The following is a 56,829-nucleotide window of genomic DNA, read 5'->3' on the forward strand; positions in this document are numbered from 1 at the left end:
AGCCCGTCATGGCCGGAGTCCTCCGACCATTTCAGCGGCAGCAGGTACTCGGCATCGAGTGGGAGGCGGTCATCCATGCCCCAGAAGATATCCACCGGGAGATTGGTAAGCAAGCTTAGTTAACTCCGCGTGGCGCATCGTCCGGGCAGGCACCGCGGCATAGGGTAGACGGATGTTCGTGCTCATTGGATTCAAGACCGTACTCCGCTCATTGTTTTCCCGCCCGGCCACCTGCCAGTACTGCGGCGCCTACGCAGAGCAGCATGTCGAAGAGCGAGCCAACCGCCTGACGCTCTTCTTCATCCCCGTACTCACCACCAGCCGCCGCTACGCCTTCACCTGCTCCAACTGCGGGCGCAGCACGGGGATCAGCCGCTCGCAGAAAAACGCCCTCCAGCGGGCCTGAACGGGCCCTCGGGACCAGCTCCGGACCAGCCCCGGACTCTCCGGGAAAAGCGGGTTGTCCCCGGCGCGCCGGAAAAGTCAATAGAATGAAAGAAGCACAACAGCCGCAGGCCCTGTTCTGGCCGCACCACAGACTTCCGGAATGCCGCCGTACGGCTGCCGTTCCACCCTGCAATCCCATCCCCGACGAAAGAACCATCATCCGTGAATAGAACACCTGCCGTCCTGAAAGCCCCCCGGGAACTCGCCAAGGGAACCATGCGCGTCATGAACCTCGGCGGCCTCGGCGAAATCGGCAGGAACATGACCGTTTTCGAATTCGACGGCAAGCTCCTGATTGTTGACTGCGGCGTGCTTTTCCCCGAGGAAGAACACCCGGGCGTCAACCTGATCCTGCCCGATTTCACCGCCATCCGTGACCGCCTGCAGGACGTGGTGGCCGTAGTCCTGACCCACGGCCACGAAGACCACATCGGCGGCGTGCCGTACCTGCTGCGCGAGCGTTCGGACATCCCCATCGTGGGCTCCAAGCTGACCCTCGCCTTCATCGAAGCCAAGCTCAAGGAGCACCGGATCAAGCCCAAGCTGATCCAGGTGAAGGAAGGCGACCGCCGCACCATCGGCGGGTTCGACCTGGAATTCCTGGCCGTGAACCACTCCATCCCCGACGGCCTGGCCATCGCCATCCGCACCGCGGCAGGCATGGCCCTGCACACGGGCGACTTCAAGATGGACCAGTTCCCGCTGGACCGCCGCATCACCGACCTCACCGGCTTCGCCCGTCTGGGCGTGGAAGGCGTGGACCTGTTCCTCACCGACTCCACCAACGCCGAAGTCCCCGGCTTCATGGCCTCGGAAAAGGAACTGGCCCCCGCGATCGACACCGTGTTCCGCACCGCGCCGCGCCGGATCATCGTCTCCAGCTTCGCCAGCCACATCCACCGCATCCAGCAGGTCATCGACGCGGCGTCCCGCTACAACCGCAAGGTCTCCTTCGTGGGCCGCTCGATGATCCGCAACATGACCATCGCCGAGGAACTGGGCTACCTGAACATCCCCAAGGGCATCCTGGTGGACTTCAAGGCGCTGCAGCGCACCGATGACCACAAGGTGGTGCTGATCTGCACCGGTTCGCAGGGCGAGCCCATGGCCGCTCTATCCCGCATGGCAAACAAGGACCACCAGATCCGCATCCACGAGGGTGACACTGTGCTGATGGCCAGCTCGCTGATCCCGGGTAACGAGAATGCCATTTACGGCATCATCAACAACCTGACCAAGATCGGCGCCAACGTGGTGCACAAGGGCAATGCCAAGGTGCACGTCTCCGGCCACGCCAGCGCCGGCGAACTCGCCTACTGCTACAACATCGTCAAGCCGCGCAACGTGATGCCGGTGCACGGCGAATGGCGCCACCTCAAGGCCAACGGAGCCATCGCAGAGGCGACCGGCATGGATCCCCGCGACGTTGTCATTGCCGAGAACGGCATGACCGTGGACCTGCGCCGCGGCCGGGCGACGATCTCCGGCAAGCACCAGGTGGACCTGGTCTTCGTGGACGGTGACAGCGTCGGCCACACCACCGAGGAAACCCTGAAGGAACGCATGCAGCTGGCCGAGGAAGGCGCCGTGACGGTGCTGGCCCTGGTCGATGCCGACACCGGCACCATTGCCGAGCCGGCCGAGTTCTTCACCAAGGGCTTCACCATCAAGTCCGAGGACCTGCGCAAGGCAGAAGAGGCTGTGGAAAAGGCCCTGGCCAACGCTGCCTCCGGCAGCCGCCGCGGCCCGAAGGGCGAGGACCTGGAAGACGTCATCGAGCGCGCCGTTGCCAACTGGATGCGCCGCTTCTACAACCGCACTCCGGCCATCACCTCCATCGTCGTAGACGCCTAGGAGGCGGCAATGTGAGGCTCCGGCCTCATGCCAGGGGAGGGGCCGCCGTCGGATTTACGACGGCGGCCCCTCCCTTTGGTTTACCGGTTTCGTGTGATTTTATTCTCCGCTTCACACGGGTCCCGCGCCCGATCGGTCCCCGTCGGCCCGCCGGAGGAATGCTCCTCTCCCCAGCAACGGCGCGGATTTCCCGGCCTCAATCGGCCATGCATACATTCCCGGCTTATACCTTTCGGTACCGGCACGGTCAAGAGGGTTCTCAGGCAGTGTCGCTAAATTAAGCGGATGCGTCCCCCCAAATCTCCATTCCTCGAGAGGCTATCCGTGCCCGCACGGATAGCCGCGTTCTTCCTCGTCAGCCTGCTGGCCGGTGTGCTGGCGGCCAGCACCCTGATTCCCGTAGCTGCAGTGGCGGCCACGGGGACGGATATGGCTGTTGGAGTGCTGGACCAGCTGCCCGATGAGCTGGAAACGGGTCCCCTTGACGAGGGGTCGAAGATCTACAGCGCCGACGGCGTCCTGCTGGCCACCTTCTACGCCCAGAACCGGGTTCCGGTGAAACTGGACGAGATGTCGCAGAGCATGCAGGACGCCATCGTCTCCATTGAGGATGCGCGCTTCTACGACCACAACGGGATCGACTTCAAGGGCATTGCCCGGGCCGTCGTCTCGAACGTGTCCGGTGCGGACACCCAGGGTGCCTCGACGCTGACCATGCAGTACGTCAACAACGTGCTCATCAGCCGGGACATCGCCTCCGGCAAGGGCGGCAGCGACCTCACGCTCAGCGGCACCAAGGACCTGGGGGACAAGCTTCGGGAAGCCAAGCTGGCCGTTGCCGTGGAGAAGGAATACTCCAAGGAGGAAATCCTCGAGGGGTACCTGAACATCGTGCTCTTCAGCGGACAGACGTACGGCGTGGAGGCTGCGGCCCGCAGCTTCTTCGGCATCTCCGCCGCAGAGCTGAATCCCGCGCAGTCGGCCATGCTGGCCGGCATGGTGCAGTCGCCCAGCCACTACAATCCGTTCATCAACCCTGAAGGAACGCAGGCACGCCGGGATACCGTGCTTGCCGCCATGCTGAAGAACGACAAGATCAGCCAGGCCGAATATGACGAAGCAGTGGCCAGCGGGCTGGACCTGAACCCGCAGACGGTGACCTCCGGCTGCACCGGTGCCGAGATGGCCCAGTACTTCTGCAGCTACGTGGAGCAGACGGTCCTGCAGTCCGAGGCCTTCGGCGCCGACGTCAAGGACCGTGCCAAGCTGCTGGCCCGGGGCGGCCTGACCATCAGGACCACGCTGGATTCCCGGCTGCAGTCCCAGGCGCAGAAGCAGATCGAGGCACAGGTGCCGGTGGGGGATCTGTCCGGGGCCGGCTCTGCGATCGTCTCCGTGGAACCGGGCACCGGCAAGATCCTGGCGATGGCGCAGAACACCGAATACACCCCTGAGCCGGGGGACGGAAAAACCCAGTTGAACTTCAACGTGGACGCGGATATGGGCGGAACCCCCTACGGCTTCCAGCCCGGGTCCACCATGAAGCCGTTCACCACCGCAGCCTGGCTGGCGGCCGGCCACGGACTGAACGACACCATCGACGCCACGCGCACGTCCTACCCGGCCGGCTTCAACTGGACGGCCAGCTGCCTCGGGGCCAACGCCGAATTCGACGCCTGGAAATTCAAGAACGCCTCCGAAGGCTACGAAAAGAAGATGACGGTGGCCGAAGGCCTGACACAGTCCGTCAACACCGCCACTGTGGCCCAGGCCGCCCAGCTCGACCTGTGCGATATCCGGGACACCGCCACCCGCATGGGCGTGCACCGGGCAGTCGACGGGGAGCCGCTGGAGGTCACCAGCCCGTCCTTCGTCCTGGGCGGCCAGGAAGTCTCGCCCCTGACCATGGCCTCGGCCTACGCCACGTTCGCCAGCGGCGGCGAGTACTGCACGCCCACCGCGATCACCGAGGTCACCGACGGCTCCGGCAATGATTACGAGGTCGCCGGCGGGGAATGCACCCAGGCCATCAGCGCGGATGTGGCTGCCGCCGTGACGAAGCCGCTGCAGAAGCTGGTCGACGGATCGCCGGGCAGTATCCGTCCGATCGGCGTTCCGGCTGCGGCCAAGACCGGAACCACGGACATGTCCGAGCAGACCTGGACCGTGGGCTACACCACCGGCATCGCCACGGCGTCCTGGGTGGGTAACTGGAACTCGTACTCTTCGCTGAACAACCAGTCCATCAACGGCGTCACCCGTTCCTATGTGGACGGTTCGGCCATTGCCGGTGCGCAGTGGACCGAGTACATGAGCGCGGCCGCCAAGCTCTACGAGGCGAACGAATTCCCCTCGGTTCCGGACAGCATGCTCTAGGGGCTAGATGCAGGCGCCGGTGTAGGGATCGCACAGGGACTGGCCGGTGGGGACGGCGAAGACACCGTCTCCGCCGGAGACCAGGCGCAGCGCGCCCATGGCTTCAAGGCCGGTCAGTACGTTGAGGGTCTGCACTCCGCCGAGGTCGAATTCCTCCGCCACGTCCTGGGGCTGGACCCGGCCGTACCGCCGCACGTAGTCGATCACCTTCTGCTGCACGGACTCTGTTCCGGCGTGTGGAGTGTCGATCTGTTTCAGTGCCATGGAGGTCCTCCGTTTTCGTTCTTGCCTGCACCTGCTTCAGCGCCTGCCGGGCTCCAGGAATTCCCGGTGATTACTGACGGGGTGCCGATGGTGGCAGACTGGTAGCCGGACCGAATGGCAACAGAGAGGGCACTATGACGACGCCGGACTGGGTACAGCACACCATCTGGTGGCAGGTTTATCCGCTGGGGTTTGCCGGAGCCGAAAAGGCCGCGCTCCCGGAGCCGGCCCCCGTGTCCCACCGGTTGACGAAGCTGGTGCCCTGGCTCGACTACCTCCTGGAGATGGGGGCATCCGGCCTCGCCCTGGGGCCGGTGTTTGCCTCGGAAACCCACGGATACGACACCACGGACTACTACCGGATCGATCCCCGGCTGGGGAACGAGGCCGACTTCGACGAGGTGGTGGCGCAGGCCCATGCGCGCGGCATACGCGTGCTCCTGGACGGCGTCTTCAACCACACGGGCCGTTCCTTTGCGCCCTTCCGGCAGGCGCTGGAACACGGTCCGGACGCGCCGACGGCGAACTGGTTCGATTTCAGCTGGCCGGAGGACTGGACACCCGGCACCGAGCCGGAGTACACGGATTTCGAGGGCCATCACCACCTGGTGTCCCTGAACCACGCCGAACCCGCTGTTGCGGACTACGTGGCCGACGTGATGAAGCACTGGCTGCGCCGCGGCGCCGACGGGTGGCGGCTCGACGCGGCCTACGCCGTGCCGTCGTCGTTCTGGGCGAAGGTCCTGGATGAGGTCCGCAGCGAGTTCCCCGACGCGTATTTCACCGGGGAGTACATCCACGGCGACTATCCGCGGGACGTGGTTGCCGGCCATCTGGATTCGGTGACCCAGTACGAACTCTGGAAGGGGATCTGGAGCTCGCTCGCTGATGCGAACTTCTACGAACTCTCCGCAGCACTCGAGCGGCACAACACGTTCCTGGACACCTTCGTGCCGTTGACGTTCATCGGCAACCATGACGTGACCCGCATCGCCAGCCGGCTGGACCCGCTGGGCAGGCTGGCGCACGCGCTCGTGCTGCTCTTCACGCTGCCGGGCACGCCGGTGGTCTACTACGGCGACGAGCAGGGTTACCGCGGTATCAAGGAAGACCGCGCGGGAGGGGATGACGACATCCGTCCGCTGTTCCCGGCGTCCCCGGAGGAGCTCTCGGCCGTGGGAGCACCGGTTTACCGGCTGCATCAGGAACTGATCGGCCTGCGGCGCCGGCACCACTGGGTCCACGCCGGGCGCACCCGGGTGCATTCGCTGGCCAACGAGCAGCTGGTCTATGAGGTGTACGACGCCGGCAGTTCACTCTTCGTGGCGCTGAATCTTGCGGACACGTCCGCCACGGTGCAGCTGCCCGCCGCGGCCCGGGACGTCCTGGCCGGCGAGGGCGGGCTGGACGTTCCGGGCGGGCGGCTGGCCTTGCCGGCCAAGGGCTGGGCCGTCCTGGGGACGGCTGCAGGCTAGTACAGCTTGATGGTGCCGCCGTCGGCCATCAGGGTCTGGCCGGTCAGGTACTGCGAATCCTCGCTGGCGAGGAACACCACGATGGGGGCAATGTCCGTTTCGGGGTCGCCCAGGCGGCCCAGCGGAACGCCGTCGACGACTTCCTGGTAGGCCTCCGGGAACGCCTTGCTCCACTGGACAATGCCCGGGGTAAGGGCAACGGGGGAGACGACGTTCACGCGGATGCCGTCCACGGCCCATTCATTGGCGGCGGTGCGGGAGATGGCGCGGATGGCCTCCTTCGCGGCCGCATAGGCCACCTGGTTCGGCAGGCCCTTGATGCCGGCGCCGGAGCCGAAGTTGACGATGCTTCCGCGGGTCTTCTTCAGCTCGGGGTAGGCGGCACGCATCAGGTGGAACGTGGCCATGGTGCCCGTGTTGAAGGACAGGTCCCAGATTTCCGGCGTGGTTTCCATGATGGGGGCCTGCTTGGAGGCATGCGCGTTGTTGACCAGGATGTCCAGGCCGCCGAAGCGCTCCACGGTTTCAGCGACAATCGCGGCGGCGTTTTCGGCCTTGGAGATGTCCTTGGCGATGAAGATGACCTCGCCCTTGCCCTCGAGGTCGGCCAGGAGCTTGTCGCCCTGGGCCTGGTCGATGTCCACCACCGCGACGTTGGCGCCCTCGGTGAGGAACCGGCGGACAATGCCCTGGCCGATGCCGCCGGCGCCGCCGGTGATAATCGCGGTCTTATTGCGCAGTTTCATTTTCTTCCTTCCGTAAAACCGGACCCTTTGCCAGTGTCCGGAGCTTCGTTGAGATTCTGTTCGACGCCGGCAATGAAGCTGGCGACGAAGAAGTCGAGTGAGCGGCGCGAGCCCCGGTGGCTGATGCCCTGGGCCTGGAAGCGGGCCGCCTGCGGGTGCCGTACCGCGTCTTCGGCGGTCCAGCGGCGGTGCCCTGCGGCAGGCCGGCCGGCGCCGCCCGGCGCGTCCGCGGTCGCTGCCGAGGTGATCGCAGCCGTGCCGATCACTGCTGCCGAGATACCCAGCAGGCAGTCAAAGCCTTCGTCTTCGCTCAGCCCTGCGGAGCGCAGGCGGGTAAGGATCAGCTCCACCTCGGCAGGCGTGGCCATGTTGACGAGCCGCCGGGGGGTGAGGATGATCCGCAGCAGCCAGGGGTGCGCCGAGAAGGCCCGCCACTGGGCGTCCGCCAGATGTTCGAGGGTTTCCTGCCAGGTGAGTTCGTGTTCGGGCAGGAGCGCGTAATCCTCGGTGGCGGCGTCGGCCATCAGCAGCAGCAGGGCCCGGCGGTCCGCCACATGGCGGTAGAGCGCCATGGCGGACACGCCGAATCCGGCTGCAACGCGGCGCATGGACACGGCGTCGAGCCCGTCGGCATCGGCGATTACGACGGCGGCGGCAGCAATAGCGGCGGGGGTGAGCGGGGCGCTCCTGGGCACGGGATTCCCTTCCGGTGGAGGCATTCGGTTTACAGTGTATACCTCGCGCGTTCCACCGAGACCGAAGCCAGGAATACGCCGTCACAAAGTGTGCCGTACATGCATTCCGTAAGTGTTTGGCGGCCCTGCGTGAGGAAAGCGTGAGGATGGCGGCGGGCACCCTGCCGAGGGGCATCTAATCAGAGGCGGCACAAGGTGTGCCCGTGCTGCCTTCGGGCAGCACGCTGACCGGCTGGGGGACATTCCCGTGCTTGATGTTCTATTTGTTGTGGGCTTCGTGGGGCTTTTCGCTGCGTTTGTCCTGATGGCCGGGGCGGTGGAAAAGCTGTGATCTTTTTCAACGTCCTGGCACTTTGCCTGGGGGTAGCCGCTGTCGGGTATCTCCTCGTGGCACTGGTCCGACCGGAGCGGTTCTGATGGGCGGGTGGGTGACGGCGGGGCAGATCCTGTCCCTGGTGGTCCTGCTGGTCCTGGTCCACCGGCCGCTCGGCGACTACATGGCCCGGCTCTACACTTCCGAAAAGCACCTTCGCGTGGAACGCGGCTTTTACCGCCTGGCCGGGGTGGACGGTTCCTCCGGCCAGGCCTGGCAGAGCTACCTGCGCGGGGTGCTCGTCTTCTCCGGAGCCAGCATGCTCCTGCTCTACCTGCTCCAGCGGCTCCAGCCGCTGCTGCCGGCTTCACTCGGGCTGCCGGCGGTACCCGAGGCCTTGTCCTTCAACACTGCGGCGTCCTTCGTAGCCAACACCAACTGGCAGTCCTACTCGCCGGAAACCACCATGGGCTACGCGGTGCAGATGACCGGCCTGGCCGTGCAGAACTTCCTCTCGGCAGCGGTGGGCCTGGCCGTGGCCGTGGCGCTGGTGCGCGGACTCGCCGGACGCAATTCGGCCACCATCGGCAACTTCTGGGTGGATCTGACCCGCGGCGTGCTGCGGCTGCTGCTGCCCGGGGCGCTGCTTGCCGCGGTTGTGCTGATGATCGGCGGCGTGATCCAGAACTTCAACGGCTTCACGTCGGTGACCACCCTGCTCGGCGGCACCTCCGCTGTCCCCGGCGGACCGGTGGCCTCACAGGAGGCGATCAAGCTGCTGGGCACCAACGGCGGCGGCTTCTTCAACGCCAACTCCGCCCACCCCTTCGAAAACCCCAGCGGGTGGACCAACCTGGTCGAAATCTTCCTGATGCTCGTGATCCCGTTCAGCCTGCCGCGCACCTTCGGCACCATGGTGGGGGACCGGCGGCAGGGCTACGCCATCCTGGCCGCCATGGCAGGCATCTTCACGGTGTCACTGGCCGCCATGACCGCGTTCGAATTCGCCGCCGCAGACGGCACAGCCGGTTCCATGGAGGGCAAGGAGCAGCGGTTCGGCATAGCCGCCTCCACGCTCTTCGGCTCCACCAGCACGCTGACGTCCACCGGTGCGGTGAACGCCATGCATGACAGCTTCAGCCCGCTGGGCGGGATGATGGCGATGCTGAACATGATGCTCGGCGAAGTGGCACCGGGCGGCGTGGGCTCCGGCCTGTACGGCATGCTGATCCTTGCGGTCATCACCGCATTCGTGGCCGGACTCCTGGTGGGACGCACGCCCGAGTACCTGGGCAAAAAGATCGGGCCGAAGGAAATCAAGCTCGCCAGCCTCTACATCCTCACCATGCCCACCCTGGTCCTGGCCGGAACCGCGCTGAGCTTCGCCGTTCCCGGGATCCGCGCCGACATCGAAGGGACCTCCATCCTGAATACCGGGCTCCACGGCTTCAGCGAGGTCCTGTACGCCTTCACCTCCGCGGCCAACAACAACGGCTCCGCATTTGCCGGCCTCACGGCCAACACCCCGTGGCTGAACACGGCGCTGGGTGTGGCCATGCTCGTGGGACGCTTCCTGCCGATGATCTTCGTGATCGCCCTGGCCGGCGCCTTCGCCGAACAGGGCAAGGTCCCCGCGTCCGCGGGCACCCTGCCCACCCACCGGCCGCAGTCCGTCACGCTGCTGTGCGGCGTCACCGTGATCGTGACCGCCCTGACCTTCTTTCCCGTACTCGCGCTGGGTCCCCTGGCGGAAGGACTGCACTAACCATGTCCACACTTACCAAACCCCTGGAGCCGGAAACATCCGAAACTCCGGCACCCGCCCGGCGCGGCATCACCGCCGGTTCACTTGCGGCCGCCCTGCCCGGAGCCTTCCGGAAACTGGACCCGCGGCTGATGGTCCGCACCCCGGTGATGTTCATTGTCGAAGTGGGCGCCGTCCTGATTACCGCGATCGCCGTTGCCGAACCCTTCCTCGGCGGTCCCGCCGATTCCGGCGGCACGGCAGTTCCGGGTGCCTTCTCCTGGCTGATTGCCGCCTGGCTCTGGGCCACCGTGATTTTCGCGAACCTGGCCGAATCGGTGGCCGAAGGCCGCGGTAAGGCCCAGGCAGCCAGCCTGCGGAACAGCCGGGCCACCACCACTGCCTATCGGGTGGACGGCTATGACGCAGGCCGGGATCCGGCTGCCCTCGGCGTTGCCCTCACGGAGGTTCCCTCGGCGGATCTGGCACTGGACGACGTCGTAGTGGTCGAAGCCGGTCAGGTCATCCCCGGGGACGGCGACATCATCGACGGCATTGCCTCCGTGGACGAATCCGCCATCACCGGCGAATCCGCTCCGGTGGTCCGCGAATCCGGCGGCGACCGCTCGGCGGTCACCGGCGGCACCCGGGTGCTGTCGGACCGGATCGTCGTCCGGATCACCAGCAAGCCCGGCGAGACCTTCGTGGACCGGATGATCCGGCTCGTGGAAGGTGCCGCCCGGCAGAAGACCCCGAACGAGATTGCCCTGGACATCCTGCTGGCCACGCTGTCCCTTGTCTTCATCGTGGTGGTGCTGACCCTCAACCCGCTGGCAAGCTACTCGTCAGCGACCGTGAGCATCCCCGTGCTGGTGGCGCTGCTGGTCTGCCTGATCCCCACCACCATCGGTGCGCTGCTGTCCGCCATCGGCATTGCCGGCATGGACCGGCTGGTCCAGCGCAACGTCCTGGCCATGTCCGGCCGTGCCGTGGAGGCAGCCGGCGACGTCACCACCCTGCTGCTCGATAAAACCGGAACCATCACCTACGGCAACCGGCAGGCCGCCGGGTTCATCCCCATCAACGGCACTGAAGCTACCGACCTGATTGACGCCGCAGTGCTGTCCTCCTTCGGTGACCCGACCCCGGAGGGCAAGTCCATCGTGGACCTGGCCGCCGCGAAGGGCTGCCGCCCCGAACCGCCGCCCGGATCCGTCAGTGTTCCCTTCACTGCCCAGACACGGATGAGCGGCATGGACTTTCCCGACGGAGCCAAGATTCGCAAGGGTGCCTCTTCCGCGATCCTGGACTGGACCGCCGAATCCGGCGGCATCGACGTCGACGTCCTGATCGCCGTTGAGGACCAGGTGAAGAAGATCTCCACCGGTGGCGGCACCCCGTTGCTGGTCGCTGTCCGGGACGCCGACGGCGGCACCCGGGTGCTCGGCGTCGTCCACCTGAAGGACGTGGTGAAGGAAGGCCTGAAGGAACGCTTCACCCAGCTGCGGGCCATGGGCATCCGCACCGTCATGATCACCGGTGACAACCCGTACACCGCCAAGGCCATTGCCGCCGAAGCAGGCGTGGACGACTTCCTCGCCGAAGCCACGCCCGAGGACAAGATGGCGCTGATCCGCCGGGAACAGGCGGGCGGGCATCTCGTGGCCATGACGGGTGACGGCACGAACGACGCGCCGGCGCTGGCCCAGGCCGACGTCGGCGTGGCCATGAACACCGGCACCTCCGCGGCCAAGGAGGCCGGCAACATGGTGGACCTGGATTCGGACCCCACCAAGCTGATCGACATTGTCGGCATCGGCAAGCAGCTGCTCATTACCCGCGGCGCACTGACCACCTTCTCCATCGCCAACGACATTGCCAAGTACTTCGCGATCATTCCGGCCATGTTTGTCGGGATCTTCCCGGGCCTGGCGGCGCTGAACCTGATGCAGCTGCATTCCCCGGCCTCGGCCATCCTTTCAGCGGTGATCTTCAACGCGCTGATCATCGTGGTGCTGATTCCCCTGGCGCTGCGCGGGGTCAAGTACCGGGCTGCCGGATCCTCATCGGTGCTCAGCCGCAACCTGCTGGTGTACGGAGTTGGCGGCGTCATTGCTCCGTTCATCGGCATCAAACTCATTGACCTGCTGATCAGCCTGGTTCCGGGGTTCTGACATGGCGACCCCTATCCGCACCGTACCCAGCACCACCCTTATAAGGAGCAGGAAATGAACCCCGTCCGCAGCAGCATGCGCCAGCTCGGCGTCTCCCTCCGCGCCCTGGCGGTGTTCACGCTCTTCCTCGGCATTGTCTATCCGCTGGCAGTGGCCGGGATCGGCCAGGCGGCCCTGCACGGCCGGGCCAACGGATCGATGGTCAGCAGCGGCGGCAGCGAGGTGGGCTCGAAGCTGATCGGCCAGTCCTTCACGGACGCCGACGGCGCGGCCCTGCCTCAGTGGTTCCAGTCCCGGCCGTCCGCGGCGGGGGACGGATACGACGGCGGCGCCTCCAGCGGGTCCAACCTCGGACCCCTGAATGAGGACCTGGCAGCGGCCGTGGAAGAACGGCGCTCTGCCGTCGCCGACCTGGAAGGCGTGGCTCCGGAGGATGTCCCGGCAGACGCCGTCACTGCCTCCGGCTCAGGGTTGGATCCGCACATCAGCCCCGAATATGCCCGGATGCAGGTGGAAAGGGTGGCCGCCGAACGGGGACTTGACCCCGCACAGGTGCAGGCCCTCGTGGAGGACGCCACGCAGGCTCCCTTCGCCGGAATCCTGGGCAGCAGTACCGTCAACGTGGTGGTTTTGAACATTTCGCTGGCGGAGCTGGACACTTAGTCCATGACGCGGGGACAACTGAGGGTATTTCTGGGGGCGGCACCCGGGGTGGGGAAGACCTACGCCATGCTCGAAGAAGGGCGCCGCCTCCGGGATGAGGGGGCCGACGTCGTCGTCGCGCTGGTGGAAACCCACGGGCGCGCCGGGACGGCGGCCGCGGCCGAAGGCCTGGAGACCCTCCCGCGGGCCGTCCTGCGCCACCGGGGGCTGGAACTGCAGGAGATGGACCTGTCCGCCGTCCTGGCGCGGGCCCCCGAATATGCCTTGGTGGACGAACTCGCCCATACCAATGTGCCCGGCCTAAAGAACGAGAAACGGTGGCAGGACGTTCAGGCCCTGCTGGACGCGGGAATCAACGTCCTGTCCACCGTGAACATCCAGCACATTGATTCTCTGAATGACGTGATCGAACAGATCACCGGTACGGTGCAGGCGGAAACCGTACCGGACGCCGTGCTGCGCGGAGCCGAACAGGTGGAGCTGGTGGACCTCGCCCCGCAGTCCCTGCGCGGGCGCCTCGCGGACGGGGTGATCTACCCGGCCGAGCGGGTGGACGCCGCCCTGTCCAACTATTTCCGCCTCGGAAACCTCACCGCCCTGAGGGAACTGGCCCTGCTGTGGCTGGCGGACGAGGTGGACTCGGCACTGAACCGCTACCGGGCCGAGCACGGCATCAACCGCAAATGGGAGGCACGGGAACGGGTGGTGGTCGCGCTCACCGGCGGCCCGGAGGGACGTACCCTGCTGCGCCGCGGTGCCCGCATTGCCGCCCGGTCCGCCGGCGGCAAACTGCTGGCCGTGCACGTCTCCGGCGCGGACGGCCTGCGGGGGCCGGAGCCCGGGGAACTTGCCGCACAGCGGATGCTGGTGGAGAAACTCGGCGGCACGTTCCACCAGGTGGTGGGCAACGACGTTCCGCGGGCCCTCGTCGACTTTGCCCGCAGCGTCAACGCCACCCAGCTGGTGGTGGGAGTCAGCCGGCGCCCGCGGATTGCCGCCCTCCTTTCCGGACCCGGCATCGGCGCTACGGTCATCCGCGAGTCCGGGGACATCGACGTCCACATGGTCTCCCACTCGGCGGCGGCCCGGTCTCTGGTGCTGCCCCGCTTCGGCGGGGCCCTTTCCAGGCGCCGGCGGCTGCTGGGCTTCGGCTTCGCCCTGCTGGGCGGGCCGCTGCTTACCGCAGGGCTGGTCTCCGCCAGGAGCGCCGAAACCATCACCGGAGACGTGCTCAGCTACCAGCTGCTGGTGATTCTGGTCGCGCTGGTCGGAGGCATCTGGCCGGCCCTGTTCGCCGCCCTGCTCTCCGGCCTGACCCTGGACTTCTTCTTCATTTCCCCGCTCTATACGGTCACCGTGGCCACTCCCTCGCACATGCTGGCGCTGGGACTGTACGTGGTCAACGCACTGCTGGTCAGCTACGTGGTGGACGCCGCGGCGCGGCGGGCCCGCACCGCCCGGCGCTCGGCGTCGGAATCCGAACTGCTCGCCTCGGTGGCCGGCAGCGTGCTGCGCGGCGAGGACGCACTCGGGGCGCTGGTGGGCCGGACCCGCGAGGCGTTCAGCGTGAGCGCCGCACGGCTGCGCTCGAACGGCGAGGACCTGTATGCGGACGGCGAGTGGCCCGCCTCCGTCCGCCCCGACGACCCGGCGTTTACCCGCCTGCAGGTGGGGGAGCAGTGCTCCCTGGATTTGTGGGGCCGGGAGCTGGCGGCCTCGGACCGGCGCCTGCTGGCGGTGATCGCCGCCCAGCTGGAGGCGGCACTGGAGCACCGCGAGCTGACCGAAACCGCCCGGGGACTCGGCTCGCTGGCCGAGGCGGACAAGGTCCGCACGGCGCTGCTGGCCGCCGTCGGGCATGACCTGCGCCGGCCGCTGACCGCTGCCACCGCCGCGGTGACCGGACTAAGGGCGACAGACGTCACCTGGTCCGAGCAGGACCGGAATGAACTGCTGGCCACCGCCGAGGAATCACTGGACTCCCTGTCCGGGCTCGTCACGAGCCTGCTGGACGTGAGCAGGCTGCAGGCCGGGGTCATCGGGGTGAGCCTGGAGCCGTTGGACGTCGCGGATGCGGTGCTGCCGGCACTTGAGGAGCTGGAACTGGGTCCGGCGGATGTGGAACTCGAAATCCCCGCCGCTCCGCGCGTGGTCCTGGCGGACATGGTGCTGCTGCAGCGGGTGCTGGTCAACCTGCTGGCCAACGCGGTGCGTTTCAGCCCGGCAGGCACCAAATGCGTGCTGTCCGTCAGCGAGTTTGCCGGCCGCGTGGAAATCCGCGTCATAGACTCAGGACCCGGCGTTCCGGAGCAGAGGAAAGGCGAGATCTTTGTGCCCTTCCAGCGGCTCGGGGACACTGACAACTCGACCGGCCTGGGCCTTGGCTTGGCGCTGGCCAAAGGATTTACGGAAGGTATGGGCGGAACACTGGAAACCGAAGACACCCCGGGCGGCGGGCTGACCATGGTCCTCTCGCTGCCGGCCGCTGCACGCCGCGTGCCCGCGGGCGGGCTGCAGTTCCCGGCGGTGGCCGGATGAAGATCCTGATCGCCGACGACGACGTGCAGATCCTCCGGGCGCTGCGGATTACCCTGAGCGCCTACGGCTATGAGGTGGTGACCGCGGAAAGCGGCAGCGCCGCCGTCCGCAAAGCAGTGGACACCCATCCGGACCTGCTGGTGCTGGACCTGGGCATGCCGGGGCTGAGCGGGATGGACGTCATTGAGGCCGTCCGCGGCTGGAGCGCGGTGCCGATCCTGGTGGTGTCCGGACGGATCGATCCGGCGGACAAGGTCCGGGCCCTGGACCTCGGGGCGGACGACTACGTCACCAAGCCCTTCTCCACCGAGGAACTGCTGGCCCGGATCCGCGCACTCTCCCGCCGGTCGCCCTCGGCGGCAGGGCCCAGCGAAATCACGTTCGGAGCGGTGCGGGTGGACCTTGCGGCCCGGCGCATAGCCCGGCTCGACGACGGCTCGGACATCCGTCTCACTCCCACCGAGTGGCGGTTCCTGGCGGAACTGCTGGCCCATCCGGGAATGCTGATCACCCAGCAGACGCTGCTGACCAATGTCTGGGGACCGGGCACCACCGACTCCGGCTACCTGCGCCTCTATATCGGCCAGCTGCGGCGGAAACTGGAGACCGACCCGGCTGCTCCGGTGCACCTGCTGACCGAGCACGGCATGGGGTACCGCTTTGTGCCCTAGCGCAGTCCCTTCCTGCGCCTGCCGGGCCAACGCACCGGGGGCTTAACGCAATGAGCGTCCGGCCCCTTGCGGGGTCGGACGCTCATCTTTGCGTATTGGGGCTAAGTAGCCTTATGCGCGGTAGAACACGGGGCCGGAGCCGACGTTGACGGACTGGACAACGGTCTGGTTGCCGTTCCAGCCGCTGTGGATGGCCTGGCCGTCGCCGATGTAGATGGCAATGTGGGCCAGGCCCATGCCGCCGTCGGCGTAGTAGACCATGTCACCGGGCTCCGGAGTGGAGACCTGGGTGCCGTAGGCTGCCAGCTGTGCGGGAGCAAGGTCTCCGACGCTGTGGCCTGCGGCGCGCAGGGCAACCTCAACCAGGACGGTGCAGTCCTGGGCTGCGCCCAGCTGCGACTGGGCCGAAGCCAGCATGATGGCGTTGGTGCCGCTGGCTGCAGGCGTTGCGGCAGCCGGCGTGATGTTGGTGGACTGGGTGGTGACGACGCCGGTGTTGGCGGCCTCGGCCGGTGCGGCTGCCGGTGCGGCAGCGGCCGGTGCGTAGGACGCAGCCGGTGCGGCGGCAACTGCCGGAGCGGCAGCCGGAGCAGCTTCGCCGGCAACGGTGATGACATCACCGGGGTAGATGATGGATTCCAGGGCCAGGCCGTTCAGCGCCAGGACGGTGTCCAGGCCAACGCCGTAAGCAGCGGAGATCTGGCCCAGGGTGTCACCGGAGGCGACGGTGTGGGTGGTGGCGGCTGCGGGAGCAGCTGCCGGTGCGGCTGCAACGGGGGCTGCTGCGACCGGAGCGGCCGGTGCAACTGCCGGCGACGGCGTGTAGTTGTCGTTGGCGACTACTCCGGCGGAGGCCGGTGCTGCCATGCTGAGCATGAGGCCGGAACCGGCGACGACTACGGCAGCGGCACTGCCGATGGTCCGTCCGCGGCCAGCGGCGGCGATGTTCTCGGCGCGGTGGCGTCCACGAGTCTTGTTGAAAGTCATGTAATAACCTCTCCCGATACCTGCGAGGTGAGCTGTCGGATGCGGATGGGAGACACCCGGCCGCCGGCGGTAACCGGTCGGCTTAACCCCAAGGATTCAAGGAACCCGTAAATGGTTCCCCCGCCTCTGCCGTGGTAGTGCGATCTGTGGACCCCGGAACCAGCGGCAGAGCTAGGTAACAAGCCCCGGGGGAGCCGCATCAGAAAGCGGCATGGGTATAACCGTACTGGATAGTTACGGTTGGATAACCATTATGTGATCTGCTTCTCGCGGGCGTGTGAGCGGGGCCGCGGTATGGTAGGGAATTTACCCCTCATGTGCCACTTCGGGTACCAGTAGCATCAATTTTAACAGGCCCGCTCCGGGCGTGTCGCCTTCAGGAAGCCGGCCGGGGGATTTCCCAGCCATCCCATGTGTAACAAGGGCATCAGCCGCCGGTTCTCCGGGGGCGGACGAGGCAGGTTTCAGCAGCGGAACACCTTCCCGTCGAAACGGGAGTGACGGGTGTGGTCCCATCCGTATCATCAGCATCACCACGGGCCCAAATGAGTGCGGGATCACGGAAATCGGCCAAGGTTGCCCGTCCCGGAGCGTTTCCGGCTCAGGGGAGGCAGCCGTCCCGTTGCCGTCCTGGGGGATTTTCGATCCGGTCCAGGCGGCGCGTAAGGTTGTTAGGCAGCCTTTCAATACGGCGGCAGTGTCAAGTAAACAGGAGTGGGCAGTGGCTGGCAGCGGTTCGAAATTATGGACTCGGGGATTCGTGCTGGCGATCGTCACCAATCTCTTTATTTCAATGGTGTTTTATCTGCTGATGACCAGCATGGCGTTGTACGCCGTGCAGGAGTTCTCCGCCTCCGACGGGGCCGCCGGATTCGCCTCCGGTTCCTTTGTCCTCGGTGCGCTGGCGGCGCGCGTGTTCGCCGGCAAGTTCCTGGACTTCGTGGGACGGCGCCGGCTGCTGGTGATTAGCCTGGCAGTGTTCGTAGCCGCGTCGCTGCTGTACATCCCGGCGTCGAACCTGGCGTTGCTGCTCACCGTGCGGATCCTGCACGGCATGGCATTCGGTGCGGCAAGCACGAGTATCTCCGCCTCCGTCATGGGGCTGATTCCCGTCCACCGGCGCGGTGAAGGCACCGGGTACTTCGGCATCTCCACGACCCTGGCCACCGCCGTCGGCCCGTTCCTGGCGGTGTTCCTGGTGGACTCCGTGAGCTACCGCGCCCTGTTCCTGTTCGCGGCCGCCTGCGCCGCCGTCGCACTGGTGCTGTCCCTGGTGCTCCGGCTGCCGGAACGCACACCCGGACCCGAGGAACAGCGGAACAAATGGCGGATGCACCTGACGGACGTCATTGACCCGTCCGCATTGGCCATCGCCTCGGTCATGTTCATTGCCGGAGCGGCGTACGCCGGAATCCTGTCCTTCCTGAACTCCTACGCACAGAGTGAAGGGCTGGTGCTCGGTGCCAGTCTCTTCTTCGTGGTCTACGCCGGCGTCGTGCTGGTTTCGCGGCTCTTTGTGGGGCGCATCCAGGACCGGCACGGCGACAACGCCGTGGTGTACCCGACCCTGGTCTCCTTTGCCGTGGGCCTCGCCTTGCTGGCCTACGCACCGAATGACGCGGTGATGGCCGTGGCCGGGGTCTTCGTAGGCTTCGGCTTCGGGGCCCTGATGCCGTGCGCCCAGGCCATCGCCGTCAGCATGGCTCCGCCGACCCGAATCGGCCTTGCCACCTCCACCTTCTTTATCCTCATGGATGCGGGCGTGGGGCTCGGGCCGTTGCTGCTGGGGGCGCTCCTGCCGCTTACGGGCTTCCACGGGATGTACTGGGTGCTCGCAGCGGTCCTGCTGGCGTCCACCGTGCTGTACCACTTCGTGCACGGCCGGAAGAACTACCGCCCCGGCGCACCGGTGGATCCGGCCCGGGGCGTTCCTGCCGCCTGACACGGTAGCCTCTTTCCCACACGGCTCCGTCAAGGGAAAGCAGGACCATGGCACGCGAGGAAACCACCCTGACCGTCCCCGGTCCGGAAGGTGAACGGCAGATCCGGATCTCCAGTCCAGGCCGGATCATCTGGCCCGATCCGGGGATAACCAAACTCGATCTGGCCCGGTACCTTGCCGACGTCGGCGACGCCTTCATCCGGGCCAACGGCAGCCGGCCGGTGTCCCTGGAACGCTTTCCGGAAGGAATCGGCTGCGAGGAGTTCTTCTCCAAGAACCCGCCCCGGGGAATGCCGGAGTGGATGCGCTCCGTCACCGTCACGTATCCCAGCGCCCGGTCGCATCCGCAGGTGGTGCTGGACGAGCCGGCCGCCGCTGTATGGGCCGCGCAGATGAACACCGTGGTGTTCCATCCGTGGCCGTCACGGGCGGAAAACACCGATAACCCGGACCAGCTGCGCATCGACCTGGATCCCCAGCCCGGCACGGACTTTGGCGACGCCGTCCGGCCGGCGCAGGAACTGCGGTCCATCCTTGCCGAGGCCGGACTGGACGCCTTCATCAAGACCTCCGGAAACCGGGGTATCCATCTTTTCGCGCCCATCCGTCCGGACCATGAGTTCCTGGACGTCCGGCACGCGGTCATCGCCGCGGCCCGGGAAGTGGAGCGCCGGATGCCGGAGAAGGTCACCACGGCGTGGTGGAAGGAAGAACGCGGCACACGCGTGTTCGTGGACTTCAACCAGGCCAACCGCGACCGGACCATGGCCGGCGCCTACAGCCCGCGGGCCCTGCCCGGCGCCCCCGTGTCCTGCCCGATCACCTGGGATGAGCTGGAGCGGGTGCGGCCGGCGGACTTCACCATGCAGACCGTTCCGGAGCGGCTGCGCACGGTCGGGGATCCCTGGGCAGACATGTCCGCCCGTCCGGGGTCCATCGACGTGCTGCTGGGCTGGTGGGAACGGGACCTGGCCAACGGACTCGGGGAGCTCCCCTTCCCGCCGGACTATCCGAAAATGCCGGGGGAGCCGCCGCGGGTCCAGCCCAGCCGGGCCCGCCGGAAGGACTAGGCCTTCTGCACCGTGATGGACCACTCCGCGGGACCCCGCTTGGAGAAATCCGTGACCGGGTAGCCGCTCTCGGCGGCCCAGCGGGGAATCGCGTCCGTGGCCTGGGTGCAGTCGAAGTGGATGACGAGCTCATCACCGGCGGTCAGCGTGGTCATGGCCTGCTTGGCCTCCACGAGGGGGAAGGGGCAGACGGATCCGTTGGTTTCCAGGGTGACCTGTGCCATGGTGTGTTTCCTTTTCTATCTTTGAAGGGGATTAGACGCCGGCCGGGACGCGCGCGGAGGCGGGCGCCGGGCGGTGGTTCATGATGGTGAGCTTCGCGGCGACGCCGGTGCCGAGGATCATGAAGATCAGTGCGGTCCAGCCCTGGAAGGTGAACTGTGCCGTCTGCACCATGGCGTTGCCGATGGTGCAGCCGCCGGCCAGCGCGGCGCCGATGCCCATCAGGGCGCCGCCGGCGAGGCTTTTCACGGCGGTGGCGGCATCGGGCACCCGGACCCGGAACTCGCCGCTGCCCTTGGCGGCGATGAATGAGCCCAGCAGGATGCCGATGACCAGGTACACGCCCCAGTCAACGAGCTCCGCATCACCGGTAACCAGGTAGCTGACCAGCTTGGAGGACGGTGTGGTGATGCCCAGTCCGTCTTCACGGCCCGTGGCCCAGCTCAGCGGCCACGCGGCGGTGGCGATAAGACCGATGACGACGGCGGTGGCGAAGGCGTTCCACGGCTTTTCGAACAGGAGATGTGCCAGTCCGGTTTTCGACGCCGGGAGCGCTGCCATGGCGAACTTCGGCTTGGCCAGGTGGTGCCGCACGGCCAGGGCCACTGCCGCTACGAGTACCGCCACCAGCAGCCAGGGCGAGACGCCCAGGACCGAGTAGATGGTGCTTTGCTCCACGGTGACCGACCGCATGGCGGTGTTGAACCCGGCCAGCGGGCCGGTCTTCATGATCGCTGCGAAGAGGGCGTAGGAGATCAGCGCAAGCCAGCTGCCGACCAGGCCTTCACCGGCACGGTAGTAGGTGCCCGTGGCGCAGCCGCCGGCCAGGATAATGGCAAAGCCGAAAATGAAGCCGCCGACAACGGTGGCCAGCCAGGGAAAGGAGTCGGCCTGCAGGGTGATGACGCCGGCGGCGTCCAGCGCGAAAACACCGACGCTCTGCACGGCCACCACTACCAGGAATGCGGTGAGCCACCGGGTGTTGCGGGTGACCCAGACGTCCCGGAAGGCACCGGTGACGCAAAAGCGTCCGCGCTGCATGACGAACCCGAGTGCCAGTCCGACCAGCAGGCCTGAAATAAGCATGGAACTGCTCCTAGAGATAAAGAGTGCCGCGGCAGGCTGCCGCAGTTGAGCAACGCTAGCGGGGACCGTTTCCGGCCGCCAAGGAATATGGCCGCGCATGTCCGCGGGTTAAGCCGCATGACGGGCGGCTGGACTCCAGGCCTGTCCGGGCGTCAAAGTTCTCGCTGCCCCTTTCGATGCAGGCCGTCCGTTCCGTGGCCCGGGAAGGGGGCGCGGTGGCAGAATCGGAGGGCACGCAGCAGACACGGGCAGCCAGGACGCAATGTCGACTATCTCAGTGGTCATCCCCGCGCATAACGACGCCGCGATGCTCGCTGCCTGCCTGCGGGCAGTGTCCCGGCAGACCCGGACACCGGACGAAGTGCTGGTCGTGGACAACGCCAGTACGGACACAACGGCAGAGGTCTGCCGTGCGGCGCACGTCCGCAGGATCTACGAACCTGACGTGGGGGTTGCCGCCGCGACCTTCCGGGGCTTTGACGAGGCACGCGGGGAATTGCTGGCCCGGCTGGACGCGGACTCGGTGCCGCCGCCGCACTGGCTGGCCCAGCTTGAAGCCGCGCTCCTCGCGGGGGGCGAGAACACCGCGGTAACCGGGCCGGGGGAGTTCTACGGCTCGGGCCCGGCGATCCGGTGGATAGCGGAAACCCTCTATATCGGCGGTTACCGGTGGTCCATGACCCTGCTGCTGGGGCATCCGCCGCTCTTTGGGTCCAATTTCGGCCTCCACGCCGGCATGTGGCTGCGCCTGAGGAACCGGGTGCACCGGGGCCCTCCCCGGGTCCATGACGATCTGGACCTCTGTTACCAGCTGCGTCCGGGAATGCAGATCCGCTGGGACCCGGAGCTGCGCGTGGGAGTGTCTGCGCGGCCCTTTGACAGCTTGCGGGGCCTGGGGCGCCGGGTGGCCATGGCCTATACGACATTCAAAGTCGACTTTGCGCAGGAGCCGCCGTGCCGGCGGCGGCGGGAGCGGAAACGCAGTGTCAGCCGGCGGAGTCGAACAGGTGCAGCAGGTCCCGCGTGAACTGGTGGGGCGATTCCTCGCTGGGACTGTGTCCGCTGCCGTAGGAGGCAAAGGAAGCGCCAATGCTGTCCGCAAATTCACGGTGCAGCCGGGTGGGCCAGACATCATGTTCGCCGACTGCCACGAATTTCGGCACGGGGGAGGCAGCCAGGGCCGCCCGCAGATCCGGGGCACGGCGCATCAGTTGCACTATGTCTGCGACGGACTCTTTCCGGGTAATCGTGAACCGATGGGCGACAAGCCGCATCCTTCCGGGGGAAGCACCGATGAAATTGCGCTGCACGCCCCAGATGATGAGGTTGGCGCTGATCCGGGCTCCGACCAGCGGGGCAGCCCAGCCGATGCGGCTCACGCTGCGGAAGGCCTGCCCGGACCGGGGCGGGCAGCCCAGCAGGGTGATGCTGCGGAACAGGTCGGGCCGCCGGAGCAGTGCCAGCTGCGCAACAACTCCCGCGAACGAATAGCCGACCACGTGGGCCGGGCCGCAGGCGGAGAGCACGGAGATGAGGTCCTCCGTGAACAGCTCGTAGTCATACCGGCGGCGCGGCGGCACCAGGTGTTCGGGGCCGGCGCCTGCGGACTCGTATTGGCCCGCAAGGTCGAAGCTGAAGGCCAGGTATCCCGCCGACGCCAGCTCCGGCAGCATGAGTGAGAAGTCCTCCTTCGATCCCATGACGCCGGGGACCAGGACCACTGCCGGCCCGCCGGGATTTCCCATGCTGACGGCCGCCAGGGGCCCGCTGGGAGCCGGAAACTGGGAACGGGTGCTCCCGGGCGGAAGGACTGACCAGTCGACGTCGCCGAGCAGCGCATCGCGGGCGGCAGCAGGATCAGCCGGCACAGCCGGTTCGGCGGGCAGCCTCCCCGCGGGGCCCCGGCCGGCAAACCTGCCGCGAATCACCATGGCTCACAAGATAGCCGTCCGAAAGGGTCCACGTCAGCCGAGCCCGGACCTGCGGCGCGCGGTGCCGGTCATTTCCTGCCGCGCGGGCAGGCAGGCCGGCCGCGACCGGCCAGCGCGGTAGAATTTGGTTGCCTGCCCCGAAATTCCCCCGACTCAGGAGCCGACGTTGCCCGCAAAGCGTAACCCCAACAAGTTTGTCTATCGAGGCATCGTTTTTACGGGCCTTGCCGCCCGAAGCCTTCTGCGGGTTCCCGTGCTTCCCTCCGGCCTGGAAAACCTTCCGGCTGACGAGGTAATCCGCGGCCTGAACCGCACCGTGGTGCCGGGGAAGGGAGCGGTGGTGGCCATCACGCATTTCGGCTACCTCGACTTTGCGTTTGCGGAGCTTTTGATGTGGCGGCAGCTGAAGGTCCACATGCGGTTCCTCGTCACGAAGAAGGCCACCAAGAAGAAGTTCGTCCAGGCCGTCTGCGACTGGTGTGAGCATGTGGTGGTGGACCGTGCCGACGGCGCGGCCGCCTACAAGGAGTCCGTCGCGAAACTGCGCAGGGGGGACTACCTTGCCGTCCTGCCGGAGGCCGGGGTCAGCCGCAGTTTCACTGTGCGGCAGCTCAAGACCGGTGCCGTGCGCATGGCCGCCGAGGCCGGTGTGCCGATTATTCCGGTGTCCGTCTGGGGCGGCCACCGCATGCTGACCCGCGGGCACGGCCTGAGCTTCAAGGCGGCATGGAGGAACCCGGTGCGGGTGCACGTGGGCGAAATGATCCGGGTCGGCGCGGATGCCGACGTGGCGAAGGAGACCGCCCGCCTGCAGGAGGAACTGCAGGCGGGTATCGACCACTGCATCGATACCTATCCCGTAACTCCCGAGCCGGGCGCGTGGTGGATGCCGCGGAGCCGGGGAGGCAGTGCGATGGCCGTGGAGGAGCAGCAGGTCCTCGACGCAGCAGACCGCGAAAAGTACAAAATCACCGGCTGACGCATCGGAAACGCCGCCGGCGGATGCAGCTGCCGGCGGCGTTTTGCACTGACGGGGGTGCTAGAGGATCGGATTACCGCCGGTCACGGCAATCCGGGCACCGGAGATGTAGCTGCCGTCATCCGAGGCGAGCAGGACGTAGGTCGGCGCCAGTTCGGCGGGCTGCCCCGCCCGCCCCAGCGGAGTGTCCTCCCCGAACGCGGCCACCTTGTCCTCGGGCATGGTGGCCGGGATCAACGGAGTCCAGATCGGCCCGGGAGCCACGCTGTTGACCCGGATGCCGCGCTCGCCCAGCAGCTGGGAGAGGCTGGCGGAGAAGTTCGCAATGGCGGACTTCGTGGCCGAGTACGGTGCCAGCGTGGGCACCGGCATGTCCGAGTTCACCGACGAGGTGCCGATAATCGACGAGCCGGGAGCCATGTGCGGCAGCGCCGCCTTCACCAGGTAGAACATCGCGTTGATGTTGACCTTGAAGGTGTACTCCCATTCCTCATCCGGAATCTCTTCGATCGTCTCGTGGTCCATCTGGAACGCGGCATTGTGGATGAGGATGTCCACCTTCCCGAATTCCTCGACGGCCGTGCCGATGACCTTCCGGCACTGCTCGGCAGTGTCCAGGTCCCCGCGGACCAGGACGGCTTTGCGGCCGGCTTCCTCGACCAGCCGCGCGGTGTCCCGGGCGTCCTCGTCTTCGCTCAAGTAGGAGATCAGCACGTCCGCACCCTCGCGTGCATACGCAATGGCCACGGCCCGGCCGATGCCGCTGTCGGCGCCGGTAATGACTGCGGCTTTCCCTTCGAGCTTGCCGCTTCCGCGGTAGGTGTCTTCACCGCAGTCGGGAACCGGCGTCATGGCTGCCTGGGTTCCGGGTACTTCCTGCTGCTGTTCCGGCTGGTTCATCAATGTCCCTTCGTTGATGCAGTAACGCAGTGCCTGTGCGGTAACTATAAGTAGGCTTGCTTTCGCGGCGCCAGTGAGGCCGCAGGCTTAGGCGAGGGAATCCAGGGCCTCTGCCACCGGCGTCGGGCCGTTGTTGAACTCGATGGTCTTGCCGGCCGTTTCGGGGCGGTCGAGGACCTCGGCCGCTACATGGGCAACGTCCTCGCGGGAGACCGATCCACCCTCAATGCCGGGGCCGGTTTCGATCTTGCCCGTGCCGGGATCCATGGTCAGCCCGCTCGGGCCGAGGATGGTCCAGTTCAGGCGGCTGGCCTTCAGGTGCTCATCGGCATCGGCCTTGGCCTGGGCGTACGCAAAGAATGAATTGTCTTCGGGGACTCCGTGATCCTGGCCGGCGCCGAAGTAGGAAACCATGACATAGCGGTCCGCGCCGGCCGCCTCGGCGGCATCCATGGAACGGATGGCAGCGTCACGGTCCACGGCAAAGGTGCGTTCGGGGCTGCCGCCTCCGGCACCGGCACTCCAGACGACGGCGTCCTGGCCGCGAAGCAGCTCGCTGATCTGTTCCGTGGACAGGTTTTCCACGTCCGCGACGACGGCCTCCGCGCCGGTCTGTTCCACCTCGGCTGCGTGGTCCGGGTTGCGGAAGATCGAGGTGACGGTGTGACCCGTCCCGTTCAAGCGGCGGGCCAGGTGCAGGGCGACTTTTCCGTGACCTCCGATAATGGCGATGCGGGACATGTACGACTCCTTCTGTTGATGGCTGTCCCTCCACCATAAGCATGCTGTCGAATTTTTGCCCGTTTGAGGACGCTCCCTTCCGCCAAGGGCTTAGCGGCTGGCGCCAATAGCGTTGACGGGGATAGCGGGGGCCTTCGGGGCGTGGTTATGATCGCGCTGGGCTCGAAAACCTCGGAAGGAACGCTGTGGCAACAACTACGGCTCAGCCGGACCTCACGGTTTCAACCGCTGACGGAACAGTGCGGGGAACCGAAATAAACGGCGTGCGGGTATGGCGGGGGATTCCCTACGCCGCCCCTCCGATCGGGGAGCTGCGGCTGCGCCGGCCGCAGGCTGTCCGGCCCTGGGCGGGAGAGCTGGATGCCACCCGGTACGGCGCGGCACCGCCCCAGGACCGGGGACTGCTCTCCATGGGTGCAGGCCGGAAGTCATCCATGGACGAGGACTGCCTCACTATCAATGTCACGGCACCGCTCACGAAGGCACCGCCGCGGCCGGTCCTGGTGTACCTCTACGGAGGCGGCTTCACCGGGGGCGCAGCCTCGGCTGCAGCCTACGACGGGCGGACTCTCGTCAGGGGCGCGGACGTGGTCTACGTCTGCATGAACTACCGGCTGGGGGCACTGGGGTTCATGGATTTCCGCAGGTATTCCACCCCCGAACGTCCCTTCGACACGAACGTCGGGCTGGCCGACCAGGTGGCGGCACTGCAATGGGTGCAGCGCAACATTGCCCGGTTCGGCGGGGACCCGGAGAACGTCACGGTCTTCGGCGAGTCGGCCGGGGCCACGTCCGTCACCACACTGATGTGCGTTCCCTCGGCCGCGGGCCTGTTCCACAAGGCGTTTGCGCAGAGCCCGGCAGCGGCCAGTGCGTACGGCCCGCAGCTGCCGCAAAAATGGGCCGGAGAGCTGATGGAACTGCTCGAGGTGCCGGAGGCGGAGGCCGGGAACGCCCTGGCGACTCTGCCGCCGGAGCGCCTGGTGGACGCCGTCGTCCGGCTGACGCGGAAAGTGGCGCCCGACGCCGAGCCCGGGGCCCGGCCCGTAGCCCCGGTGGTGGACGGCGATTTCCTGCCGCTGCATCCGCTCGATGCCTTCCGGGCCGGCAAGGCCCATCGGATTCCGCTCGTCATCGGCACCATGTTCCGGGAGGGCGCACTGTTCGACCGGATGCTGGACATCCTCCCCACCACGGAGGCACGCATCGATACGATGTTTGACCGCACGGAACCGGAGCTGAAGGAGCAGGTCCTGGCCGCCTACCCCGGCTACCCGTCAAAGCGCGCCGCGGTGGATGTCGGCGGCGACGCCGTCTTCTGGCTTCCCAGTGTCCAGGTGGCGGATGCACATTCCGCCCACGCACCGACTTGGTCCTACCGGTTCGATTACGCGCCGCGCGCCGCCCATCTGCTGGGGATCGGCGCCACCCACGGCCTGGATATACCGGCAGTCTTCGGGAACTACGACAGCGGTCTGGGCCGGCTCCTGACCCGGCTTGGCGGCAAGCGCACCGCAGTGTCCGTCAGCAACAGGTTCCGCGGCGCGTTGCTCCGTTTTGCCCGCACCGGAAACCCGGGACTATGGCCTGCCTATGACGCCGGTTCCCGTGCCACCAAGGTCTTCGACAGTGCCGACCATGTGGTCCGGGACCCGTGGAAGGCCCGCCGTGAGGCCTGGAACGGGTACCGCGGCTACCGCTGAGGCCTAGACCGGCAGGTCCCGCAGCAGTCCGCCCAGGCGGATCAGTTCCAGCGGCGCGTGCTGGGCAAGCGATAGCCCGACTATCCCGCCGGCGTCACCGAGGGCATCGATGATCCGCAGCAGGTCCGGCACACGCATGCCCCGGGTGCCGTTGCCCGTTGTTCCGGTGAAGTCCCGCCGGTCCAGCACATCCAGGTCCACGTGGACAGCCACCTTGGTGGCCCCCGTGAGCGCCAGCCACTCCAGGATCCGGCGGGTGTCCTCCGGGGTGTCCGTGATGCCCACGCTCGAAATGCCCATCCGCTGCTTGTTCGCAATGCCCGGATCCTGCCAGTCCTGCAGGCCCACCTGGAGGATGTTCGACGGCGGCACCACTGCCGGCAGCGCGGCCAGGAATTCGGCGTCGCCCTCTCCGGCCAGCGTGGCCAGGGACATGGAACGGAACCCGGTGTAACTGTCACCCGGCGTGCCCGTGTCCGGGTGCGCGTCAATCCACAGCACCGCGAGATCCGGCCCGTACCTGGCCGCAAGGTAACTGAAGGGCGCCACGCTGACCGAACATTCCCCGCCGAAGGTGACCACCGACTCGGGATCGGCGTCGGACACCACCCGGACCGCGTCCCGGAGCTGCCGCAGGACCGCGTCCCGCGCGTAAATCCCGTCCACCGTCTGCACCGCCTCTGTGTCGGTACTGACCGGAACGACGGCGGTGGGACCGTCGTGGGCGGGGGAGAGGAGTTCGAGCAGGGCCGGGCCGAGATGATAGGAAAGCTGCGTCTGATGCGGCGGTCCCGCAGGCAGGGACCCGACGGCACCTGCTCCGGCGGCGCCCTGCCACTGCGGAAAGATCAACCGAAGGGCCCCGGGACCGGCTGGATGCATGGATGTCATGATCGTCCTTTGCTGCGGCGGAGACTGCCACCTTACCGCCGCCCCACCGGGCCGAAACAGGTGCGCGCGGAAAATAGAATGGGGTCATGACTGCAACCCTCGTCGCCCGGGACCTTTCCGGCGGCCATGCCCACCGCACCCTTTTCGAGCATCTTTCCCTTACTGTCGCACCGGGGGACGTCGTGGGCGTGGTGGGTGCAAACGGGGCCGGGAAGTCCACCCTGCTGAGGTTACTCGCAGGGGAAGCGGAACCGCAGGCCGGCACGGTCAGCACCGCACCGTCCGACGCCTTCGTCGGATGGCTGCCGCAGGAGCACGAACGAATTCCCGGCGAGACCGTGGGCGCCTACCTTGCCCGGCGCACCGGGGCCGCAGCCGCGACGGAAGCGATGGAGGCTGCCGCGGAAGCGCTGGGGTCGGAGCTCCCCGGCGCCGATGACACCTATGCGGCCGCACTGGACCGGTGGCTGGTCTCCGGTGCCGCCGACCTGGAGGACCGGGCCCCCGCGGTGCTGGCGGATCTTGGCCTGCAGCTCGACCTGGACACCGCGATGGCCGGACTCTCGGGCGGGCAGGCGGCACGCGTGGCGCTTGCCGCCCTGCTGCTGAGCCGCTTCGACATTGTCCTGCTCGACGAACCCACCAACGACCTTGACCTGGACGGCCTGGCGCGGCTGGAACAGTTTGTGCGCGGACTGCGCGGCGGCGTCGTCCTGGTATCCCATGACCGGGAATTCCTCGCCCGGTGCGTGACCACCGTGGTGGAGCTGGACCTGGCGCAGAACAGCGTGGCGGTCTATGAGGGCGGCTACGAGGCGTACTTGGAGGAACGTGCCGTCGCCCGCCGGCACGCCCGCGAAGCCTACGACGAATTCGCGGACAAGAAGGCGGACCTGGTGTCCCGTGCCCGGACCACCCGGGAATGGAGTTCGCAGGGGTTGCGCAACGCCATGAAGAAGAACCCGGACAATGACAAGATCCGGCGCAAGGCCAGCACCGAGTCCTCGGAAAAGCAGGCGCGGAAAGTCCGCCAGATGGAATCGCGCATCGCCCGGCTGGACGAGGTGGAGGAACCCCGCAAGGAATGGCAGCTGCAGCTGCGCATCAGATCCGCACCCCGCTCCAGCTCGGTGGTGTCCACCCTGAACGGCGCGGTGCTCCGCCGCGGCGGCTTCACCCTGGGACCGGTGTCCGTCCAGGTGAATGCGGGGGAGCGGATCGGCATCACCGGTCCCAATGGCGCGGGCAAGTCCACGCTGCTGCGGCTGCTGCTGGGCCGGGAGGTGCCCGACGCCGGCACGGCGTCCCTGGGTGCCTCCGTTGCCGTCGGGGAAATCGACCAAGGGCGCGGACAGCTTTCCGCCGACAAGCCGCTGGGGGATGCCTTCGAGGCCGCCGTACCGGAATTTTCCTCCGCAGAAGTCCGGACCCTGCTGGCCAAGTTCGGCCTCAAGGCGGACCAGGTGGCCAGCCGGGTCGACGCCCTGTCCCCGGGCGAACGTACCCGCGCTTCCCTGGCCCTGCTGCAGGCCCGCGCCGTGAACCTGCTGGTCCTGGACGAGCCCACCAACCATCTGGACCTGCCGGCCATTGAGCAGCTCGAAGAGGCACTCGAAAGCTACGACGGGGCGCTGCTGCTGGTCTCGCACGACCGACGGCTGCTGGAGAACGTCCGCCTCGACACCCGCTGGGAGGTCGTGAACGGGCAGCTCAGCGAGGGCTAGCCCAGGGATGCCGCACCCCTCGTAGGACGGCGGATGTGATACAAAGTATGCTGTGGGGCACCCTTGGGAGGTGCCGCACGCAGGTCTCGGGCGATTTCACGGAAGAAGTGTCCTCATGGCTTCATGGATGAATAAGAGCAGTACACCTGCGCGGTACGGCCGTAGGGGCGGCCCCGGCGCACTATTTGCCCGTAACGGGCTCACGGCAGCCATGCGGGCGCCGTTCGGGACTGCCCGGTGAAGGCGCTGCGGTCGGCGGATGTGCCGGCCCTGATCCTGGTATGGATGCTCTGCGTGGGCACCGATTGGTCCACCGGCATCAAGATTGCCCTCAACGTTGCAGTGGTTGCCGGCCTGTGCCTCAAGGAAGTGTTCCTGCACCGACGGCTGATGTCACGCCCGGTGCATGGCCGGCGCAGTGCCCGTCGGCAGCTCGTCTCCGCGGCGTAGGCTCACCGGCCGGACTCCGGCACCTGCAGCTGATGTGCTCCCGGGACGGGCGGCAACCCGGCACGTCTCTGGTGGCCCCACCGGGGCACGCCTATCGTAGGTAGTCGCAAGGGGAGCTTCCCGGCTGAAAAGAGTCGACCGTGGCAATTGACGTTGCGTCGCTGGTGGTTGAGACCAGTACCGGACTGGTGCAGGGTGTCCTGGACGAGGGCGTGCGCACATGGCGGGGCATTCCGTACGCCGCACCGCCGGTAGGCGACCTCCGGCTTCGGGCACCGCAGCCGCCGCAGGGCTGGAGCGGCATCCGCCACGCCGGGAGCTTCGGCCCTGTCCCGCCGCAGTCCAAGGGTCCGAGCCTCACCGGGCTCAGGCGCAGGGTGGCCATGGACGAGGACTGCCTGTCCCTGAACGTTTCCGCACCGTTGCAGCCGGAGGACGGGCTGCTGCCGGTCCTGGTCTACCTCTACGGCGGCGCATTTAGCTCAGGCTCCTCAGCGGAGCCTACGTACAGGGGTACGAAACTGGTCCGCGACGGAGGCGTGCTCTACGTTTCGCTCAACTACCGCATCGGTGCGCTCGGATTCATGGACTTCCGCGCCTACTCGACGGCGGAACGGCGGTTCGACGCGAACATGGGCCTGAGGGACCAGCTCGCCGCCCTGGAATGGGTGCAGCAGAACATCGAAGCCTTCGGCGGCGATCCCCACAACGTCACCCTCTTCGGTGAGTCCGCGGGCGGTCTCGCCGTCACCACCCTGATGTGCATTCCGGCAGCCCGCGGCCTGTTCCACCAGGCCTACGCGCAAAGCCCGGCGTCTTCCGCTGCCTATTCGTCCGACATGCACGCGGCCTGGGCTGCGGATCTGCTGGAAATCCTGGGGGTTCCGGCCTCCGCAGCCGCGGAAGCCCTGAGCACCATGGACGCCGCGCTGCTGGTCAATGCAACCCGAAAACTGACGACAAAGATCGGCCCCGTCAAACAGCCCGGTTCGCTCAGCGTCTCTCCCGTCATTGACGGGGAATTCCTGCCCCGGCATCCGATCGACGCCTTCCTGACCGGTGAATCCGCTCCGGTTCCGCTCGTGCTGGGCACCATGGCCCGGGAGGGGGCTCTGTTCGCCAAGGTGTCCAACATCCTTCCCTCCACACCCGAACGCATCGAAAAAATGTTTGCCGGCACGGATCCTCCCGCCCGGGACCGGGTGGTGGCCGCCTATCCGGGATACCCTTCCCGCCGGCGCTCCGTGGACATCAGCGGCGATCTTGTGTTCTGGTACCCGGCCCAGATGGTAGCCGAAGGACATTCGCGGATTTCTCCCACATGGTCCTACCGCTACGACTATGCGACCCCGGTCATGAACGCCCTGGGGTTCGGTGCCACGCATTCCTTCGATGTGCCGGTGATGTTCGGTGACATCGGGACCGGCACCGCGAGGGCACTGACCCTGCTCGGTGGTGCGGAAGACCTCAAGGCCCTGTCCGAACGGTTCCAGGGTTCGCTGCTGAGCCTGGCCCGGCACGCCCACCCCGGCAGCGGATGGCCCGAGTACGACGCCTCCCACCGGCACACCCGGGTGTTCGACAAGGTCGACCGGATCGAATCCGATCCTTTTCCGGAACGCCGCCGGGCGTGGTCCGGCTACCGGGGCTATCTCTGAAGGTTTCCGGCACCCGTGCCCTCAGCGGCGCCCCGTGAGAGTCTTAATCCGGCTATGCGTTTCCCCCACCCAGGCAAGGAGAGTCAGTTCCATGAGCGAACATTTCGACGTCGTCGTCCTCGGGGCCGGACCCGGCGGATACGTGGCAGCCATCCGCGCGGCCCAGCTGGGCTTGAAGACGGCAATTGTGGAGGAAAAGTACTGGGGAGGGGTCTGCCTGAACGTGGGATGCATCCCGTCCAAGGCACTGCTGCGCAACGCCGAGCTGGCCCAGATCTTCACCAACCAGGCCAAGACCTTCGGCATGAGCGGCGAGGTCAGTTTCGATTTCGGCGCGGCCTTCGACCGCAGCCGGCAGGTCGCGGACGGCCGGGTCAAGGGCGTGCACTTCCTGATGAAGAAGAACAAGATCACCGAATATGACGGCCACGGCGTCTTTTCCGATGACCATACCCTCGAGGTGGACCTGTCCAAGGGCGGGTCCGAGACCATCACCTTCGACAACGCGATCCTCGCCACCGGGACGTATGTGCGGTTGCTGCCCGGCGTCGGCCTGAGCGAGAACGTGGTGACGTATGAAGCGCAGATCATGGACCGGGAGCTTCCGAAGAAGATCGTCATTGTCGGTGCCGGTGCCATCGGCATGGAGTTCGGCTACGTGCACCGCAGCTACGGCGTGGACGTCACCATCATCGAATTCCTGGACCGTGCACTGCCCAACGAGGACGCGGACGTCTCCAAGGAAATCGCCAAACAGTACAAGAAACTCGGCATCCCCATCCTCACGTCCACCAAGGTGGAAACGGTGAAGGACAACGGCTCTTCCGTCACTGTCACCTATACGGATAAAAACGGCCAGCAGGGCAGCATCGAGGCCGACCGGGTCATGATGTCCATTGGCTTTGCCCCCCGCACGGAGGGCTACGGCCTGGAGAAGACCGGCGTGGAGCTCACCGAACGGGGAGCCATCGGCATCGACGACTTCATGCGAACCAACGTGGGACACATTTACGCCATCGGCGATGTCACCGGCAAGCTCCAGCTCGCCCACGTGGCGGAGGCCATGGGCGTGGTGGCAGCCGAAACCATCGGCAAGGCGGAAACCATGCCGCTGGGGGATTACCGCATGATGCCCCGGGCAACGTTCTGCCAGCCGCAGGTGGCCAGTTTCGGACTCACCGAGCAGCAGGCCCGCGACGAAGGCCGCGACGTCGTCGTCAGCACCTTTCCGTTCACGGCCAACGGCAAGGCGCACGGACTGGGCGAGCCGGTCGGTTTCGTGAAGCTCGTCGCGGACAGGGAACACCTGGAACTGCTGGGCGGGCACCTCATCGGTCCCGACGTCTCGGAACTGCTGCCGGAACTGACCCTGGCCCAGAAGTGGGACCTGACGGCCCACGAGCTGGCCCGCAATGTGCACACCCACCCGACCCTCAGTGAGGCGCTGCAGGAAGCCTTCCATGGTCTGACCGGCCACATGATCAACTTCTAGCCCGGTCCGGACCCGCCCGCCGGCGGCGGACCCCGCTGTCTTGACACTGCCGCCGGCGCGGCGAACGCTGGAAAGACGCACCTTTCTGCGAGGTTCCCGCTTTCCAGCGAGCGAAGGGCAGTGCCATGAACCCAGGCAGAATCATCTCGGTCATCATCGGGTCCGTCCTGGTTCTCGCCGGACTCGCGGCGGCGGCAGGCGCAGCGGTCCTCGGCGTCCTGGCCGTCGCCCAGTCGGATGACGGTTATCTGTCCGTCCCCGAAGAGCGCTACAGCGCCGATTCGTATGCCCTGACCAGTGATGCGATTGAGGTGGGTCCCGGGATCGACGCCGGAGACAACCGGATACAGGTCCGGGGCGCGGACCCGGACGGTGAGCTGTTCATAGGGATTGCGTCCGAGGCCGACGTCGACCGTTACCTCGCCGGGGTCGCCTCCTCCGAAATCGGCGCAGTGACGTTCAATCCCTTCAGCGTCAAGTACGAGGAGACGGAAGGCACGGCCGTGCCGGCCCCGCCGGGGGAGCAGGATTTCTGGGCGGCTTCTTCCGAGGGAACCGGAACCCGGGAAATCGACTGGCCGCTGGAGCAGGGTGAATGGGTTGTGGCGGTGATGAACGCCGACGCCGCGCCCGGAGTCACGGCTGACCTGCAGGCAGGTGTCCGGTCCGACCTGCTCGGCCCGATCGCCCGTTGGCTCATCCTCGGTGCTGTCGCCCTGGTGCTCGGCGGCGTGGCGCTGATCCTTGCCGGAATCCTGGCCGGCCGGAAGTCCGCTGGATCCCCTCCCGGAGCGGGCGGAGCAGCGCCCGGGGGCCTGGCCGGCGCGGGAGCGGCGCCGCTGGGGGCGGGAGACGGCGGGGCGCCCTACCCGGCGCGGCTCTACGGAGAGCTGGACCCGGGGCTGTCCCGCTGGTTGTGGCTGGTGAAGTGGTTCCTGGCCATCCCGCACTACATCCTGCTCGCCTTCCTGTGGATCGCGTTTGGGGTGGTAACCGTCATTACCGGTTTCGCGGTCCTGTTCACCGCCCGCTATCCGCGGGCGCTGTTCGACTTCAACGTCGGCGTGATCCGGTGGAGCTGGCGGGTGGCCTTCTACGCCACCGGAGTCTTGGGGACGGACCGGTATCCGCCCTTCAGCCTCGAGCGGACTGCCTATCCGGCCGACTTCGACGTCGCCTACCCGGAGCGTCTCTCCCGCGGCCTGGTCCTGGTGAAGTGGTGGCTGCTGGTTCTCCCGCAGGCCTTGATTGTGGGGGCTTTCAGCGGCACCGGCTATGTGGTGGTGCGGCAGGCCGGCCCGTTCGCAGGCCCAAATCCGGACATGGCGGACGGGGCATGGAGCCGGTCCATGAACTGGGTAACCGACCCGGCCGCCGAAGGCGTGCGCTCGGTGGGCAGCTGGACCGCAGGTATCTCGCTGCTGACGCTGCTGGTGGTGGTTGCCGCCGTGGCACTGCTGTTTACCGGCCGCTACCCGCGGGCCCTGTTCGACTTCGTGATGGGCCTGCAGCGGTGGTCGTACCGGGTGCTGGCCTACACCGCACTTCTGCGCGACGAGTATCCGCCGTTCCGCCTGGACCAGGGACCGGTTGATGCGCGCGACCTGCCTCCCGCCGCACCAAATGGCGCCGGACCGGTGCAAACACCGGGCGGACGGTAGCGCAGTACCGTCGTCCGGGCACGCACGGGGGCACGGTAGGGCATACTGGCCGCATGACGAGGTTGGAAGGACCGCTGGCCGACCCTCAGGCAGGGTTGTGGATCGCCCCGCGGCTGGCTGAGGCGGGGACCGTGTCCGGCACGGTTCCCCAGGGGTATGACGCCTACGCCCGGATCTTCCATCCGGTTCAGGCGCAGTTGTTGAACTGGGACGGGGACGTGCCGGTCACCGTCGAATCCCGGACCCTGAGCTGGGAGGAACTGGCCGGGATCCGGGGCACCGTGGCGCACCCGCTGATGCAGTGGTCCTCGATCCTGGCCGGTTACCGGAACCCGGTCTGGAACGAACCGGGATGGCACTATGAAGACCCGCTGGTCGGTGCACTGCCGGCCGGGACACTCGTTGAAGTGGTGCGGCTGCTCGCCGGCCACACCCGGGCACCGGTCCGCTGCCTGGCCGGACTGTGGGACGGATGGGGCTGGGTGGCAGGTCCCGGGCAGACCGGCGCGCCGCAGCAGCCGCTCCTGGAAAACGACGCCGCGGACTCCGTTCCGCGTCTTGAGCTGCCGACCCGCGACTACCTGCTGTTTTCCGCGGATCTCGCCGTCTTCACCGACTCCCGGTGGCAGGAGCGCAACGGATGGGATCCGCTGCAGAGCCCCAACCTGCTGTGGCCCGAGGACGGGGCCTGGTTCCTCGCTTCGGAGATCGATTTCGACTCCACGCTCGTGGGCGGGTCGGCCGAACTCATCCGCGACCTCCTGCAGGCCGGGACATTCGAAGCCATGGCGGTACCGCCCGACGGGGACCTGACCCACCTCGGAGACCTCGTCAACGAGACTCCGGACTGACGCCCCCGCAGCCGGAGCATCGCCGCCGGGGGTCAGGCAGCTAACACCGGTCTGTGACCAAGGCATCCACGGAACGGACCGGACGGCCGCAGACCTGTGGATAAGCTGAATATATGCCCCTCGAGAACATCAATTTCCACACCCGCAAGTGGGTCCGCCCGGAGGACCTGAACGCCAACGGCACCTTGTTCGGCGGTAGTCTGCTGCGCTGGATCGACGAAGAAGCCACCGTTTACGCCATCCTGCAGATGGGCAACGGCCGGGTCGTCACCAAATTCATGTCGGAGATCAACTTCGTCAGCTCGGCGGTGCAGGGTGACCTGATTGAAATGGGGCTCACGGCAACCAAGTTCGGCCGGACTTCCCTGACGATGCAGGCCGAGGTGCGGAACATGATCACCCGCCGCAGCATCCTGACCATCGACAAGATCGTGTTCGTCAACCTGGATGAGCACGGCAAACCCGTACCCCACGGGTACACCACCATCAGTTACGACCGCGACCGGCTGCCGTCCCACCACATCCCGCCGGTGCCGTTCGGCACGGAGCCGTTTACGGCCTAGCCCTTCAGCCCGCCCACCCCTCCGCGTCGTCCCGGAGGGGACACCGGTTTCAAGGCATACTTACTAGTATGAGTCTCGACCTTCCCCTGCCGCAGGGGCGCGCGGCGGCGGGGAAGCCGCTGCGGATAGCCATCCTGTCCCACCTGCACCACCCGATTTCCAGTCCTTTCCTCGGCGGACTGGAAATGCACACGTCGCTGATGGCCGACGAATGTGCCGCCCGCGGCCATGACGTCACGCTGTTCGCCAAGGCAGGCTCCGTATCCCGGTCCCGGGTGGTGGAGGTCCTGCCGGAAAGCTTCGACTTCCGCCGCAGCCTGGCTCCCGAAGGGATGCGCCGGCAGCAGCAGACCCTGGACACAGCGCTGGGTTCTGCCATAGCCGCCGTCCGGAACGGCGGGTTCGACGTCGTCGTCAATAATTCCCTGAGCCTGCTGCCCTATGTCGGGCTCGCGGATGTGCCCATGCTGACCATCCTGCACACTCCGCCGCTGCCGTGGATCGTGGACGCGGTCGCCGACGGAAGGGCGCCCCTGTCGCCGCTGCACCGGTTTGTCAGTGTTTCGGCCCGCAACGCCACCGGATGGTCTCCCCACCTGCCGGACCTGCACGTCATCCACAACGGCATCCGGCTGGACGCCTGGCCCGCCGGCACCGCTCCCCGCCGCGGAACAGCCGTCTGGGCCGGCCGGGTTACCCCGGAAAAAGGCCTCCACATCGCCATCGACGCAGCGCGGGAAGCCGGTATGGAGCTGCACTTCGCCGGACCGATCAGCGATGCGAAGTACTTCGAGCGCACCGTGGAACCGCATCTGGGCCGCGGGGTGCACCACGTTGGCCACCTTGACCACCGGGACCTGGCCGCCTTCCTCGGGTCCGGCGAGGTCTTCATTGCCTCCCCGGTCTGGTCCGAGCCGTTCGGACTCACCGCACTCGAAGCCATGGCCTGCGGCACCCCGGTGGCCGCCCTGCCCCTAGGCGCCATGCCGGAAATCATTGACGCGGACGGCGGCCGGCTCGCCGAAGGCCTGGGGGCGGATGCGCTGTCCGCCGCCGTGACGGCCGCCCGCCACCTGGACCGGGACCGGGTGCGGATGTCGGCGGCCCGCTTCAGTGCGGCAGCCATGGTGGACTCCTATGAGGAGCAGATCCGGTCCCTGCTCAACCCGGACGGGCTGCCGTCCGCCCCTGCCGAAGCCCTCGTCCCGTAACCGGAGCCGTCCTTGCCATCCCCGCGCCTGCCCCGCGTCGCCTACTACGCCCACCACCACGGCACCGGCCACCTGCGTCATGCCGCCAACATTGCCCGGCTCGGGGCGGTTGACCTGCTGGTGACCGGTACCGCCCCGGCCGCAGGGGAGCCCCTGCTGCCCGGCGGTGCGCGGTTCGCTGCCCTCCCGCCCGACGTCGGCCCCGGCGGACCCTACGCGCCTGGACCGGGGGAGTCCCTGCACTACGCCCCGTCAGGCCCGGCACTGCAGGCCCGGTTCAGGGAGCTGCACCGGCTCTGGGCGGAGTTCTCCCCGGATGTGGTGGTGGTGGACGTGTCCGTGGAGGCCGCCGTCTTTGCCCGGCTGGCCGGCTATCCGGTGATCCACCGCCGGATGCACGGGGAACGGACGGACCCGCCCCACCGGCTGGCCTACGAGTCCGTCCACCGGCTGATCGCCTACTACCCGGAAACCATCGAGGACCCGGCGCATCTGCAGGCCTACGGTGCAAAGAGCACCTATCTGGGCATGCTGGCCCCGGACACGGTGCCGCTTCCGGGGCTCATCCCCGTACGGCCGCGGACCGTTGCGGTGCAGACGTCCCTGGGCGGTGACGGCGTGTTGCTCCGGGACGTGCTCGCTGCGGCCCGGCAGACACCGGAATGGCAGTGGGAGATCATGGGGCACACCGCCGGTGCATCCGGAAACGTTCCGGCGAATGTGTCGCTGCTGGGCGTGGTCGCGGATCCGGGACCCCGGCTCGCGGCGGCGGATGTGCTGGTCACCTCCGCCGGGCACAACGCGGTGGCCGCGGCAGCCGCCGCCCGGCGTCCGGCACTGCTGGTCCCCGAAGACCGTCCGTTCCGGGAACAGGCTGTCTTCGCCTCGTCGCTGGCGGGAGCGGGCGCCTCCGCCGCGGCAGGCTTCGCTTCGGTCCGGGACTGGCAGCGCACACTGGAGGACCTGCGGGAAACGGATCCGGAGCTGCTGGCACGGACGCTGCTGGTGTCCGTGGACGACTTCCGGGACCGGTTCCTGGCCGCCGTGGAATCGGCGCTGGATGCCGCAGGAGACGCGGATGCTGTCGGGAACCCGGAAGCGGTCAGTACGGCGCGTTGACCCGGACGCCCGCCAGTTCCGCTGCGTCCGGGCGGCGCAGAATCCGCAGCTCACGGCCGTCCCGGTTCCAGGAGACGTAGCCGTCCCGGGCGAAGGCCTCGAGCCACCCGGTCATCGGCCAGCTGCCCCATTTGCGCCGGAATGCCTCGGCGTTGACCACAATGGACTCCAGATGCTGCAGCGGCGGCCGGTGCACGCCGTGGTGCTGGTGGAACATCACTGCGCCCGAGAACGCCAGGGGCACACCCATGCGCCGGGCAGTGAACGAGAAGTCCGTATCCTCGCCCCCGTAACCGGCAAAGGATTCATCAAAGCCGCCGATCCGGTCGAAGGCATCCCGGCGGACCGCAAATCCCAGGGACCAGAACAGGGCATACTCCTGAGAAGCCGCTGCCGGCATTCCCGGTGGCGGGGCCAGGGCAGCACGTGCGTGGTGCGGAACGGAATCGCGCAGCAGCACCTCGTCATCGCCGTCGGACACCCAGGCCCGCACCTCCGCGTCCGCCGTGAGGTACCGGGGAGCGGCCATCACCAGGCCCCCGGCAGAGTCCAGGTCCGCCAGCAGGTGTTCGAACATCTGCCGTCCGGGGATGCAATCCACGTCCAGGAAGACCAACGTCCCGTACCGGGCTGCGGCGGCCGCGGCATTCCGGCCCGCGCCCAGCGGCAGCGGCGTTCCGGGGCCCGAATCCACGTGGACCACCCGCAGCGGCACGTCACTGGGCGGGGGAACAGCGTGGGGCTGGTTCAGGTAGCAGACCACCACCTCGGCGGGCAGCAGGGTGGATCGGCTGATGCCGCGGACCGCATTGGCCAGGTGGGCATCCCGTCCCGAGCTGATGATCAGGACCGAAAACTCCCGCCGGGAGTGCGTCTTCCGCAGCTGCATTCTTCCCCTTCGCCCGGGGGCGCCCGCTCTGGCCGCCCAAAATGCTAAGTATACTGAAGAAGGTTTTTCCCGCGGAGAAGGAGCAGGTGTGCCGGAAGGTTCGATCATCAGGGTGGCATCGGTGCCGCACAGCCAGGTCTACATTCGGCACACCGGGGCCGTCCCGGGGGAACCGAACCCGGTAGTGCGCCTGCCGGACCCCGATCCCCGGAACCCGGGCCAGTCCACCGAAGCGACATGGTGGCCGCCGGTCATGCTGGACGCCGGCTGGATCCGGGAAAACGCGGCCAGCTTCGACCTGATGCACATCCACTTCGGCTTTGACGCGATTTCCCCCGGAGACCTGCAGGCGGTGACCGCCGAGCTGAAGGCCCAGGGCAAACCGCTGGTCTACACGGTCCACGACCTGCGCAATCCGCACCACCTCACGCCTCAGGCGCACGACGCCCAGCTGGACGTGCTGATTCCCGCAGCGGACGCGCTGGTCACGCTCACCACCGGGGCGGCCGACGTCGTCGAACGCCGCTGGGGCCGGCGCCCGCAGGTGCTGCCGCACCCGCACGTGGTCGGGCTGGAGGAACTCGCGCACCGCCAGGCGCAGCGCCTCGCCGCCGGTCCCCGGGAGGAGTTCCGCGTCGGGGTCCACCTGAAGAGCCTTCGACCGAACATGATGGAGGGCGCAATCCTGCCGGACCTGCTCGAGGCCGTGGAGCAGCTGCCCGGCGCCGTGCTGCAGGTCAACGGGCACCCGGACATCCTCACTCCCGGCGGGGACAAGTTCCGCCCGGAACTGTACCGCTGGCTGACCGAAGCAGCCGATGCCGGGCGGCTGGAGCTGCAGGTCCGGGACTACTTCGACGAACCTGCACTGTGGGACTACCTCTCCAGCCTGGACGTGTCCGTGCTGCCGTACCGGTTCGGCACCCACTCCGGCTGGCTGGAGGCCTGCACCGACCTGGGCACCCATGTCCTGGCACCCTCCTGCGGTTTCTATGCCCAGCAGCGGGCCGCCGTTACCGAGTTCGTCCACGACGACGGCGGGATCGACGCCCAGTCGCTGGCCAACGCACTCAAGCAGGTGCACGAGTCACGGCTGTGGCCCGGACTGAGCCGGGAGGAACGGACCGCCGAGCGCCGGCAGGTGGCCGCCGCACACGAAGCGATGTACCGCTCCCTGCTCTAGCGGGGACCGTCCTGCTCCGGTGCGCCCGCCCGCAGCGCCTGCTCCAGGGCGGCCAGCGTATCCGGCGTGAGCGGGCTGCCGGGGAACCGGGCCAGCCGGCGCAGGGGGAGGCTGCCCATCATTGCCAGTGCCTCGGCCGTGCCGCCGGGCCCGGATTGCTCCGGGTCCGGTCCTGCCAGCAGCTGCGCTCCAAGGGGATGCGCCAGCCACTGGGCGATCGGGGAATCAAGGGTGAGGTCTGGGCCCCCGTCCGTGCCGGGCACGTCCACCGTTCCGCTGAGCCGGATGTCGCGGGAGGAGGATCCGACGTCGATGCGGTAGGTGCCGGCGTCGGTGACCCACCGGTGCGACGCCGGGTCGAACCGTGCCAGTGCCGTCAGCGGCAGGGTGAAGGCAACCGGAGCTGCAGCGCCGGGCTCAAGGAATACCTTGCGGAAGGCCCGAAGTTCGCGCGGCGGCCGGATCGCGGGTCCGGCCGGCGCACCTGTGTACAGCTGCAGGACTTCAGCGCCGGCGCGGGACCCGGTATTGGTCAGGGTCGCTTCGATCGTCAGGGACGAATCCGTGAGATTCAGGACCAGGTTGCTGAACTCGAAGCTGGTATAGGACAGGCCGTGTCCGAAGGCGAAGGCCGGGGCGATATCCCTGGCGTCGTACCACCGGTAACCCACCAGCACCCCTTCGCCGTAGCGGACGGTGCCTGCCTCGCCGGGATAGTTTCCATACGCGGGGGTGTCCTCGATTCGGCGCGGAAAGGTTTCGGCCAGCTTTCCGGAAGGGTTGACCTCTCCCAGCAGGACGTCGGCGAGCGCTTCGCCTCCGGCCTGGCCGGGCAGCCATGCCTCGAGCACTGCCGGAACCTGGTCGGCCCACCCCGTTTCCACTGCGCCTCCGTTGAACAGGACCACTACTGTCCAGGGGTTCGCCGCCGTCACCGCGCGCAGGGCCGCCAGCTGGTTCTCCGGCAGGCGCAGGTCCGGGCGGTCAAATCCCTCCGACTCCCGATCCGCCGGCAGGCCAAGGAAGAACAGCACCGCGTCTGCGGCTGACGCGGCGGCTTCCGCTTCTGCGATCAGCTCCGGCTCCGGGGTTCCGTCGAGCCGGTAGCCGGCCGCGAAGACGGCCGCCGCGGTCCGCTCCGCCAGGACCTCCAGCGGAACGCTCACCCGGGTGGGGTTCACCTGTGAGGAGCCCGCTCCCTGGTACCGCGGCGTGCGTGCCAGCTCGCCGACCACGGCCAGCCGCAGCTGCGGCGAGAACGGGAGAATGCCGCCGTCGTTTTTCAGCAGCACCATGGACGACGCTGCCGCTTCCCGTGCCAGCCGGTGATGCCCGGCGTGGTCCACCGGCCCGCCCGCCGGTGACGCCGTCCGGTCCGCCAGCTGCAGCAGCCTGGCCACGGAGGTATCCACCATGTCCCGGTTCACGGTGCCGGCGTCCAGGCCTGCCTGCAGTTCGGCCAGCCCCAGGCCGCCGCTGGCCGGCATCTCCAGGTCCAGTCCGGCGCCGAGCGCCGCTGCGCGGTCCGTGACGGCACCCCAGTCGGACATCACCAGGCCGTCAAACCCCCACTCGCCGCGCAGGACCGTCTCCAGCAGCCAGGCATTCTCCGCGGCGTGTATGCCGTTCACCTTGTTGTAGGCCGCCATCAGTGTCCACGGGTGTGCCGTGCGGACCACCGTTTCAAACGCCCTGAGGTAAATCTCGTGCAGGGTGCGGTCATCAACCTCGGCATCAACGCGCATCCGGTCCGCTTCCTGGTTGTTCGCGGCGAAATGCTTGGGACAGGCGGCCACCCCCTCGGACTGCAGCGCCCTGGTCCATGCGGCCCCCAGGGCCCCGGACAGCAGCGGATCTTCGGAGAAGTATTCGAAGTTGCGTCCGCACAGGGGTGTGCGCTTGATGTTCAGCCCGGGACCCAGGACAACATCCACGCGTGCCGCAGCCGCTTCCCGGGCGGTCGCCGCCCCGAGGCGGGCCAGCAGGTCCGGATCCCAGGAACAGGCGGTAAGGCACTCTGCCGGAAAGCAGGTGGCCGGCAGAGAATCACCGATTCCCGGCTCCGTATCGCTGCGCGGACGCCGGACACCGTGCGGACCGTCCGCCAGGACCAGGGACCGGAGTCCTGCTGCAGGGGCAGCAACAGTGGTCCAGAAGGACGCCCCGGAGAGCAGTGCCGGCCTGTCGTCCGGCGGGAGCGCGGAGACCCGTTGCGCAAGCGGAGGAACGTTTGGCGGGGGAGGCTCGGAATTCGGCATGCGCCGGAGTCTAGGGGGCGGCGGCACCGGCCGGAAGAGCATCACGATCCTGGCCTGGTGCAGCGGCGGTACACGGAACCGGGCCTGTCGGCGGAAGCCGTCCGCCCGCTAGTGTTTCGGTAACGCGGCCCGCCCGGGCGCGGAGACGGAGCAGACCATGATCAGCCAGCTTGACCGCTACCGGCAGATCGCCGAGATCCTCTCCCGCAACGGCCTGGGCTTCCTGGTGTCTGCCCTCGGCCTGGAGGGCAGGCTGCCCTTCCGCCGGGAGCCTGCCCCGGATCCGGCCGGACGGCCGCGCACCCGCCCCCAGTACCTGCGCTCGGCCCTCGAGGAACTCGGCCCCACCTATGTGAAGATCGGCCAGCTGCTCTCCACCCGCCCCGACCTGCTGCCGCCCGGCTACCAGCGGGAGCTGGCGAAGCTGCAGGACAGTGCCGAAGCGGTACCGTGGCCGCAGATCGCCGAGGAGCTGCGGCAGGAACTGGGCAGGGATCCGCTGGAGGTCTTTGGCTCCTTCGATACCGCCGTCATGGCCAGCGCTTCGATCGGGCAGGTGTATGCCGCCACACTGAAGGACGGCAGGGAGGTGGTGGTCAAGGTGCGCCGGCCCGGGGTCGCCGCACAGGTGGACCAGGACCTGGAGATCCTGCAGAACCTGGCCAATGCCGCCGGCAAGCGCTGGGAAGCGGCCCGGGACTATGACATCACCGGGCTGATGGACGAATTCGCCGCCACCCTCCGCTCCGAGCTGGACTACCTCCAGGAAGGACGCAACGCAGACCGTTTCTCCGCCAACTTCGCCAACGATGCCGCCATCACCATTCCCAGGGTGTACTGGGACCACACCACCTCCCGCGTCCTGACCATGGACCGGCTCAGGGGGATGAAGGTTACGGATGTGGCCGCGCTGGACGCCGCCGGGATCGACCGTCCGGCGCTCGCGGTGGCTGCTGCCCGCGTCGAAATGAAGATGGTCTTCGAGGACGGTTTCTTCCATGCGGACCCGCATCCGGGAAACCTTTTCGTGGAGCCCGGCGGCCGGGTGGGACTGATTGACTTCGGGATGGTGGGGGAGGTGGACGAGAAGCTGCGCAGCCAGCTGTCGGCCCTGTTCATCGGCATCGTGCGCAAGGACCCGGAACGGATGGCCAATGCCCTGGTGCGGATCAGTGCCTCCGGGGTGCGGGTGAACCGGGTGAAGCTGCGGATGGACCTGGGCCCGCTGATCCGCCTGTATTCGGGGAAGGACCTGGCCAGTGCGCCGGTGGGTGCCATCATCACTACCGGACTGGGCATCCTGCGGACGCACCACATCCAGCTTCCCCGCGAAATGGCCATGCTGCTGCGGATGCTCATCATGACCGAAGGCATGGGCGAAGTGCTGGATCCCCGGTTCCGGCTGGGCCCCACCCTGGCCCCCTATGCCCGGAGGATGGCCTTTCAGCAGTTGAACCCCGTGAACTACGCCCGCAAACTCGGCCGCGCAGGGGCGGAGGTGCTGGAGCTGGGAGCGGAACTGCCGGACCAGGCGCGCAGGCTGCTCAACACCCTGGAGATAGAGGGAGTCGAAGTCCACCTCCGCGGCGAGGAACTGCTGCCGCTGGTGATGCGGCTGGAGCGGGTGGGTAACCGGCTGGTGGCGGCAATTTTTGCCTCGGCGTTTATCCGCGGTGTGGGGGAGCTGACGCTGGGGGATTCGTCCCGGTGGAAATCGTGGCAGGCACCGCTGATGAGTGCGGGGCTGGCATCCACGGCGGCGTTGGGCGGCTACATCGCCTGGGCGTCACGGCGGGCCCGGCTGCGGGGCCTGTAAAAGGAAGGGCCGGGGCGGAGGAATCTCCGCCCCGGCCCGACCGGTTCTGCGTGGACTGCCGAAGGGAAGGCCTATGCCCCGGCCGGCCGCACCGCGGCGGCCGCCCTGCCCTTCTCGAGGCCCAGTTCCGCCGTCGGAGTATGGGCCGTCTCCTTGGCGGTGAGAGCGGAAACCGCGGCGATGGCGCAGATGACGGCGGTGAAGATGCTCGTCACCGCCCACCCGCCGGGCTCGAGGCCGCCGATGGCCGCGACGATGGACGGCGCGAAGCCGGCCATCAGGAAGCCGAGCTGCGTGCCGATGGCCAGGCCGGAGAACCGGACCTTGGCGCTGAACATTTCACCGTAGAAGGACGGCCAGACGGCGTTCGCCGCAGCGTAGCCGCAGGAGAAGACGGCAACGGAGAGAGCGAACTGGAGCAGTGTGTTGCCGGACTCCATGGACAGCAGATAGAACGGCATAATCACGGCGCTGGACACGGCGCCGTAGATGAAGACGGGGCGGCGTCCGATCCGGTCGGCGAGGCGGCCGAACAGCGGCTGCGTCACCAGTGCGACGGCGTTGCCGGCGACTACCAGCCAGAGCGTGATGTCTGCGTCCACGTTGCCCACTTCGGTGCCGTACTTGATGGCCAGCGTTCCGTACACGGTGGAGACCGCGGCAATGAAGGCGCAGCAGATAACGCGCAGCACGTCGCGCCAGTGGTCCTTGAGGAGGACGCCCACCGGCAGCTTCACGATCTCGTTGCGTTCCTTGGCCTCGGTGAAGGTGGGGGTTTCATGCAGGGAGCGGCGGATGAAGTAGGTGACGATGACAACGACGGCGCTCAGCCAGAACGGGATGCGCCAGCCGATGCCGTACTTGATGTCATCGGGCAGGGCGACCACGGGGATGAAGACCAGTGCGGCAAGGATCTGGCCGCCCTGGGTGCCGGTGAGCGTCCAGGACGTGAAGAACGAGCGGCGGTTGTCCGGTGCGTGCTCAAGAGTCATGGAGCTGGCTCCGGCCTGCTCGCCCGCGGCCGAAAGGCCCTGCATCAGGCGGCAGAAGACCAGCAGGATTGGCGCCCACCAGCCGATTGTGTCGAAGTCCGGCAGGCAGCCGATCAGGAAGGTGGACCCGCCCATTAGCAGCAGGGTGAACATCAGGACCTTCTGCCGGCCCACCCGGTCACCGAAGTGGCCGAGGATGACGGCCCCGACCGGACGGGCTATATAGGCGAAGCCGAAGGTGGCCAAGGACATGACGCTGGCCTGGGTGTCGGCATCCGGGAAGAACACGCGCGGAAAAATGAGCGCAGCGGCGGAACCGAAAATGAAGAAGTCGTAGTACTCGACGGCACTGCCCATAAAGCTGGCAGTGGCGGCCTTGCGCGGGGTCTTGGTGCCCGTTGCTGGTCCAGCGGGGGCGGATGCGTCCATTGCATCTCTCCTGACATGGGCTGAGGAAGTGGGGGGCAGGGCTGCTGCCTACGGAACTGCACGGACGCAGAAGCTGTGCGCTATGCGCACTTGTGTGCATTCTCCGTACGCTTGAAGTAATGTAGCCCACAGCTGGGGGACCGGCAAGCCGTGGCGGAAGCCACCGGAATTTGAAGGAAGACCGTCCCGCCACCTATGCACCGGAAGGAACAGCACCATGAGCGGCACCGAGGAATCATTCGTGGTCGGATTGATCGGCGAAGGCATCACTGCTTCACTCACTCCTCCCATGCATGAGAGAGAAGCCGATCATCAAGGCCTTCGCTACATTTACCGGCCCATAGACCTCACCGTCCTGGGACGGCCGGGAACCGACGTCGGCGCGCTGCTGCGTGCCGGGCGGGACCTGGGCTTCAATGCCTTCAACGTTACGCACCCCTGCAAGCAATTGGTCCTGGCTGAACTGGATGCCGTGTCCGAGGACGCCGCCCGGCTGGGGGCCGTCAACACTGTCCTGATCCGCGACGGCAGGTTTATCGGCGACAACACCGACTTCTCCGGCTTCGGCGGAGCACTGGCCGACGGGCTTCCGGGTGCAGCCCTGAATTCCGTGGTCCAACTGGGTGTGGGCGGGGCCGGTGCGGCCGTGGCCTACGCCCTGCTTAAGGCAGGCACCGGACGGCTGACCCTGCTGGACCTGGATCCGCTGCGTGCCGCGGAACGTGCCGCTGCGCTGTCGGCGCTCTTCCCGGACCAGCGGATCACCGCCGGTACGCCGGCTGACCTTTCCGCCGTCCTGCCCGGGGCCGACGGCCTGGTCCACGCCACACCGGTCGGAATGCATTCCCATCCCGGCGTGGCCGTGGACCTGGACCTGCTCGACCCCTCCCAGTGGGTGGCCGACGTCGTGTACCGGCCGGTGGAGACCGAACTGATCCGCGGAGCCCGGGCACGGGGCTGCCGGGTGCTGGACGGCGGCCGGATGGCCGTGGGCCAGGCAGTGGACGCCTTCGAACTCATTACCGGCATCCGGCCCGATGCGGCACGGATGCTCGAGCACTTCCACGAACTGATCAGCCAGGGCCGCTGAAGGCCGGAACCGGAGCATCATGCGCACGTCAATTGCCACCGTCTGCCTGAGCGGGACCCTCGAGGAGAAAATGCGGGCCTGCGCCGATGCCGGTTTCGACGGCATCGAAATCTTCGAACCGGACCTCCTGGTCTCCCCGTCCAGCCCGGAGCAGATCCGCGCCCTGGCGGAGGAGCTGGGACTGTCCCTGGACCTGTACCAGCCGTTCCGCGACTTCGAGGGCGTGGAACCCCCCGAGCTGGAAGCCAACCTGGCCCGGGCCCGGGCCAAATTCGAGCTCATGAACCGGCTGGGCATCCGGACCATGCTGTTGTGCAGCAACGTGGGTACGGCGACGGTCGACGACGACGCAGTCGCAGCGGACCACCTGCGCCGGCTGGGGGAGCTGGCAGCCGGCTACGGGATCAAGGTCGCCTACGAAGCCCTCGCCTGGGGTCGCTTCGTGAATGACTTCGAGCATGCCCAGCGCATTGTGGACCTGGCCGACCACCCGCAGATCGGCACCTGCCTGGACAGCTTCCACATCCTCTCCCGCGGCTGGGATCCGGCCGCCATCGAAAAAATCCCGGCGGAGAAGATCTTCTTCGTCCAACTGGCCGACGCGCCGGAACTGTCCCTGGACGTCCTCTCCTGGAGTCGGCACTACCGGGTCTTCCCGGGCGAGGGTTCCTTCGACCTGGTGCGGTTCATGGCCCACCTGGTCCGCAGCGGCTATGACGGGCCCGTCTCCCTGGAGATCTTCAACGACGTGTTCCGGCAGACCGCCGAGGACCGCACCGCAGTAGACGCCATGCGCTCCCTGATCTGGCTGGAGGAACGTACGGCCTCCTACCTCACCCGGCACGACGGCGGCACGACCTATCCGATGTCCCTCGCGACCCTGCCGGGCGTAGCCGAGCCCACCGGGTTCAACTTCGCCGAGGTCAAGGCCGGGAGCCCGGACACGGTCTCCGAGCTTCTGTACCAGCTGGGGTTCACCTTCGCGGGCCGGCACCGGACCAAACCCGTGCAGCTGTGGACCTCCGGGACGGCGCGGGTGATCATCAACGGACAGCAGGCCGGCGGCATGGAACCGGGCATTTCGGCGCTGGGGCTGGATGTGCAGGACCCGCAGGCCGCAGCATCGCGCGCCGTGCAGCTGAAGGCCAGGCCGGTGGACCGGCGCAGCCAGGCGGACGAGCAGGTGCTCCAGGCCGTGTTCGCGCCGGACTCCACGGAGGTATTCCTCTGCGAAGCCACCGCCGACGGCACGGCCGCGTGGGCGGACGAGTTCGGACCTGCGGTGCAGGCAGGCGCGGAAGCACCCGCCGCCGATCCCGCGCCGCCGCTGATTTCGGCCATTGACCACATCAACCTGTCCCAGCCCTGGCAGCACTTCGATGAAGCCGTGCTCTTCTACGAATCCACGCTTTCGCTGAATCCCATTGCCTCACAGGAGGTTCCCAGTCCCATGGGGCTGGTCCGCAGCCAGGTGATGCGCAGCGCCGACGGTGCCGTCCGGCTGGCCTTGAACATTGCCCCGCTGGCCGTGGAATCGGAGCCGGGGGGTGCGGAGTATCCGCAGCATGTGGCCTTTACCTCCACCGATCTGGTTGCCACGGCCCGCCAGGCCGCCGAACGGGGGCTGCAGTTCCTGCCGGTGCCGGCCAACTACTACGAGGACCTCGCGGCGCGCCACCGGCTGGATCCGGCGTTCCTGGCCGAACTGCAGGACCTGAACCTGCTCTATGACCGCGACGGCGACGGCGAGTTCCTCCACTTCTATACAGGCACCGTGGGCAACGTGTTCTTCGAAGTTGTGGAGCGGCGCGGCGGCTACGAAGGGTACGGCGCCCCCAATGCGCCCGTGCGTCTGGCCTCCCAGTACCTCGCGTCCCGGGATCCGAAACGGGCGGCGGGTTAAGTGGAAACCGACTATTACGTGAAGTCGGTGGAGAAAGCCTTTGCCGTACTGGGCACCTTCACCCTGGACGTATCCGAACATACGGTCAGCACGGCCGCTGCGGCCGCGGGGATCAGCCGGGCCGCCGCCCGCCGGTTCCTCCTCACGCTCCGGGACCTCGGCTACCTGCACTCGGACGGGAACACCTTCCGGCTGGCCCCGCGAACCCTGGATATCGGGGCCTCGTTCCTGTCCCATCTTTCCCTGCCCTCTGTCGCCGAGCCGCATCTGAAGCAGCTCTCGTCCGACCTTGGCGAGACGACTTCCCTCTGCATCCTGGACGGGACCGACATTGTCTACGTTTCGAGGATTACCTCTCCGCGGCTGGTGCGGGTTGCCGTGAATGTAGGGACACGGTTTCCGGCCTGGGCCACGTCGATGGGCAGGGTCCTGCTGGCGGCCCAGCCGGATGCGGAGCGGGAAGCCTATTTCAGCGCCGTTGAGCTGCTGCCCTACACCGCCCATACCGTCCGCACCGTGGAGGACCTCCGTAACGCGGTGCACCGGGCCGGCGAGCGGGGCTGGTCGCGGGTGGCGGATGAGCTGGAGGACGGACTGCGGGGCGTGGCCGTCCCGGTCCGGCGCGGCGACGGCACAGTGGTAGCGGCCGCCAATGTGTCGCTGCAGCTGCACAGTTCCGAGCACGTGGAGGAGACCGTGATTCCGCCGCTGCGCGCCGCCGCGGACCGGATAGGCCGGGACCTGGGTTAGTCGGTGTACTCGCTGGCCTTGTAAATGCTCAGGCCCAGTGCGGCGGCAACCTGCGCTACGGCCCGCTGCGCCTTGACGCTGTTGCCGACCTCGTCCAGCGGCGGCGCGAACGCGGCGAGTGCCAGTTTCCCGGGCATGACGGCAAGGACGCCCCCGCCCACCCCGGACTTGGCGGGCAACCCGACCCGGTAGGCCCAGTCGCCGGAGGCGGTATACATCCCCTCCATGGTCATTTCCGCGAGTATGGCCGGAACGAACGCCGCCTGCACCACCCGGTCGCCGCTCAGGGGATTGATTCCCTTGTTGGCGATGGTCGCTCCCATGGCGGCCAGGTCCCGTGCCGTGACGAGGGTGGAACATTGCCGGGTGTATACGTCGCAGGCTTCCATCGGATCCGAGTACATGGTGCCGCCCGAATACAGCAGCCAGGCAATGGCCCGGTTGTGGAAGTTGGTGGACTGCTCGGAGTCATTGACCTCGTCGCTCAGGCTGATCCGCCGGCCCGCGAAGGCACTCTGGACCTGCAGGATCGCCTCCCACTTGTCCTCGGCGTTATCGCCGGGAATCAGGGAAACCGTGGACATGGCCCCGGCGTTGACCAGCGGCGACACCGGAGTGTTGCCATGCAGCGCCACCGAGATCACCGAGTTGAACGGTTCCCCGGTAGGGTCCGCTCCGACCTTTTCCTGGAAGGTTTCCAGTCCCACCTGCTCCATCGCCCAGGCCATGGAGAACACCTTGGAAATGGACTCCAGGGCGAACTCAAAGCCGGTGTCACCGGCTTCGAACAACTCTCCGTCGGCGGTCATGGCGCATACCCCGAACAGGTCCGGGTTTACCGATGCCAGGTAGGGGATATAGTCGGCGTTTTTCCCCTCCGAATCGTTCCGATGGTCCGCATAGGCCGTCCGCACGGCAGCGTCAATCGCGGAAGTCTCGAGTCTCATACGGCCGAGCTCCCGCCGCTTCGTCCCTTGCCACGGCGGCGGCCCGACGGCGCCGCCGGAACCGGGGCCTGCGCCGCGGCTGCAGGTTCCCCCTGCCCGCCGCCGTCGTCGTCCCCGTCCTGCGAATAGGTCAGCGGGGACCCGGAGGATTCGGCTTCCCGGGTCAGCTGCTGGGTGGAAATGCTGGACTCGGTGACCATCCCCGGATGCGTATGTTCTATCTGCCAGGTGAACGGAACAAATTCGCTGGCCCGGTCCCGCCAGTGCGGTTTGCGGAAGGCATAGATGACGAACGGCAGGATCACCATCACCACCGCGCCGCCCACGAGGATGCCCACGTAGACTGCCGGGGATCCCACCGAGATCTGGTCCGGCGGGATGAAGCTGAAGGCGAAGGCCATCAGCGAACCGAGGAACCCCACCCCGCCGATGATCCACATTCCGACGTCGCCGCCGGGCACCCGGTAGGGCCGGGGACGGTTGGGCTGGCTGTAGCGCAGGTAAATCGCGGCGGCGAACATCAGCATGTACATGATGAGGTACAGGATCACCGTCAGCTGGCTCAGGATCTGGTAGGCGGCCTGCACCGAGGGCAGCACCACGTAGGTCAGCCCCAGCGCGGTGACCATGAAGGCCTGGAAGAACAGGATGTGGGTTCCCATTCCGTTCTTGTTCGTGTGCTGCCAGAAGCGGGGCAGGTACCCGGCCTTCGCCACGGCGAGCATGCCGGTGGACGGCCCGGCCACCCAGGTCACCACGCCTGCAAGCACGCCGATCAGCAGCATGAAGGCGACTATGGGACCCGCCCAGCCAATGCCGGCCCACTCGAACATGTCATTGTAGGAGGTCAGCAGGCTCTGCGTGAGGTTGATGTCGGCCTGCGGCACTACGAACGCGATGGCCAGCGTTCCCAGCACAAAGATGAGTACGGTTCCTGCCGCAGCGGTCAGCACGGCTATCGGATAATCGCGGGTGGGGTTCTTGACCTCCTTCACGTGGATGGCGTTCATTTCCATGCCGGCGTAGAAGAGGAAGATCGACGCCGCGAGCACCACGTTGGAGAAGTTGCCGAAGTCGGGGATGAGTTCGCCCCACCCCATCTGGATCTGCGGGGTATTACCGGCGAAGAAATAGGCGAAGCCCAGCACAATCAGGATGGCCGCCGGGATGATCGTGCCGATGATGCCGCCCCACTGGCTCACCCGCGAAAAGGCCTTCGCGCCGCGGAAGGCAATGAACGTGGCCAGCCAGTACACCACCAGGACCACAGCCAGGACGAAAAGCTTGTTGCCCGCCAGCTGCGAGTCCAGGTTCTGGTTCTCCCCGGTGTAGGCCAGGGAAACCGCGCCGAACGTCAGCACGGTGGGGAACCAGATAGTGACCTCGATGAAGAGCATGAACATGGCCAGGAACGCCCAGCGGGGTCCGAAGGCCTCGCCTACCCAGCGGAACACCCCTCCCGTTTCCGGCCAGCCGGTGGCCAGCTCTGCAGCCACGATGGAAACCGGAACGAGGAAGACGACGGCGGCCAGGACGTAGTAGAAAATGGAACTCAGGCCGTACTCCGCCTCCGACGGAAGTCCCCGGAGGCTGACCACCGCCACAATGTTCATCACCGCCAGGGCGCCGATGGTGATGGAGGCATTCTGCTTCGACTTGGCCCGCTGCTGATCTGCGGCGGAAGATGCTGCCTTCGAATCGCTCATTCAGCCCACCTCCTCGATTAGTGATGGAATCCGGGATGCTCCGACTCACGGGGCATAGGAGCGCTCAGCTGTTCCAGGTACGTGGTTTCGCGGCGGATATCCGCGACCAGCCTGTCCGCCAGGTCCATGCTGAGCCCGTTGCGGACCACAATCCGTTCCACCGTCAGGTTGGAAAGGTTGTCCGGCAGGGGATAGGCGGGCACGAGCCATCCCCTGGTCCGGAGCCGGTCCGCCAGGTCGTATAGGTTCCACTTGTCGGTGTGCCCTTCTTTCAACCGCCAGGCGAACACCGGAATATCGGAGCCGTCGTTCCATAGTTCAAACGGCCCCAGTTCGGCGATGGAGCTGGACAGATGCAGCGCCACATTCTGCGAGGACTGCTGGATCCGGGCGTAGCCGTCCCGGCCCAGGCGGAGGAACAAGTAGAACTGCAGGACCACCTGCGCACCGGGTCGTGAGAAGTTCAGCGCGAACGTGGGCATGTCGCCGCCAAGGTAGCTGACGTAGAAGATCAGGTCTTCCGGAAGCCACTGCCGCTCCCGCCACACCACCCAGCCCAGGCCCGGGTAGACCAGCCCGTACTTGTGCCCGGAGGTGCTGATCGAGTGGACGCGTTCCAGCCGGAAGTCCCACTCCAGATCCTGCTGGATGAACGGAGCGATCATGGCGCCGGACGCTCCGTCGACATGGATGGGGATGTCCAGGCCGGTGGAGGACTGGATTTCATCGAGCTTGGCGGCGATCTGCTGTACCGGCTCGTACATGCCGGTGTAGGTCACCCCCATGATGGCCACGACGCCGATGGTGTTCTCATCGACGTAGTTCTCCAGCTCGAAGCCGTCGAGGCATTTGTGCTCTTCACTGATGGGTACCAGCCGCGGCTCCACGTCGAAGTAGTTGCAGAACTTCTCCCAGCACACCTGCACGGCTGAACTCATCACCAGGTTAGGCTTGTCCGCCGGTTTTCCCTCGCTGCGGCGGCGGTGCTGCCAGAGCCGCTTGAACGCGAGTCCGCCGAGCATGCAGGCTTCGGAGGAACCGACGGTCGAGGTGCCGATGGCGTTCTCCGGGGAGGGGGAATGCCACAGATCGGCGAGGATCCGCCAGCAGTTCTGCTCAATCTGCGCAGTCTGCGGATATTCGTCCTTGTCGATCATGTTCTTGTCGAACGTCTCGCTGTAGAGCCGGTTCGCGTGGTCATCCATCCAGGTGCTGACGAAGGTCGCCAGGTTCAACCGGGCGTTGCCGTCCAGCATGGTTTCGTCGTGGACAATCTGGTATGCCGTTTCCGGCAGCATTTCACTGTCATTCAACCGGAACTTAGGGGCGGCCGTCGCCTCGCCCGGCCGGGCAAAAAGTGGATTGACGGAAAGCGAATCAGGATTATTCTGCGCCATTTTGGAAGCCTCTCATCGACGGTGTGCCTACCGGCATCAGGCCGTAGTGAACGGCGGTAGGCACCTCACAGGGCTGCGCGCAAAAAACTATACGCGGGCCGAAAATCCGATACTAGGTTTCGCCCCGGCCTGCGCGGCTCAGGGCCCAAAGTGGCTGTAAAGACAGTGCCCGTCCGCGGTTTTTGCGGTTTTTCATTGAGGCTCAGCCCGTGCCGGACGTACCCTTGCCGCACCGCTGATTCCTACCCTGTACCCGCACCCCAACGGCTGCCGGGACGGGCAGGAGAGAAGGAGATTCCCATGGCTTCACTTGCACGGCGCGAGCGTTTCGAACTGCCGGACCAGGTCCGCAGGTTCTTCGAGGGGGACTGGGAGGTTCCGGCATTCCCCGTCGAGGAGTACCAGGACGGCTCGGACATGGTGGTCCGGGCCGAACTGCCAAACCTCAACCCCGAACAGGACCTGGATGTCACTGTCAGCGACGGGGTCCTGCACATCAAGGGGGAGCGGAAGGAACACACCGAGCACAAGGGACGGCACGGATACCGTTCCGAGTTCCATTACGGCTCCTTCACCCGCGATATAGCGCTGCCCTCCGGCGCAAGCCAGGACAACGTCACGGCCACGTACAACGACGGCGTCCTGGAGATCCGCGTGCCGGTCCCCGAGTCCGGCCCCTCGTCCACCAAGGTTCCCGTCTCGCGGGGCTAGATCCGGCCCCTAAGTCCGGGCCGGGAGATCAAGGGCACATTCACCACTTTGGCCAGTACCTGCCTGAGCGCATACGATCAATCTGGCGCAGAGCGGGTGTCGGCACTTCAACACGTGTCGAGACAGGACCCGCGGCGCGGATTCTTTCACTCGTCTTTAGTTAGGGTATGTGGTGGACCTCACCCTCATGGTCGCGCTGGTGATCGCGCTGGCATTATTCTTCGACTTCACCAACGGTTTTCATGACACTGCCAACGCGATGGCAACCCCCATCGCCACCGGTGCCATCAAACCGAAAACCGCCGTCGCCCTGGCGGCTGTCCTGAACCTGGTAGGTGCCTTCCTTTCCACGGAGGTCGCCAAGACCATCTCCGGCGGACTCATCAAGGAGGGCGAGGGCGGGATCCAGATCACGCCGGTGATGATCTTCGCCGGTCTGATGGGTGCGGTCATCTGGAACCTGATCACCTGGCTGAAGGGGCTGCCGAGCAGCTCCTCCCACGCCCTTTTCGGCGGCCTGATCGGCGCGGCGATTGTCGGCGCCGGATTCGGTTCCGTGGACTACTCGGTGCTCCTTTCCAAGGTGATCCTGCCGGCGCTGATCGCACCGTGCATCGCCGGCTTCGTGGCCTACCTTGCCACTAAGCTGGCCTACCGGATCACCCGCCGTCACGATCCGGACTCGGGCAACAAGCTGCCCCGCAAGCGCGGCGGTTTCCGTTACGCACAGATCTTCTCCTCCTCCCTCGTGGCGCTGGCACACGGCACCAACGACGCCCAGAAAACCATGGGTGTCATCACTCTGGTCCTGGTTGCCGGCAACCTGCAGGAGTCCGGAACGGGCCCCGTCTTCTGGGTGGTTGCTGCCTGCGCCATCGCCATTGCTGCCGGCACCTACGCCGGCGGATGGCGCATCATCCGAACCATGGGCAGCGGCCTGACCGAGGTCAAGCCCGCCCAGGGCTTCGCCGCCGAAACCAGCACGGCCGCAGCAATCCTTGCCTCGTCCCACCTGGGCTTCGCCCTCTCCACCACGCAGGTCGCTTCGGGTTCCGTCATCGGTTCGGGCCTGGGCCGCAAGGGCGCGGAGGTCCGCTGGGGCACTGCCGGCAAGGTCGCCAGCGGCTGGCTCCTGACCCTTCCCGCTGCGGCCCTGATGGGCGCCGTCGCGGCATTCATCGCCTCCCTGGGCACCGCGGGCGTGATTGTGGTTGCCGTTGCCGGCACCCTTGCCATCGTGGGTATGTTCCTGTGGTCCCGCCGCAGCCCCGTGACCCACGACAACGCGGTCAGCGGCATTGAAAATGCCGGTGAAGTTGTCCGCATCAAAAAGCGGCGCGGCAAGAACGGGAAGAACGGCAAGAACGGCAAGTCGGGCAAGAACAGTAAGAACGGCGCTGTCGCCGCAAAGGTCAAGGAAGGTTCCAAATGAACATCCATTGGATGGATTACCTTACGGTCTTCGGCGTCACCCTGGCGGCCGCATTGACCGTGGTCTGCGTCTATTCGTTCGGGGTACGCCTCTACGCGGTCTCGCTGGATGCCGAAACCGGTTCCACCCCGCGCAACCGTGTCGCCCTGGCGAAGGCCGGTGCCTTCGCTTGCTTCGCCCTCAGC

General features: G+C 67.0%; 49 protein-coding genes and 1 riboswitch (2 of these 50 running past the window's edge). Of the genes, 32 read left to right on the top strand and 17 right to left on the bottom strand.

Annotated elements, in window-relative coordinates:
• On the bottom strand, positions 1-113 hold the 5' end (the start) of the coding sequence (locus tag AC5RT8_RS01885) for a glycosyltransferase family 2 protein (RefSeq protein WP_494094005.1). Its footprint begins 898 nt before the window's first position; 113 of the gene's 1,011 nt are visible here — the first part of the coding sequence; it begins with the start codon at positions 111-113; the stop codon falls past the left edge of the window.
• A gap of 59 nt (positions 114-172) precedes the next feature.
• Between AC5RT8_RS01885 and AC5RT8_RS01890 the strand changes: the two genes are divergently transcribed.
• The 3 genes from AC5RT8_RS01890 (at position 173) to AC5RT8_RS01900 (ending at position 4,677) form a co-directional block, all read left to right on the top strand.
• Positions 173-406: a zinc-ribbon domain-containing protein gene (locus AC5RT8_RS01890; RefSeq protein ID WP_494094006.1), complete on the top strand. Its 234-nt coding sequence runs from the start codon at positions 173-175 to the stop codon at positions 404-406.
• A 257-nt stretch (positions 407-663) separates the two neighbouring features.
• Positions 664-2,301, top strand: a complete 1,638-nt coding sequence (locus tag AC5RT8_RS01895; protein ID WP_494094515.1) for a ribonuclease J — start codon at positions 664-666, stop codon at positions 2,299-2,301.
• A 324-nt stretch (positions 2,302-2,625) separates the two neighbouring features.
• Positions 2,626-4,677, top strand: coding sequence for a transglycosylase domain-containing protein (locus AC5RT8_RS01900; RefSeq protein ID WP_494094007.1), 2,052 nt, complete (start codon positions 2,626-2,628; stop codon positions 4,675-4,677).
• A gap of 3 nt (positions 4,678-4,680) precedes the next feature.
• Here the strand turns inward: AC5RT8_RS01900 and AC5RT8_RS01905 are convergent, their stop codons facing one another.
• Positions 4,681-4,941, bottom strand: coding sequence for a hypothetical protein (locus AC5RT8_RS01905; RefSeq protein WP_494094008.1), 261 nt, complete (start codon positions 4,939-4,941; stop codon positions 4,681-4,683).
• A 134-nt stretch (positions 4,942-5,075) separates the two neighbouring features.
• On the opposite strand from AC5RT8_RS01905, the gene AC5RT8_RS01910 reads away from it, so the two are divergent.
• Positions 5,076-6,416 carry an alpha-amylase family glycosyl hydrolase gene (locus AC5RT8_RS01910; protein WP_494094009.1) on the top strand — a complete coding sequence of 447 codons (1,341 nt, stop codon included), beginning with the start codon at positions 5,076-5,078 and terminating at the stop codon, positions 6,414-6,416.
• Here the strand turns inward: AC5RT8_RS01910 and AC5RT8_RS01915 are convergent.
• Together AC5RT8_RS01915 and AC5RT8_RS01920 are read right to left on the bottom strand one after the other, a co-directional pair.
• Positions 6,413-7,162: an SDR family NAD(P)-dependent oxidoreductase gene (locus tag AC5RT8_RS01915; RefSeq protein ID WP_494094010.1), complete on the bottom strand. Its 750-nt coding sequence runs from the start codon at positions 7,160-7,162 to the stop codon at positions 6,413-6,415. The genes AC5RT8_RS01910 and AC5RT8_RS01915 overlap by 4 nt on opposite strands.
• The gene (locus tag AC5RT8_RS01920) at positions 7,159-7,857 is read right to left on the bottom strand and encodes a TetR/AcrR family transcriptional regulator (protein WP_494094011.1); all 699 of its coding nucleotides are present in this window, start codon (positions 7,855-7,857) and stop codon (positions 7,159-7,161) included. Before AC5RT8_RS01920 ends, AC5RT8_RS01915 begins: the two co-directional genes overlap by 4 nt.
• 327 nt (positions 7,858-8,184) lie before the next feature.
• Between AC5RT8_RS01920 and AC5RT8_RS01925 the strand changes: the two genes are divergently transcribed.
• Genes AC5RT8_RS01925 through AC5RT8_RS01950 form a run of 6 tightly spaced genes read left to right on the top strand, consistent with a single transcriptional unit; the run spans position 8,185 to position 15,960 of the window.
• Positions 8,185-8,274, top strand: coding sequence for a potassium-transporting ATPase subunit F (locus AC5RT8_RS01925; RefSeq protein ID WP_494094012.1), 90 nt, complete (start codon positions 8,185-8,187; stop codon positions 8,272-8,274).
• Entirely contained in the window at positions 8,274-9,935 is a 1,662-nt protein-coding gene (gene kdpA, locus AC5RT8_RS01930) for a potassium-transporting ATPase subunit KdpA (protein ID WP_494094013.1), read from the top strand. The genes AC5RT8_RS01925 and kdpA overlap by 1 nt, the downstream gene beginning before the upstream one ends.
• A 2-nt stretch (positions 9,936-9,937) precedes the next feature.
• On the top strand, positions 9,938-12,088 hold the full coding sequence (kdpB, locus tag AC5RT8_RS01935; RefSeq protein WP_494094014.1) for a potassium-transporting ATPase subunit KdpB: 2,151 nt from the start codon (positions 9,938-9,940) through the stop codon (positions 12,086-12,088).
• Between the two features lie 54 nt (positions 12,089-12,142).
• Entirely contained in the window at positions 12,143-12,751 is a 609-nt protein-coding gene (gene kdpC / locus AC5RT8_RS01940) for a potassium-transporting ATPase subunit KdpC (RefSeq protein ID WP_494094015.1), read from the top strand.
• Between the two features lie 3 nt (positions 12,752-12,754).
• Positions 12,755-15,289 (top strand): ATP-binding protein, encoded by a 2,535-nt coding sequence (locus AC5RT8_RS01945; RefSeq protein ID WP_494094016.1) that lies wholly within the window; start codon positions 12,755-12,757, stop codon positions 15,287-15,289.
• Positions 15,286-15,960 (top strand): response regulator, encoded by a 675-nt coding sequence (locus AC5RT8_RS01950; RefSeq protein ID WP_494094017.1) that lies wholly within the window; start codon positions 15,286-15,288, stop codon positions 15,958-15,960. The genes AC5RT8_RS01945 and AC5RT8_RS01950 overlap by 4 nt, the downstream gene beginning before the upstream one ends.
• A 111-nt stretch (positions 15,961-16,071) precedes the next feature.
• On the opposite strand, the gene AC5RT8_RS01955 is transcribed toward AC5RT8_RS01950, so the two are convergent.
• Complete coding sequence (locus AC5RT8_RS01955; RefSeq protein ID WP_494094018.1) at positions 16,072-16,947, bottom strand: LysM peptidoglycan-binding domain-containing protein; 876 nt, start codon at positions 16,945-16,947, stop codon at positions 16,072-16,074.
• 3 nt (positions 16,948-16,950) lie between these two features.
• A riboswitch (cyclic di-AMP (ydaO/yuaA leader) is annotated at positions 16,951-17,094 on the bottom strand.
• A 613-nt stretch (positions 17,095-17,707) separates the two neighbouring features.
• On the opposite strand from AC5RT8_RS01955, the gene AC5RT8_RS01960 reads away from it, so the two are divergent.
• Together AC5RT8_RS01960 and ligD are read left to right on the top strand one after the other, a co-directional pair.
• Positions 17,708-18,889 (top strand): MFS transporter, encoded by a 1,182-nt coding sequence (locus tag AC5RT8_RS01960; RefSeq protein WP_494094019.1) that lies wholly within the window; start codon positions 17,708-17,710, stop codon positions 18,887-18,889.
• A 47-nt stretch (positions 18,890-18,936) separates the two neighbouring features.
• Positions 18,937-19,959, top strand: coding sequence for a non-homologous end-joining DNA ligase (ligD, locus tag AC5RT8_RS01965; protein ID WP_494094020.1), 1,023 nt, complete (start codon positions 18,937-18,939; stop codon positions 19,957-19,959).
• Here the strand turns inward: ligD and AC5RT8_RS01970 are convergent.
• Both AC5RT8_RS01970 and AC5RT8_RS01975 read right to left on the bottom strand, forming a co-directional pair.
• Complete coding sequence (locus AC5RT8_RS01970) at positions 19,956-20,183, bottom strand: sulfurtransferase TusA family protein (RefSeq protein WP_494094021.1); 228 nt, start codon at positions 20,181-20,183, stop codon at positions 19,956-19,958. The two genes, ligD and AC5RT8_RS01970, sit on opposite strands and share 4 nt — an antisense overlap.
• A 31-nt stretch (positions 20,184-20,214) precedes the next feature.
• On the bottom strand, positions 20,215-21,267 hold the full coding sequence (locus AC5RT8_RS01975) for a YeeE/YedE family protein (RefSeq protein WP_494094022.1): 1,053 nt from the start codon (positions 21,265-21,267) through the stop codon (positions 20,215-20,217).
• Between the two features lie 262 nt (positions 21,268-21,529).
• Here AC5RT8_RS01975 and AC5RT8_RS01980 point away from each other — a divergent pair, with 262 nt between their 5' ends.
• The gene (locus tag AC5RT8_RS01980; protein WP_494094023.1) at positions 21,530-22,294 is read left to right on the top strand and encodes a glycosyltransferase family A protein; all 765 of its coding nucleotides are present in this window, start codon (positions 21,530-21,532) and stop codon (positions 22,292-22,294) included.
• Here AC5RT8_RS01980 and AC5RT8_RS01985 read toward each other — a convergent pair.
• Complete coding sequence (locus AC5RT8_RS01985) at positions 22,254-23,198, bottom strand: alpha/beta fold hydrolase (RefSeq protein WP_494094024.1); 945 nt, start codon at positions 23,196-23,198, stop codon at positions 22,254-22,256. The two genes, AC5RT8_RS01980 and AC5RT8_RS01985, sit on opposite strands and share 41 nt — an antisense overlap.
• Positions 23,199-23,364: 166 nt before the next feature.
• On the opposite strand from AC5RT8_RS01985, the gene AC5RT8_RS01990 reads away from it, so the two are divergent.
• Positions 23,365-24,177 carry a lysophospholipid acyltransferase family protein gene (locus tag AC5RT8_RS01990; RefSeq protein WP_494094025.1) on the top strand — a complete coding sequence of 271 codons (813 nt, stop codon included), beginning with the start codon at positions 23,365-23,367 and terminating at the stop codon, positions 24,175-24,177.
• Positions 24,178-24,237: 60 nt separating this feature from the next.
• Here the strand turns inward: AC5RT8_RS01990 and AC5RT8_RS01995 are convergent, their stop codons facing one another.
• Positions 24,238-25,077: an SDR family oxidoreductase gene (locus AC5RT8_RS01995; RefSeq protein ID WP_494094026.1), complete on the bottom strand. Its 840-nt coding sequence runs from the start codon at positions 25,075-25,077 to the stop codon at positions 24,238-24,240.
• Between the two features lie 87 nt (positions 25,078-25,164).
• Positions 25,165-25,818 (bottom strand): SDR family oxidoreductase, encoded by a 654-nt coding sequence (locus AC5RT8_RS02000; protein ID WP_494094027.1) that lies wholly within the window; start codon positions 25,816-25,818, stop codon positions 25,165-25,167.
• 185 nt (positions 25,819-26,003) lie between these two features.
• Here AC5RT8_RS02000 and AC5RT8_RS02005 point away from each other — a divergent pair, with 185 nt between their 5' ends.
• A complete protein-coding gene (locus AC5RT8_RS02005; protein WP_494094028.1) occupies positions 26,004-27,521 on the top strand; it encodes a carboxylesterase/lipase family protein in 1,518 nt (505 codons plus the stop codon).
• A gap of 3 nt (positions 27,522-27,524) precedes the next feature.
• Here AC5RT8_RS02005 and AC5RT8_RS02010 read toward each other — a convergent pair whose 3' ends face one another.
• Positions 27,525-28,412, bottom strand: coding sequence for an arginase family protein (locus AC5RT8_RS02010; RefSeq protein WP_494094029.1), 888 nt, complete (start codon positions 28,410-28,412; stop codon positions 27,525-27,527).
• A gap of 86 nt (positions 28,413-28,498) precedes the next feature.
• On the opposite strand from AC5RT8_RS02010, the gene abc-f reads away from it, so the two are divergent.
• From abc-f to AC5RT8_RS02055, 9 genes are all read left to right on the top strand, one after another.
• Positions 28,499-30,136 carry a ribosomal protection-like ABC-F family protein gene (abc-f, locus tag AC5RT8_RS02015; protein ID WP_494094030.1) on the top strand — a complete coding sequence of 546 codons (1,638 nt, stop codon included), beginning with the start codon at positions 28,499-28,501 and terminating at the stop codon, positions 30,134-30,136.
• A gap of 237 nt (positions 30,137-30,373) precedes the next feature.
• Positions 30,374-30,586, top strand: a complete 213-nt coding sequence (locus AC5RT8_RS02020) for a hypothetical protein (protein ID WP_494094031.1) — start codon at positions 30,374-30,376, stop codon at positions 30,584-30,586.
• Between the two features lie 140 nt (positions 30,587-30,726).
• Positions 30,727-32,244: a carboxylesterase/lipase family protein gene (locus AC5RT8_RS02025; RefSeq protein WP_494094032.1), complete on the top strand. Its 1,518-nt coding sequence runs from the start codon at positions 30,727-30,729 to the stop codon at positions 32,242-32,244.
• 91 nt (positions 32,245-32,335) lie between these two features.
• A complete protein-coding gene (gene lpdA, locus AC5RT8_RS02030) occupies positions 32,336-33,736 on the top strand; it encodes a dihydrolipoyl dehydrogenase (RefSeq protein ID WP_494094033.1) in 1,401 nt (466 codons plus the stop codon).
• A gap of 125 nt (positions 33,737-33,861) precedes the next feature.
• On the top strand, positions 33,862-35,397 hold the full coding sequence (locus AC5RT8_RS02035) for a DUF4389 domain-containing protein (protein WP_494094034.1): 1,536 nt from the start codon (positions 33,862-33,864) through the stop codon (positions 35,395-35,397).
• Between the two features lie 53 nt (positions 35,398-35,450).
• Positions 35,451-36,248 (top strand): hypothetical protein, encoded by a 798-nt coding sequence (locus AC5RT8_RS02040; RefSeq protein WP_494094035.1) that lies wholly within the window; start codon positions 35,451-35,453, stop codon positions 36,246-36,248.
• Positions 36,249-36,361: 113 nt separating this feature from the next.
• Positions 36,362-36,811: an acyl-CoA thioesterase gene (locus tag AC5RT8_RS02045; protein ID WP_494094036.1), complete on the top strand. Its 450-nt coding sequence runs from the start codon at positions 36,362-36,364 to the stop codon at positions 36,809-36,811.
• Positions 36,812-36,879: 68 nt separating this feature from the next.
• Positions 36,880-38,022: a glycosyltransferase gene (locus tag AC5RT8_RS02050; RefSeq protein WP_494094037.1), complete on the top strand. Its 1,143-nt coding sequence runs from the start codon at positions 36,880-36,882 to the stop codon at positions 38,020-38,022.
• A gap of 12 nt (positions 38,023-38,034) precedes the next feature.
• Positions 38,035-39,141, top strand: a complete 1,107-nt coding sequence (locus AC5RT8_RS02055) for a glycosyl transferase (RefSeq protein WP_494094038.1) — start codon at positions 38,035-38,037, stop codon at positions 39,139-39,141.
• On the opposite strand, the gene AC5RT8_RS02060 is transcribed toward AC5RT8_RS02055, so the two are convergent.
• The gene (locus AC5RT8_RS02060) at positions 39,125-40,030 is read right to left on the bottom strand and encodes a glycosyltransferase family 2 protein (protein WP_494094039.1); all 906 of its coding nucleotides are present in this window, start codon (positions 40,028-40,030) and stop codon (positions 39,125-39,127) included. The two genes, AC5RT8_RS02055 and AC5RT8_RS02060, sit on opposite strands and share 17 nt — an antisense overlap.
• Before the next feature lie 88 nt (positions 40,031-40,118).
• Between AC5RT8_RS02060 and AC5RT8_RS02065 the strand changes: the two genes are divergently transcribed.
• Positions 40,119-41,213 carry a glycosyltransferase family protein gene (locus AC5RT8_RS02065; RefSeq protein WP_494094040.1) on the top strand — a complete coding sequence of 365 codons (1,095 nt, stop codon included), beginning with the start codon at positions 40,119-40,121 and terminating at the stop codon, positions 41,211-41,213.
• Here AC5RT8_RS02065 and AC5RT8_RS02070 read toward each other — a convergent pair.
• On the bottom strand, positions 41,210-43,471 hold the full coding sequence (locus tag AC5RT8_RS02070) for a glycoside hydrolase family 3 C-terminal domain-containing protein (RefSeq protein ID WP_494094041.1): 2,262 nt from the start codon (positions 43,469-43,471) through the stop codon (positions 41,210-41,212). The two genes, AC5RT8_RS02065 and AC5RT8_RS02070, sit on opposite strands and share 4 nt — an antisense overlap.
• Before the next feature lie 157 nt (positions 43,472-43,628).
• Between AC5RT8_RS02070 and AC5RT8_RS02075 the strand changes: the two genes are divergently transcribed.
• On the top strand, positions 43,629-45,287 hold the full coding sequence (locus tag AC5RT8_RS02075; RefSeq protein ID WP_494094042.1) for an ABC1 kinase family protein: 1,659 nt from the start codon (positions 43,629-43,631) through the stop codon (positions 45,285-45,287).
• 71 nt (positions 45,288-45,358) lie between these two features.
• Here the strand turns inward: AC5RT8_RS02075 and AC5RT8_RS02080 are convergent, their stop codons facing one another.
• Positions 45,359-46,708 carry an MFS transporter gene (locus AC5RT8_RS02080; protein ID WP_494094043.1) on the bottom strand — a complete coding sequence of 450 codons (1,350 nt, stop codon included), beginning with the start codon at positions 46,706-46,708 and terminating at the stop codon, positions 45,359-45,361.
• A gap of 217 nt (positions 46,709-46,925) precedes the next feature.
• On the opposite strand from AC5RT8_RS02080, the gene AC5RT8_RS02085 reads away from it, so the two are divergent.
• From AC5RT8_RS02085 to AC5RT8_RS02095, 3 genes are read left to right on the top strand one after another with little or no spacing between them, the layout of a single operon-like run.
• On the top strand, positions 46,926-47,798 hold the full coding sequence (locus AC5RT8_RS02085) for a shikimate dehydrogenase (protein ID WP_494094044.1): 873 nt from the start codon (positions 46,926-46,928) through the stop codon (positions 47,796-47,798).
• A 19-nt stretch (positions 47,799-47,817) separates the two neighbouring features.
• Entirely contained in the window at positions 47,818-49,701 is a 1,884-nt protein-coding gene (locus AC5RT8_RS02090) for a bifunctional sugar phosphate isomerase/epimerase/4-hydroxyphenylpyruvate dioxygenase family protein (protein ID WP_494094045.1), read from the top strand.
• Positions 49,702-50,451 carry an IclR family transcriptional regulator domain-containing protein gene (locus tag AC5RT8_RS02095; RefSeq protein WP_494094046.1) on the top strand — a complete coding sequence of 250 codons (750 nt, stop codon included), beginning with the start codon at positions 49,702-49,704 and terminating at the stop codon, positions 50,449-50,451.
• On the opposite strand, the gene glsA is transcribed toward AC5RT8_RS02095, so the two are convergent.
• From glsA to gad, 3 genes are read right to left on the bottom strand one after another with little or no spacing between them, the layout of a single operon-like run.
• The gene (glsA, locus tag AC5RT8_RS02100; protein WP_494094047.1) at positions 50,448-51,398 is read right to left on the bottom strand and encodes a glutaminase A; all 951 of its coding nucleotides are present in this window, start codon (positions 51,396-51,398) and stop codon (positions 50,448-50,450) included. The genes AC5RT8_RS02095 and glsA overlap by 4 nt on opposite strands.
• Positions 51,395-53,104 carry a glutamine/gamma-aminobutyrate antiporter GadC gene (gene gadC, locus AC5RT8_RS02105; protein WP_494094048.1) on the bottom strand — a complete coding sequence of 570 codons (1,710 nt, stop codon included), beginning with the start codon at positions 53,102-53,104 and terminating at the stop codon, positions 51,395-51,397. The genes glsA and gadC overlap by 4 nt, the downstream gene beginning before the upstream one ends.
• A gap of 17 nt (positions 53,105-53,121) precedes the next feature.
• Positions 53,122-54,501, bottom strand: coding sequence for a glutamate decarboxylase (gene gad, locus AC5RT8_RS02110; RefSeq protein WP_494094049.1), 1,380 nt, complete (start codon positions 54,499-54,501; stop codon positions 53,122-53,124).
• 300 nt (positions 54,502-54,801) lie between these two features.
• Between gad and AC5RT8_RS02115 the strand changes: the two genes are divergently transcribed.
• The 3 genes from AC5RT8_RS02115 to AC5RT8_RS02125 form a co-directional block, all read left to right on the top strand.
• Positions 54,802-55,212: an Hsp20/alpha crystallin family protein gene (locus AC5RT8_RS02115; protein WP_494094050.1), complete on the top strand. Its 411-nt coding sequence runs from the start codon at positions 54,802-54,804 to the stop codon at positions 55,210-55,212.
• A gap of 172 nt (positions 55,213-55,384) precedes the next feature.
• Entirely contained in the window at positions 55,385-56,644 is a 1,260-nt protein-coding gene (locus tag AC5RT8_RS02120) for an inorganic phosphate transporter (RefSeq protein ID WP_494094051.1), read from the top strand.
• Positions 56,641-56,829, top strand: the 5' portion of a protein-coding gene (locus tag AC5RT8_RS02125) for a hypothetical protein (protein WP_494094052.1). 54 nt of this gene lie beyond the right edge of the window; only the first 189 of its 243 coding nucleotides appear in the window; it begins with the start codon at positions 56,641-56,643; its stop codon lies beyond the right edge, outside the window. The genes AC5RT8_RS02120 and AC5RT8_RS02125 overlap by 4 nt, the downstream gene beginning before the upstream one ends.

The organism is Arthrobacter sp. Ms25, assembly GCF_059090365.1.

What these genes read in the sequence shown, in the direction of transcription:
- AC5RT8_RS01890 (WP_494094006.1), top strand. Translation starts at nt 173, where the DNA reads ATGTTCGTGCTCATTGGATTCAAGACCGTACTCCGCTCATTGTTTTCC.
- AC5RT8_RS01895 (WP_494094515.1), top strand. Translation starts at nt 664, where the DNA reads ATGCGCGTCATGAACCTCGGCGGCCTCGGCGAAATCGGCAGGAACATG.
- AC5RT8_RS01905 (WP_494094008.1), bottom strand. Translation starts at nt 4,941, where the DNA reads ATGGCACTGAAACAGATCGACACTCCACACGCCGGAACAGAGTCCGTG.
- AC5RT8_RS01910 (WP_494094009.1), top strand. Translation starts at nt 5,076, where the DNA reads ATGACGACGCCGGACTGGGTACAGCACACCATCTGGTGGCAGGTTTAT.
- AC5RT8_RS01915 (WP_494094010.1), bottom strand. Translation starts at nt 7,162, where the DNA reads ATGAAACTGCGCAATAAGACCGCGATTATCACCGGCGGCGCCGGCGGC.
- kdpA (WP_494094013.1), top strand. Translation starts at nt 8,274, where the DNA reads ATGGGCGGGTGGGTGACGGCGGGGCAGATCCTGTCCCTGGTGGTCCTG.
- kdpB (WP_494094014.1), top strand. Translation starts at nt 9,938, where the DNA reads ATGTCCACACTTACCAAACCCCTGGAGCCGGAAACATCCGAAACTCCG.
- kdpC (WP_494094015.1), top strand. Translation starts at nt 12,143, where the DNA reads ATGAACCCCGTCCGCAGCAGCATGCGCCAGCTCGGCGTCTCCCTCCGC.
- AC5RT8_RS01945 (WP_494094016.1), top strand. Translation starts at nt 12,755, where the DNA reads ATGACGCGGGGACAACTGAGGGTATTTCTGGGGGCGGCACCCGGGGTG.
- AC5RT8_RS01950 (WP_494094017.1), top strand. Translation starts at nt 15,286, where the DNA reads ATGAAGATCCTGATCGCCGACGACGACGTGCAGATCCTCCGGGCGCTG.
- AC5RT8_RS01955 (WP_494094018.1), bottom strand. Translation starts at nt 16,947, where the DNA reads ATGACTTTCAACAAGACTCGTGGACGCCACCGCGCCGAGAACATCGCC.
- ligD (WP_494094020.1), top strand. Translation starts at nt 18,937, where the DNA reads ATGGCACGCGAGGAAACCACCCTGACCGTCCCCGGTCCGGAAGGTGAA.
- AC5RT8_RS01970 (WP_494094021.1), bottom strand. Translation starts at nt 20,183, where the DNA reads ATGGCACAGGTCACCCTGGAAACCAACGGATCCGTCTGCCCCTTCCCC.
- AC5RT8_RS01975 (WP_494094022.1), bottom strand. Translation starts at nt 21,267, where the DNA reads ATGCTTATTTCAGGCCTGCTGGTCGGACTGGCACTCGGGTTCGTCATG.
- AC5RT8_RS01980 (WP_494094023.1), top strand. Translation starts at nt 21,530, where the DNA reads ATGTCGACTATCTCAGTGGTCATCCCCGCGCATAACGACGCCGCGATG.
- AC5RT8_RS01985 (WP_494094024.1), bottom strand. Translation starts at nt 23,198, where the DNA reads ATGGTGATTCGCGGCAGGTTTGCCGGCCGGGGCCCCGCGGGGAGGCTG.
- AC5RT8_RS01995 (WP_494094026.1), bottom strand. Translation starts at nt 25,077, where the DNA reads ATGAACCAGCCGGAACAGCAGCAGGAAGTACCCGGAACCCAGGCAGCC.
- AC5RT8_RS02000 (WP_494094027.1), bottom strand. Translation starts at nt 25,818, where the DNA reads ATGTCCCGCATCGCCATTATCGGAGGTCACGGAAAAGTCGCCCTGCAC.
- AC5RT8_RS02010 (WP_494094029.1), bottom strand. Translation starts at nt 28,412, where the DNA reads ATGACATCCATGCATCCAGCCGGTCCCGGGGCCCTTCGGTTGATCTTT.
- abc-f (WP_494094030.1), top strand. Translation starts at nt 28,499, where the DNA reads ATGACTGCAACCCTCGTCGCCCGGGACCTTTCCGGCGGCCATGCCCAC.
- lpdA (WP_494094033.1), top strand. Translation starts at nt 32,336, where the DNA reads ATGAGCGAACATTTCGACGTCGTCGTCCTCGGGGCCGGACCCGGCGGA.
- AC5RT8_RS02035 (WP_494094034.1), top strand. Translation starts at nt 33,862, where the DNA reads ATGAACCCAGGCAGAATCATCTCGGTCATCATCGGGTCCGTCCTGGTT.
- AC5RT8_RS02040 (WP_494094035.1), top strand. Translation starts at nt 35,451, where the DNA reads ATGACGAGGTTGGAAGGACCGCTGGCCGACCCTCAGGCAGGGTTGTGG.
- AC5RT8_RS02045 (WP_494094036.1), top strand. Translation starts at nt 36,362, where the DNA reads ATGCCCCTCGAGAACATCAATTTCCACACCCGCAAGTGGGTCCGCCCG.
- AC5RT8_RS02050 (WP_494094037.1), top strand. Translation starts at nt 36,880, where the DNA reads ATGAGTCTCGACCTTCCCCTGCCGCAGGGGCGCGCGGCGGCGGGGAAG.
- AC5RT8_RS02060 (WP_494094039.1), bottom strand. Translation starts at nt 40,030, where the DNA reads ATGCAGCTGCGGAAGACGCACTCCCGGCGGGAGTTTTCGGTCCTGATC.
- AC5RT8_RS02070 (WP_494094041.1), bottom strand. Translation starts at nt 43,471, where the DNA reads ATGCCGAATTCCGAGCCTCCCCCGCCAAACGTTCCTCCGCTTGCGCAA.
- AC5RT8_RS02075 (WP_494094042.1), top strand. Translation starts at nt 43,629, where the DNA reads ATGATCAGCCAGCTTGACCGCTACCGGCAGATCGCCGAGATCCTCTCC.
- AC5RT8_RS02080 (WP_494094043.1), bottom strand. Translation starts at nt 46,708, where the DNA reads ATGGACGCATCCGCCCCCGCTGGACCAGCAACGGGCACCAAGACCCCG.
- AC5RT8_RS02085 (WP_494094044.1), top strand. Translation starts at nt 46,926, where the DNA reads ATGAGCGGCACCGAGGAATCATTCGTGGTCGGATTGATCGGCGAAGGC.
- AC5RT8_RS02090 (WP_494094045.1), top strand. Translation starts at nt 47,818, where the DNA reads ATGCGCACGTCAATTGCCACCGTCTGCCTGAGCGGGACCCTCGAGGAG.
- glsA (WP_494094047.1), bottom strand. Translation starts at nt 51,398, where the DNA reads ATGAGACTCGAGACTTCCGCGATTGACGCTGCCGTGCGGACGGCCTAT.
- gadC (WP_494094048.1), bottom strand. Translation starts at nt 53,104, where the DNA reads ATGAGCGATTCGAAGGCAGCATCTTCCGCCGCAGATCAGCAGCGGGCC.
- gad (WP_494094049.1), bottom strand. Translation starts at nt 54,501, where the DNA reads ATGGCGCAGAATAATCCTGATTCGCTTTCCGTCAATCCACTTTTTGCC.
- AC5RT8_RS02115 (WP_494094050.1), top strand. Translation starts at nt 54,802, where the DNA reads ATGGCTTCACTTGCACGGCGCGAGCGTTTCGAACTGCCGGACCAGGTC.